Below are 54,378 nucleotides of genomic sequence, written 5' to 3' on the forward strand. Positions count from 1 at the left end.
CGATCAGGAGACGGTGCAATTGCTGCAGAAGGCGGCGTGGGACACGGTGCAGGATTATTACGGGCGGTGATCCACGGCGCTCGTTTGCCCCTACAGCACCTCGCTTATTTCAGCACCACCCAGGCCGGAGCATGATCGCTCGCACCATCCTCGCCACGAACCTTCTTGTCGACGCCGGCCTTTGCCAGGCGTGAGACGAGGGTAGGGCTGAGCAGCAGATGGTCGAGCCTGAGGCCCGCATCGCGCGGCCAGCGGTTTCGCTTGTAGTCCCAGAAGGTGTAGATGCGCTTGTCTCCGTGCAGCTCACGGATCGCATCGCACCAGCCTTGCTCGACAAGCGAGGCGAACGCCGCACGGCTTTTCGGCTGGATCAGCGCATCCTTGTCCCATGACCGGGTCGGATAGATGTCGATCTCATCAGGCGCAACGTTGAAGTCGCCGGCGAGCACGACGGGCAGCTCCTGCTTGATGAAGGTCTTGGCGTGGCGTCTCAGCCGCGCAAGCCAGTCCAGCTTGTAGTCGAACTTCGGCCCGGGCTGCGGATTGCCGTTCGGCAAGTAGATGCTGGTGACGATGACGCCGCGCACGGCAGCTTCGATGTAGCGCGCCTCTTGGTCGTCGGGCCGTCCCGACAGCCGGTCGCGCGTCAGCACCGGCTGGGCGTTGCGGGCGAGGATAGCGACACCGTTCCAGGTCTTCTGTCCGCGCCAGACTGCGCCGTAGCCGGCCTTTTCGATTGCCGCTGCCGGAAATTCGCCATCACTTGCCTTCAACTCCTGGAGTGCGACGACATCCGGCTTCGCCGCGCGCATCCATGCGAGCAGATTGGGCAGGCGGCGGTTGATGTTGTTGATGTTGAATGTCGCAATCTTCATGTAGAGCTGATCGCCTCGCACGTCCCGACACCGGAGATACAATGTCCAAGTTGAGCTTTGCCGCTATCGCATTCGTCGTCGCACTCTCCGGGGCCACTTCCGCACAATCGGCCGATCCGCGCGGCGCATGCAAGGCGGACTACGACAAATTCTGCTCCGGCATCGCGCCCGGCGGCGGCATCGTGGCCTGCCTCAACGGCAAGCGCGATCAGCTCAGCACGACCTGCAAGGCAGCGCTGGACAGCAGGAAGAAGAAGTAAGCACCCACTCTCGTGTCCCGGACGCGGTGCAGCGTGCAACGCTGCTCCGCAGAGCCGGGACCCAGAAAGCGACACGGTATGCTGTTGAGAGATGGGGCCCCGGATCTGCAGCGCACCGCCGAAGGAGCGCTGCGCTGCGTCCGGGGCACGGACGTGTGCTCTAGCTCGGCAGCGGCGGCGGGCTTGCCGGCTGCTCGACCGATGGCGGGGAGGGCGGCTGTTCGGCAGCCTGCGCGGGCTCGGGCTTTGCCAGCGGCTCCACGACATTGCCGCCCTTGTAGACGCGGGCGTAGCGGTGGCCGAGGCTGGTCAGCACCTCATAGCCGATCGTGCCGAAATGATGGGCGAGCTCGTCGACGGTGATGCCGTCGCCGAGCAGCGTCACCATGTGGCCGCGCCGTGCCGCGTTCGGCGGGAGGTCGGTGATGTCGATCGCGATCAGGTCCATGGAGATGCGACCCGCCACCGGGCAGCGCTTGCCGGCAACGATCACTTCGGCGCCGCGGGTGCCGTCATTGGAGCTGGCCGCGCGGAAATAGCCGTCGGCATAGCCGACCGCAATGATCGCGAGCTTGGTCGGTCGCCGCGCGGTCCAGGTGCCGCCATAGCCAACGCTTTCGCCGCGCTCAATAGTGCGGATCTGCACGATGCGCGCCTTGAGGTCGACGACCGGCTGCATCGGATTGTCGGCCTCCGGCGTCGGATTGACGCCGTAGAGCGCGGCGCCCGGCCGAACCAGATCGAACTGGAAGGGCGCCCCAAGGAAAATGCCTGACGAATTCGCAAGCGCCGCCGGCACGCCGGAGAATTCGCTGGCGATGCTGCGGAACGCCGCGAGCTGCTTGGCATTGACGGGGCTGTTGAGCTGCTCGGCCGAGACCAGATGGCTCATCACCAGCGTGATGCCATGATCGCCGGCATTGATGCGGGGGATGATGGCCTGCGCCTCCGCAAGCGTCAGCCCGAGCCGGTTCATGCCGGTGTCGATATGGATCGCGGCGCCGCCGGACCAACCGGTGCGGCGGCAGAACACGTCCCATTCGGCGAGCTCGTTGAGGTCGCCGATCACGGGACGGGAGTTGATCTTGGCGTAGTGCTCGCCGGTGTTCTGGAAATAGCCGCCGAGCACATAGATCGTGGCGTCCGGTACCGCCGCGCGGGCCGTGCGCGCCTCCTCGATGGTGGCGACAAAGAAGGTCTTGCAGCCGGCCTTGTTCAGCGCATTCGCGACCTGCGCGGTGCCGCAGCCGTAAGCGTCGGCCTTGATCACCGCCGAGCACTCGGCCGGCACGGCCGTCTTCTCGAGCTTGCGCCAGTTCGCGATGATGGCGTCGAGATCGACGGTGAGCACGCCGCCGTGGGCTGCGAGCGCGGCAGCCTGATTGGCCTCCGAGGAGAGAAGGCCGGATTGCGGGATCATGTTAGGGTCGGACGCCATTGTCATGGCGCCGTTTTACGCAAGAGGCAGGTCGGGTTCAAGGAACTCAGTAGTCGTTGCCGCTGCGAGCCGGCATCTGACTGTCAGGCGCGAGGTCGCTGAACCGCGTGACCGAGGCTTCGAACGCCAAATCGACAGTGCCGGTCGGGCCGTGGCGCTGCTTGCCGATGATGACTTCGGCCTTGCCGTACGCAAGGTCCATGTCCAGGCGCCATTTCTCGTGTTCGGGCGTGCCCGGGCGTGGCTCCTTCATCGCGAGGTAATATTCCTCGCGATAAACGAACAGCACGACGTCGGCGTCCTGCTCGATTGATCCGGATTCACGCAAGTCGGAGAGCTGCGGCCGCTTGTCCTCGCGGGATTCGACCTGACGCGACAGCTGCGACAGTGCAATCACGGGGACGTTGAGTTCCTTCGCCAGCGCCTTCAGGCTTGTCGTGATCTCCGTGATTTCCTGCACGCGGTTTTCGCTCCGCTTGCCGCTTCCGGACAGCAGCTGGATGTAGTCGATCACGAGCAGATCGAGGCCTTTCTGGCGCTTCAGCCGACGCGCGCGCGCCATTAGCTGCGCGATCGACAGGCCGCCGGTCGCATCGACATAGAAGGGCAGCGACTGCAGCTCGATCGAGACCTCCCTGATCTTGTCGAAATCGGCTTCCGAGATGCCGCCGCGGCGGATGTGGGAGGAGGGAATGCCGGTGCGCTCGGCCACGATACGCGTGGCGAGCTGGTCGGCCGACATTTCGCAGGAGAAGAAGCCGATCACGCCGCCATTGGCGGCCTTCATGGTGCCGTCGGCCTGGAGCTCGCCGACATAGGCCTTGGCGACGTTGTAGGCGATGTTGGTCGCCAGCGACGTCTTGCCCATGCCCGGGCGTCCGGCCACGATGATGAGGTCGGAGTGCTGCAGGCCGCCCATCTTGGTGTCGAGGTCGCGCATACCCGTGGAGATGCCGGACAGCTTTCCGTCGCGCTGGAACGCCTTTGCCGCGAGATCGACTGCGACCGCCAACGCCTGCGAGAATTTCTGGAAGCCGCCGTCATACCGGCCGGACTCGGCGAGCTCGTAGAGCCGGCGCTCGGCGTCCTCGATCTGCGCCCGCGGCGCGAAATCGACCGGTGCGTCATAGGCGACATTGACCATGTCTTCGCCGATGCCGATGAGATCTCGGCGCAGCGCAAGATCATAGATGGTACGCCCATAGTCCTGGGCGTTGATGATGGTGGTCGCCTCGGCCGCGAGCCGCGCCAGATATTGTCCGATGGTCATGCCGCCGACATCGGTGTCGGCGGGCAGGAACGTCTTCAGCGTCACGGGCGTGGCGATCTTGCCCATCCGGATCAGGCTGCCGGCGGTCTCGAAGATGGTCTGGTGCAGCGGCTCGAAATAGTGCTTCGGCTCCAGGAAGTCGGAGACACGATAGAAGGCGTCATTGTTGACCAGAATCGCGCCCAGAAGGCTCTGTTCCGCCTCGATATTATGCGGCGCACTCCGATAAGCGGGAGTTCCGGGTTCGGGCGCGAGTTTGAGGACGTTCGAATCAGTCAGGGCCATGGTCGAGCGATAGCAATTTTCTGGGGCGGATGCGGGGCCGGGATAAAGCGCCGCCTCAGCTGAAAGCGGAAGCAAAAGCTGGTCGCTATCAACCGCTCAGTTAAAATGGTGGATGACTGGCAGCCCCGGCACGCGCCGCGCTTGACGGATTTTTGCGGAACTCGCCGCGTCCGGAGGCGGGTCATGGCCGCGCCACGGAAATATCCGGAATTCGTGAACCTAATGGATTGAGGTGCACACGTATTGAAGAGCGCGCGACAGGGCGCGCTGGCGCTTCCAGCGCAGGTTCAGACCAGCAGGAGGTAGACCAGCGCCACCAGGGCCGCGCCGACGCCGGTGGCGATCAGGGCATAATCGGTTCGGAGGTCGTCCTGCACGTCGAATGAGGTTTGGGTCTCTTTGCTCATGGCGACGATCTAACCCAAGGACCGACCGGACTTATGTGAAGCAGATCACATCTCCCCGGGTTCTTTCGGGGTACCTCCGGAACAGGACTGGCGGGTAGGGAATTGTCTCCCGTAACCTGCCATCAGGGAGACGAGGCAAGCGATGCGGCCAGAACGGCAGCTAAAGGTTTGGCGAAGCGAGGCAGGCAGCCGGCTCTGGCTGTCCGGGCTCATCGCCGCCATGGAGCGTGCCGCGCAGCCGGACCAGCGGCGCCTGCCGGTCGCACCCGAAACTCTCGCGGCATTGCGCGCCCAGCTGGCGTTGCCGGCGTCTTTGCGGCTCTTCCCGAGTTCGACCTTACGTCATTAGAATTCATTCACCGGCGAGCTTCAGCTTCGGTCTGGCGCCGCCCTCAAGGGCGCGGAGCCGGGCTTCCTCGTGCGCGATATAGTCGCGGGTCATGGGGACCACACCCTGGCGCCTGGTAAGCTGGATCTGGAAGTTCATCATGCCCTGCTTGCGGAAGGTCATCTCGGAGGCCGCAAGATAAAACTCCCACATCAGCGCGAAGCGCTCGTCGTAGAGCTGCACGGCTTCCTCGCGCCGCGCCATGAAACGTTCCCGCCAGGCCTTCAGCGTCTCGGCGTAGTGCAGGCGCAGGATCTCGATGTCGCAGACCAGGAGCCCGGCGGCCTCGATTGCGGGCAGCGCTTCCGAGAGCGACGGGATGTAACCGCCGGGGAAGATGTATTTGGCGATCCAGGGATTGGTCGAATCCGGCCCTTGCGAACGGCCGATCGAGTGCAACAGCATGACGCCGTCCTCGCTGAGCAATTCGGCGCAGCGCCGGAAATACATGTCGTAGAATCCGGCTCCGACGTGTTCGAACATGCCGACCGAGACGATGCGGTCGAACGGGCCATCGACGTCGCGATAGTCCTGAAGCAGGAAGCGCGCCTGTTGCGTCAGACCTTTTTCGGCGGCGCGCGTGTTGGCAATCTGCAACTGCTCTGTCGATAGCGTCACTCCGGTCACCTCGGCGCCTGCGATCTCGGCAAGATAGAGGCCAAGTCCGCCCCAGCCAGAGCCGATATCGAGCACGCGCTGGCCGGGACTGACCAGCAGCTTTGCGGTGACGTGCCGCTTCTTGGCGAGTTGTGCGTCGTCGAGCGTGGCGTCCGGCGTCTCGAAATAGGCGCAGCTATATTGCTTGTCGGCGTCGAGGAAGAGCGAATAGAGCCGCGCATCGAGATCGTAGTGATGCGCGACATTCCTGCGCGCGCGTGCCCGCGGATTGAACTGTCTCAGATGTCGGACGAGATAACGCAGGTGCCACCAGGGTTTTGCCCAGTGCGGCAACAGGTCGGCTTGACCGAGCAGGATCGCGAGGGCATCGGCTATGCTGCCGCGCTCGACGACGAACTCGCCGTTCATAAAGGCCTCGCCAAGCCCGAGCTCGGGATTGATGAGGACTCTCCTTTGTGCGTCGGCAGTGACGAAGCGGATTTCAACCGGCTCGCCGGAACCGTCGCCGACGCTGAACTTCATCCCGCCGGCCGTGGTCACTGTCATCGACCCGCGGCGGATGAACTGAGACAAGAATCTACGCAACAAGCGGTCCATCAACACCCCACCTATCGAGCGAACCCGAAAAGATGCGACTAGCCCGGCACCCATACTGACGCTTAGGGACCCGGTGCGGTTCCAATGCGTTCGCATCTAAACCTAGGCAGCCTGCGACCGTCCCACTAATGCGTTGTGTTCAAACCCGATATTCGAAAAACGCGTAATTGCATGCTTGATGAGCGCGCTTCCATTCGCAGCGCAATCGGCTAAAAGGTGACCGCCGCCGCGCCCGCACGCCGGCCGTATCTATCGGATTTCAATGGAGATGATGGGAATGTCGAGCCGAGCGCTCAGCCTCGCCACGGTGCTGTTTCTGATCGGCTTCGGCGCCTCCGATGCCATCTTGGCGCAGGCGACGAACCTCGAGGCCGGCAAGGCCCCATCCCAGATCTTCGCGCAGACCTGCAATGCCTGCCACAAGAGCCCGAGGGGTCTTTTGAAGACGGTTTCGCCAGGGTCGCTACCGGGTTTCCTGCGCCAGCACTACACGACCAGCCCCGACATGGCCGGCGTGCTGGCCTCCTACCTCGTGTCCAACGGTGCGACCGACGCCCGCTACCAATCCAAGGACGGCAAGGACGGCAAGGACAAGAAGGACGGCGCCAAGGAGAAGGACGCCAACACCAACCCGGCCCAGGCGCCCGATCATCAGGGCCGCCGCCAGCGCTCGCAAGAAGCCGCCAAGCCGGAGGGCGAGGGCGCTAGCCCGGCGCCTGAGGGCCGTCAGAAGCGCGCGGCGCGGCCGAGCGAGGAGGGCGCCAAGGAAGGTGCCAAGGAAGGTGCCAAGCCCGAGGCCACCACCGAACAACCGCCCGAGGGCCGGAAAGGCAAGCGCATGGGCAAGCGCGGCAAGCCGCAGACCGACGACGCAGCCGCGCAGAAGGTTGAGCCGAAGGTCGATTCCAAAGCCGAGTCCAAGACCGAATCCAAGACCGAACCCCCGACTGAACCAAAGAGCGAGAGCGCCAAGGTCGATTCCGGGCGCGACGAGTCCAAGTCCGAGAGCGCCAAGCCGGCCGAGAAGCCGACAGAGGCCAAGCCGGAGAGCGCCAAGGTCGAGCCGCGCGCCGGCGAGACGCCGGCTCTGCGCCCCGATCCGGTGCCGCAGGTGACGCCGGCCCTGCCGGCGGCCGCCAAGCCGGCTGAACCGGCGGCGCCCAAGCCTGCGGAAGCGGCCGTCTCCAGGCCGGCCGAACCCGCGCCCAGCTCCGAACCGGCGGCGAAGCCGGCCGAGCCGGCACCGTCTGCGCCCGCCGCGGCGCCGTCACCTGCACCCGCCGAGTCCTCCAGTCCGCCCGCGCCGCCGATCTCCCGATAAGCCCATCCCGTCGATCTGCGAAGGCCGCGCCCAGCGCGGGCTTCACGTCGTCTTGACCGCGATTAGAGCCGTGCTCTAGAGTATCACTCTAGGAGGTGGCGATGTCATCCGGCGTTCGCGACGATCTATTGGCTGCGGGGCTCGCGGTGTTCGACCGGTCGGGCTTCGAGGGCGCGACGGTGGCCGCGATCCGCGCCAAGGCCCGTGCCTCCAACGGCAGCTTCTTTCATGTCTTCGGCTCCAAGAAGGAGCTCGCCGGCGCGCTGTTTCTGGAGGTGCTGCGGCACTATCACGCCGCGATGCTTGCCGCACTGGATCAAAGCGCCGATGCGGAGCAGGGCATCGATCGCCTGATCCGCGCCCATCTCGACTGGGTCGTGCTGAGCCGCCGCGAGGCGCGCTATCTCTTCGAGATCTCGTGCAACGAGTGGGGTGAGGACGTCCGCGACGCCCAGCGCGCGCAGAATGCGCGGCTCGCGGAAGGCATCGGGCGCTGGCGCGCGCCGCTGGTCGCAAGCGGCGAGCTTCTGCCAATGACACCGGTGATGTTCGTCAGCCAGCTGATCGGCCCGGCACAGATCTTCTGCCGTGCCTTTCTGTCCGGACGCGATCGCGCCGATCCGCGCGGTGAGGCCGACACGCTGATCGCCTGCGCCATCCGTGCGCTGGTGCCGCCCGGCCGCCTCAACACCAGGCAAGGAGTGGCGACATGAGCAAAGAAGCTGATCCCGAGTTCACTCCGATTGCCGAGCGCATCCACGCCAATGTCGGCCGGCAGGGCTTTATGAAACTGGTCGGCGCCGAGCTCTCCGAATTGTCGCGGGGCGCTTGCACGATTGCGGTCGAGCGTCGGCCGGAGCTGTTGCAGCAGCATGGTTTCTTCCATGGCGGCGTCACCGCCTTTCTGGTCGACAACGCCACGACCATCGCGGCCGCGACCTCGCGTGGGCAGGCGGCCCTGACCGCGGAATACAAGCTCAATCTGCTGTCGCCGGCGATCGGCGACAAGCTGATCTGTCGTGCGAGGGTGATCAAACCGGGCCGTCAGGTCTCCGTGGTCGCGGCCGACGTGTTCTGCGTCAGCGATGGTGTCGAGAAGCACACTGCAACGGCACTCGCCTCGATCGCCATCCTGAGCGAGGATGTCGCGCCCAAAACGAAAAGCCCGGCTGCCTGAGGCAGCCGGGCTTCGTAAGCTAGCGCGAGCGCGAAGCTTACTTCTCGGTCTCTTCCGCAGCCGGAGCGGGCTCGGCGTCGTCGTGCTGAGCTTCCGGATCGAAGAACTCGCCGGCGGCAGCAATCGCCTCGGCGGCCGCGTCGCGGTCCTCGTTGCGGGTCGAGATGTCCTCGCCGCGGTTGATGCGCTCAGCCTCGTCCTGGCTGCGCGCAACCGTGACGGAAACCTCAACCTCGACCTCGGGATGAATGGCGACGGTGATGGTGTGCTTGCCGATGGTCTTGATCGGCGCGTCGAGTTGCACCTGCGGACGGTCGAGCGAAACGCCATCGGCTTCGAACGCCGTGACGACGTCACGCACCGTCACCGAGCCGAACAGCTGGCCGGCTTCGGAGGCCTGACGGATCACGATGATGTTCTTGCCCTGGACCTTCTCGGCAATCTTGGACGCCTCGCCCTTCGAGGCAAGGTTGCGAGCTTCGAGGTCGGCCTTCATGCCGTCGTACTTGGCGCGGTTGTCGGCGGTGGCGCGCAGCGCCTTGCCGCGCTTGAGCAGGAAATTGCGGGCATAGCCGTCGCGAACCTTCACGACTTCGCCCATCTGGCCGAGCTTGTTCACGCGTTCCAGCAAAATGACTTCCATATTCGTTCTCCTTTGAAGTGCTCTGGGTTTTCAGTTTTCAGGTTGGACTTAAGTCGTCGGCAATGGCGGCGGTTGCCGGTTGCGCAGGAAGCGCTCGCGGAAGCCGAACACGGCGTCCGCAAGCCCGAGGGCGGTCAGCAGGATGAGGCTCACGCTGAACATGAAGAGGATGGCGTAGGCGGAGGCGAGCCAAATTCCGCGATTGGCGAGGTCGCGCGTGATGGTGTGCAGAACGGCAAGGCCGACCAGCGCATAGGCCATCATCACGACGGTCGTGACGACGACGGCGAGAATGCCGGTCATCCCGCTGAAAAAGCTGAACGCAAGCGCGACACAGAGTGCCACCAGCGTCATCGGCGGCAAGCTCGTGCTGCTGAGGTCCGGCCAGGGCCGATGCAGCCGACCTGAAACAGCCGCGACCTTGGCGGCAAGCCAGAGATTCAAGGTCAGCGTCGCCATCTGCGATGCCGCGACTAGAACCGGAATGACTGCGACCATCAGGCCGACGCGAGGATCACTCTCCGTAACGGTCGTCTCGCTCACCATTGAAAGAATTTTGGCGAAGCCGCGGCGCATCGCATCGCTGATGGCCGACGCATCGCTGCCCAGCGAATACAGCGATCCCGCGGTCAGCAGCGTCGCCAGCGCCGCAATCCAGAGCAGGATGCGTCCAAGCGGATACCATTCGACCTGGACCGAAGCCGCATCCGAGCCCGCGGTGCCGCTTGCCGGTCTTCCCAGCGTCACGGGTCTTCCCAGCATGGCGAGATGGCCAAGCCACCAGGCCGGCAGCGCGAACGCGAAACCGTAACCGAGGGCGAGGGGCGGGCTGAGCGCGCCAGCGATGACGAGCGTCGCGACGATGCCACCAAGTGCACCGCAGAGCGGTCCCCAGGCGATCGCGGCGAGCATGAGCGGCAGCGGAGCGAGGTAAACCAGGACAAGCGAGATCAGTGCGCCCGACACAATCGAGGCGAACATCAGGGCCGACGCAGCGCCGGCGATCAGGGCTATCAGTCCAAATACCATCATCAGCTGTCCCGCTCCCTTCGAGCGGTTAGAGGCGTTTTGCCCCAACCATCGGCGACCGGACGACCCGGAAGCCTTATGAGTTCAGAAGGTCACGACCGGCGGCGCGATCGCCGCCGGTCGAATTTGTCTTAGCGAATGACGTAGGGCAGCAGGCCCAGGAACCGCGCGCGCTTGATGGCGCGGGCGAGCTCACGCTGCTTCTTCGCGGACACCGCGGTGATGCGGCTCGGCACGATCTTGCCGCGCTCGGAGACGTAACGCATCAGCAGCTTGGAGTCCTTGTAGTCGATCTTCGGCGCATTGGCTCCCGTGAACGGGCAGCTCTTGCGGCGGCGGAAAAACGGACGGCGTGCACCAGCTTCAGCCATTGGTCTTACTCCCCACCCGTCGTGGTTTCAGCTTCGTCGCGTGGACGGCGCGGGCCGCGATCGCCGCGGAAGCCGCCGCCATCACGATCGCCACCACGGAAACCGCCTTCGCGGTCGCCACGGAAGCCGCCACCTTCACGATCGCGGAAGCCGCCGCCACGGTCGTCACGCTCGCGATCGCGGTCAGCCTTGCGCATCATCGCGGACGGGCCTTCCTCGAGCTCTTCGACGCGGACGCTGAGATAGCGGATCACGTCCTCGCTGATGCGCTCCTGGCGCTCGATCTCGGCGATCGCCGCGGAGGGCGCGTCGATGTTGAGCAGCACGAAATGCGCCTTGCGGTTCTTGTTCATGCGGTAAGTGAGGGAGCGAACGCCCCAATTCTCGGTCTTGGTGACCTTGCCGCCGAGACCCTCGACGATGCCGGTCATTTGCGCAGTCAGCTCTTCGACCTGCTGCGTGCTCGCGTCTTGGCGCGCGAGAAAAACATGCTCATAGAGAGCCATAGTCGTCCTTTCCTCGTGTTAGCGCATCGCCCGGCGTCAAGCCCTTAAGAGACCTTCGGAAAGGACTCTGGGATTAAGCTCAGAAGGCGGAAACACGGGACGACGGGCCGACTGGCCCTGCCACACCAAAATCACGAATGATTTGCTGAGACCGTCCGTTCAGCTCCCGGCCGGGGTCTGCGGATGCGGGCGTTATACGGATTTTGGCCGGCTTGGCAAGGTTTGCGGCCGTGTTTTCGGCCCGGATCGTCCCGGTGAGGGTAGTGGGACCGGTCCTCCCACGCCACATCCGGCTTGATTTCTTTGTTTGTATGTCATACAAATATCCGAGCAAGAGGATCCGATGGTGGAAAAGTCGGCCCAGGAGCCGTTTGAGGCGGCTGGCGATCCCAAACATGCCACGCGGGCGACGCGTTCGGCCGGGCGCAAGACGCGTTCCCTGCTGCTGGACGCCGCCAGCCCGCTGTTTCGGGAGCGGGGGCTGTCGGGCACCGCAATCACCGATATCGCCGCCGCAGCGGACGCGTTCCCGAGCCAGATCACCTATTACTTCCGCACCAAGGAGGCGCTGTTCGTCGAATGCGCCTGCCGCGATCTCCTGTATCTGGCGCGCGCGACCGAGCAGGCGGCGCTGAAGGCGCGCACACCGCGGGAATACACCCACGCGCTGGCCGAGACCGTGACGGCGAGCGATTCGATCGCCTTCTTCGCGGAGGCGTTGACGCTGACGCGGCGGCGACAGGATCTGGCGCCGCTGGTCGAGCGCACCATCGAACGCCTGCACAGCGAAGGCGCACGTGCTTATGCGGGCCAGGTCGCCCGCCGTGGCTGGCGCTCGCTGCGCGCGCCCGACGAAAGCTCGCGGCGTTTCTGGGCCGTCGCCATCGGAATCATTCTCGAGGGCTACGCCATGGGCCGCTCGCCGGAGGCACTCTGCGAGGAGATGCTGCGCGTCCTCGGCGAGCAGGCGAAATCCACGGGCGAGACAGCGCGCCCGCGTCTCGTCGACGAGCGCGACACATCAAGCCATTCGAACGAGGAGGGCAGGTCATGACCGCGCTTCGCATGCGTGCCCGCGATTTCCTGACCGACGATCAACTGGCCGAGGTGCGCCGGCGCGTGACCTGGAAGGGCGTTGCGATGATCGCACACGCCTGGGCGCTCATCATTGCCGCGATCGCCTTGGTCGCGTGGTGGCCCAATCCGATCACTTATGTTCTCGCCGTCGCCATCATCGGCTCGCGCCAGCTCGGGCTCGCGATCCTCATGCATGACGGTGCGCATGGTTGCCTGTCCGCTGACGAGAAGACCAATCTGGCCCTGAGCCAGTGGCTCTGCGCCTATCCGCTCTTTGCCGAGACGCGCAGCTATCGGCGCTATCACTTGCAGCATCATGCACGCACCCAGCAGGAGGACGATCCTGATCTGGTGCTGTCGGCGCCGTTTCCAATCACCGGGCTGAGCTATCGCCGCAAGTTCATTCGCGACATCACCGGGCAGACCGGCTACCAGCAGCGCAAGGCGCAATTGCTCAACGCGCTCGGTCCGAAGGACTGGCAATGGCGGCAGCGCACCGCGCATTTCCGGGACAAGCTCGGCCCGCAATGCCTGGTCAACGCTGCGATGTTCGCAGCGTGCGCGGCGGCCGGCGTGTGGTGGGCCTACCCGCTGCTATGGCTGGTGCCGCTGGTGACCTGGATGATGGTCATCACCCGTATCCGTAACATCGCCGAGCACGCCGTGGTGCCCGACAGCAGCGATCCCCTGCGCAACACCCGCACCACGCATGCGAATTTTCTCGAGCGCCTGTTCATTGCGCCATACTACGTGAACTACCACCTCGAGCATCATCTGCTGTTCTATGTGCCCTGTTACAATCTGCCGAAGGTGCATCGCCTGTTGAGCGAGAGCCGGCATGCCGAGCGGATGGAGGTGCAGCCGAACTACGCCGCAGTGCTGCGGCTCGCCACGGCCAAGCCGAACCGCGACGACCGGCCGGGGCAATTGGTCAACAATGCACGCCGCGCGCAAGCAGGGGCAGCGGTCGATTCCAACCAGACCAATGGTGGATTCTAGGGGCCGCATCCCCAGTCGAATGCAGGCCGAAGTTCCTATCTTGGCTTGACATTCCAGCCCCGGACAGTGTCTACGGCCCCTTTCGGAGCACGGTCGGGAACCAAGGCTCGGGCCGGGCGTCATCGGCTGCCGGGTTCTCGAAGCACGCGGCTCGAGCGATCCAGGGAGCGCCGATGACGGCAGCATTCACATTTCCGGGGCAGGGTTCCCAGGCGGTTGGCATGGGCAAGGCCTTGGCCGACGCCTTTCCGGCGGCGCGCGCCGTGTTCGATGAGGTCGATGCCGCGCTTGGAGAGAAGCTGACGGCCACCATCTGGGATGGCCCGGCCGAAACCCTCCAGCTCACCGAGAACGCCCAGCCCGCCCTGATGGCGGTGTCTGTGGCCACCCTGCGCGTGCTGGAGGCTGAAGCCGGGTTTTCCGTGGGGCGGGATGCGGCGTTCGTCGCCGGCCACTCGCTCGGCGAATACTCGGCGCTGGCTGCTGCCGGCAGTCTGACGATCTCGGACACCGCGCGGCTGCTTCGCATCCGCGGTCTCGCAATGCAAAAAGCCGTGCCGGTCGGCGCCGGCGCGATGGCCGCGTTGCTCGGCCTTGATTACGACGCGGCCATGGCGGTCGCCAAGGAGGCGGCTCAGGGCCAGATCTGCCAGGCTGCGAATGACAATGGCGGCGGCCAGGTGGTTGTCTCCGGCGACAAGGCCGCGGTCGATCGCGCCGTCGAGATCGCCAAGACCAAGGGTGCCAAGCGCGCCATGCTGCTGCCGGTGTCCGCGCCGTTCCATTGCAAGCTGATGCAGCCTGCCGCCGACGCCATGGCCGAGGCGCTGTCCAAGGTCACGATCAAGGCGCCGGCTGCGCCGCTGGTGTCGAACGTGCTGGCAAGCGCCATCACCGATCCCGACGAGATCCGTCGCCGCCTGGTCGAGCAAGTCACCGGCACGGTGCGCTGGCGCGAGTCGGTTGCCTACATGGCGGGGCAGGGCGTCACCCGCTTCTTCGAGATCGGCGCGGGCAAGGTATTGACGGGACTCGTCAAGCGCATCGCTGACGGCGCCGTCGGTGTTGCCGTGGGCGGTCCGAACGACATTGCCGCCGCCAAGGATGCATTGGCCGCTGCGAAGCAGGGCTAGAGGAGTATTCGATGTTCGATCTGACTGGCAAAAAGGCGCTCGTCACCGGCGCGACCGGCGGCATCGGCGGCGCGATCGCACAGGCGCTGCACGCGCAGGGCGCCACCGTCGCGATCTCTGGAACGCGCAAGGAAGTGCTGGATGAGGTGGCCGGCAAGCTTGGCGAGCGCACCCATGTGCTGCCCTGCAATCTCTCCAAGGCCGACGAGGTCGAGGCGCTGGTGCCGGCCGCGGAAGCCGCGATGGGGCAGGTCGACATTCTCGTTGCCAATGCCGGCATCACGCGTGACAATCTGTTCGTGCAGCTTCGCGACGAGGATTGGGACGAGGTCATCAACGTCAATCTGACCGCGACCTTCCGCTTGGCGCGTGCCGCCACCAAATTGATGATGCGCAAGCGCTTCGGCCGCATCATCGCCATCACCTCGGTCGTCGGCGTCACCGGTAATCCCGGGCAGGGCAATTACACCGCATCGAAGGCCGGCCTGATCGGTATGATCAAGACGCTCGGCGCCGAATACGCCAAGCGCGGCGTGACCGCGAACTGCATCGCGCCCGGCTTCATCAAGACGCCGATGACGGATGCGCTCAACGACAAGCAGCGCGAGACGATTCTGACCAAGGTTCCGGCTAACCGCCTGGGGACGCCCGAGGACATTGCGGCGGCCGCGGTCTACCTGAGTTCGAATGAAGCAGCCTATGTCACCGGCCAGACTATCCACGTCAATGGCGGCATGGCGATGATCTGACAATTCGTTTCGCACTGCCCACATGGGCAGGATGCGGCAAACGGCCGTTTCCGGAGCGAATTGAGGCGTGTAGTCAAGGCAGTTGAAGTATGATAACCGGGCCTTCAACGGATGGGCAAAGAACGCCATTGCAGGTTTTTGAAACCCTGTATATTGGCGATGCGGAGCCTTGGCCGTCGTTCGCCGGGCCTCCATCGATTAAGGTGGGGCCAATTCAAAGTTCGTAAGCGAAGGCAGTCAACGACCACGACGGCTCGTATCGTCCCGGGGGGTCGGGTCTACAGGGAACAACGCGAGGTTATGCAATGAGTGACATTGGCGAACGGGTTAAGAAGATCGTGGTCGAACACCTTGGTGTTGAACCCGAGAAGGTTGTCGACGCAGCGAGCTTCATCGACGACCTCGGCGCCGACAGTCTGGACACCGTCGAACTGGTGATGGCGTTCGAAGAAGAATTCGGTTGCGAGATTCCGGACGACGCCGCGGAGACGATTCTCACCGTCGGCGACGCCACGAAGTTTCTCGAGAAGAACGCGAAGAGCTAAGCTCTTCATTTTCGCGGGGACAACATTGAAACCGGACGGGCCGCTTCGCAGCGGTCAGCCGGTTTCTTGTTATTGGCCGTGAATCTTTCGATGCGGAGTTTTCGGATATGAGGCGGGTTGTCGTCACTGGTCTCGGCATGGTGTCGCCACTCGGCTGCGGCGTCGAGCCGACCTGGAAACGCATCCTCAACGGCGAAAGCGGTGCGCGCAGGATCGAGAGCTTCGATGTCTCCGATCTGCAGACCAAATACGCCTGCACCGTCGTGCGCGGCGACGGGTCGAACGATAGCTTCAATCCCGATATCTGGATGGAGCCGAAGGACCAGCGCAAGGTCGACGACTTCATCATCTTCGGCATGGCCGCGGCCGGCCAGGCGCTCGACGATGCCAACTGGCATCCCGAGACCGAAGAGGACAAATGTGCGACCGGTACCATGATCGGCTCGGGCATCGGTGGCCTCAACGGCATTGCCGATACCGCGATCCTGCTGAAAGAGCGCGGCCCGCGCCGCGTGTCGCCGTTCTTCATTCCGGGCCGCCTGATCAATCTCGCGTCCGGCTATGTCTCGATCAAGCACGGGCTGAAGGGGCCGAACCATTCGGTGGTCACGGCCTGCTCGACCGGCGCCCACGCGGTCGGCGACGCCGCGCGCCTGATTGCGCTCGGCGATGCCGACGTGATGGTTGCCGGTGGCGCGGAGTCGCCGATCAGCCGTATCGGCATTGCCGGCTTCAACGCCGCGCGCGCGCTGTCGACCGGCTTCAACGAGACGCCGGAGAAGGCCTCGCGTCCGTACGACAAGGACCGCGACGGTTTCGTCATGGGGGAGGGCGCCGGCGTCCTCGTCCTGGAGGAGCTCGAGCATGCCCGGCGCCGCGGCGCCAGGATCTACGCCGAGGTGATCGGCTACGGTCTGTCGGGTGACGCCTATCACATTACGTCGCCGTCCCCCGATGGCAATGGCGGCTTCCGCAGCATGTCGGCCGCGCTGAAACGCGCCGGCCTCACGGCGTCCGACCTCGATTACATCAACGCGCACGGCACCTCGACGCCGCTCGGCGATGAGATCGAGCTCGCCGCGGTGGAGCGGCTGCTCGGCAATGCCGCCTCCAAAGTCGCGATGTCCTCGACCAAATCGTCGACCGGCCATCTGCTCGGTGCGGCCGGCGCGATCGAGGCGATCTTCGCCATCCTCGCGATTCGCGATAATGTGGTCCCGCCGACCATCAACCTGGACAACCCGTCGGTGGAGACCGCGATCGATCTCGTGCCGCATAAGGCGAAGCAGCGTGAGGTGAACGTCGCGTTGTCGAATTCTTTTGGTTTCGGCGGTACCAATGCGTCGGTGATCATCCGGCGTCTGGCCCAATAGTTTGTGTTTGCGACGAATCCACCGTTTTGCCGTATTCGGCGATAGTCATGTCTGTGGGCGCGTGCATTTGGCTCGGCAAGCGATTGTCAGGCTGCGATTGAACCGGCAGGATTCAGGTTGCTTCGATGAGTGAAAGGCCGCCCATTTCGCCCCGGAGTCCCCGGGCAGCGCTCGAGCCCGAGCAGGTCCCGCCACCGCCGAAGCGTTCGGAGCGGGCGCGCAATCCCTTTGTCGTGGTCGGCAACGCCATCATCACTCTGCTGCTGATTGCCATGCTCGGCGCCGGCGGCGTCTATTATTACGGCCGGCAGGTGCTCGAGGCGCCGGGGCCGCTGAAGGACGACAAGATCGTCAACATTCCGCAGCGCGCCGGCAAGCGTGACATCGCCGAGACCCTGAACAGGGAAAGCGTGACCGATGTCAATCCGTGGGTGTTCATCGCCGCGGTGGCTGCGCTGAAGGCGAGCTCGGACCTGAAGCCGGGGGAATATTCGTTCCAGAAGAACGCATCCCTGCGTGATGTCATCGCCACCATCGTCGAGGGCAAGGTGGTGCAGCATTCCGTCACGATTCCGGAAGGCCTGACCTCCGAGCAGATCGTGGCGCGGCTGTCCGACAATGACATCTTCACCGGCAGCGTGCGCGAATTGCCGCGTGAAGGCACGCTGCTGCCCGAGACCTACAAGTTCCCGCGCGGGACCCCGCGCGAGCAGGTGATCCAGCGCATGCAGCAGGCGCACAAGCGCGTGCTCGCGGAGATCTGGGAGCGCCGCAGCCAGGATCTTCCGGTCAAGACTCCGGAGCAGCTGGAGACGCTCGCCTCGATCGTCGAGAAGGAGACCGGCAAGCCGGACGAGCGCAGCCGGGTCGCTGCCGTGTTCGTCAATCGCCTCAAGCAGAAGATCAAGCTGCAGTCCGATCCGACCATCATCTACGGCCTTGTCGGCGGCAAGGGCACGCTGGGACGCCCGATCAAGCGCAGCGAGATCACGCAGCCTTCGCCCTACAACACCTATGTGATCGAGGGCCTGCCGCCGGGCCCGATCGCCAACCCCGGCCGCGCCTCGCTTGAGGCTGCGGCCAATCCGGCCCGTACCCGCGACCTCTTTTTCGTCGCCGACGGGTCGGGCGGGCATGCCTTCACCGAGACCTACGACGCGCACCAGAAGAACGTCGCCAAGCTGCGCGCGATGGAGAGGCAGATCCAGAACGACACGGTCGAGCCGGCCGACGACGTACAGGCGCCGGCCGCCGCGGCGCCTGCGGCTGCCGATACGGCGCCGACCGCGACCACGCCCAAGCCGACCCAGCAGAAGAAGCCGCCGGCGCGGCCCGCTGGTCCGGCGCCCGCGCGGCAGGGCGCGGTGCAGCCGTCGCCGCCGGTGATCCAGCGCTAGGCCTTGGTCCGGCGTCAGCCCTTGCGCAGACCTGCCTACGGGACTTTGCGGATTCCACTTTCCTGCAAAATAGTCTTAAGATTCGCGTGGCCTGTTGGCCTCGCGAATCCCATGTTTCCGGAGAATTTGACCTGATGGCGTTGTCGTCCATGACCGGCTTTGCCCGAAGCCACGGCGCGAGCGGGCCGTATACGTTCGAATGGGAATTGAAGTCGGTCAACGCCAAGGGCTTTGACCTGCGGGTGCGGCTGCCGCAGGGGTTCGACGAGCTCGAGGCTTATGCCAAGAAGCGCGCCGCCGAGCTGCTGTCGCGCGGCACCGTCTACGCCAATCTCACCGTCAAGCGCGCCAATGCCGCCACCTCCGTCCGCGTCAATGAGGACGTGCTCAATGCCGTTCTGAAGGCCGCCTCCGTCATCGCCGGCAAGGTCGACGCGGTCGCGCCGAGCGTCGACGGCCTCCTGGCCATCAAGGGCGTGATCGAGGTCGCCGAGCCCGAGGGGGACGAGGAGGAGGACAAGGCCGCGCGCGCAGCTGCAGCGGACGCCTTCGACAAGGCGCTCGCCGAACTCGTCGAGATGCGCAAGCGCGAGGGCACCTCGCTCGGGCAGATCCTCACCCAGCGCGTGGACGAGGTCGAGGTGCTGGCGAAGAAGGCCGAGGCCGCCCCGGGCCGCAAGCCGGAGGCGATCAGGGCCAGGCTCGCCGAGCAGATCGCAACGCTGCTGGACACCTCCGACCGTTTCGATTCCGAGCGCCTGATGCAGGAAGCGATCCTGATCGCAACCAGGGCCGACATCCGCGAGGAGCTCGACCGCATCGCCTCCCACATCGCGCAGGCGCGCGAGCTGATCGGCAAGGGCGGCCCGGTTGGGCGCAAGCTCGATTTCCTGGCGCAGGAGTTTCACCGCGAGGTCAACACCTGCTGCTCGAAGTCGAACGACATCGAGCTGACCAATACCGGGCTCGCCATGAAGAACGTGGTCGAGCAATTTCGCGAGCAGGTCCAGAATCTGGAGTGATCGATGACGACGGGCGGTCACGGTACTGACGGTGTCGAGCGGCGCGGATTGATGTTCGTGTTGTCCTCGCCATCGGGCGCGGGCAAGACGACGCTGTCGCGGATGTTGCTCGAGCGGGAGCCCGGCCTGAAGATGTCAGTGTCGGCGACCACGCGTCAGAAGCGGCCGGGAGAGGTCGAGGGGCGCGACTATTTCTTCGTCAGCAAGCCCAGGTTCGAGACGATGGTGGAACAGGGCGAACTGCTCGAATGGGCCACCGTGTTTGACAATCTTTACGGGACGCCGCGTGCGCCGGTCGAGGCGGCACTGACAGCGGGGCAGGACGTGCTTTTCGACATCGACTGGCAGGGCACGCAGCAACTGCACCAGAAAGCAAGCGTCGACGTGGTTCGCGTCTTCATCCTGCCGCCGTCGGCCGGCGATCTCGAGAAGCGGCTACACTCGCGTGCGCAGGATTCCGACGAGGTGATCCGCAATCGGATGAGCCGTGCCAGCCACGAGATGAGCCACTGGGCCGAGTACGACTACATCGTCATCAACCACAATGTTGATGACGCCTTCGCCGAGGTGCAGTCGATCCTGAAGGCCGAGCGACTCAAGCGCGAGCGGCGGACCGGTCTCGTTGGATTCGTGCGAGGTCTGCAAGGTCAGCTTCAAGGCTAGGCTGCGGCAGCCGCGGCCCTTCCTGCGCCAGCCGTTCCAGCATCGCCGTGATGATGTCGATGTTGACGGCATCCTCGTCGTCGGGTGTCGCTTCATCGTGACCAGCCGGCGCTGCGTCATGGGGGGCGGCGGCAGCCAACTGCGGTGCCGGGGCCTCGACCTCGAGCTCCCCGTCGAATATCTCGATCCCGGTCTCGTCAGGTTCTGCTGCCGCGAGCGGGGCGGGGCGGCCCCGTGCTGCGATCCTGCCGATCTCGTTGGTGAATGCGGCGAGTTGCGCCGGCTGGGGACGCCCAGCGTCGAAGTCCACCGGTCGCGGCCGTTGCGCGCGCGGCGCCGGGGCAGGCCGGTCATTGAGCCAGGGCGCGCGGCTGTCGCCGTGATCCCGCTGGTCCCAGTTCACGCGGCGATGGTCGCCGGCCTGGACGCGGACGCGTCCGCCGGCGAAGCGATAGATGATGCTGGCGAGGAGGCCGGCGAGCGCCAGCGCGCCGCCGATGACGAGCAGGAGCATCTGGAGCGAGCCCGTCGGCTTGTCGGCGGGCGCTTCGGCCGCGGCGAGCGTCACCGGGGCAGGGGATGCGGCGGGTGTCGCGCTCGGCCGTGCGGGCGCCGCTGCAGGTGCGGCAGCCGTCGCAGGTGATGGCTGCTGCGGTGCAGGCGAAGCGGCTGCGGCGTCGGGCCAACGCGTGGCGACGGCGGGCTGCGCTGCATTGGCATCAGCGGTGCCGGGAGACTGCTGTGTTGAGGCTGCGGCCGGCGCCGGCGCGCTTGCTGCGGCACGGGTTTGCGGCGCGATGTATTCAGCATGCGCATTCTGCACCGATTGCGGCGCGGCTGGAGCTGCATTCGGCGTATCGGCCGTCGCCTCCTGCGCGCCCTGCGTCGCCTGCGCGCTCTGCGTCGCCTTGGCGCCTTCGGCACGCAGATACCAGCATTGCCGCTTGGTCGCGCGCTCGAGCCGATAGAACCAGTGCTGGCCCTGCGGCGTGGCACCCTTCGGTGAGGCGAGACAGTCGCTCGCGGCATTCGCCGTGCTCGCCGTACTGGGGGCGCTTGGCGCGTTCTGTGAGACAGCGGCCAACGGCGCGCCGGCAATGATGCTGCCGATCAGCGCGGATACAAACTTTGCCGTGCGGTTGCCCATTCTGGTCTCCCGGTTACGCATCATGCAACTCGTTACCTTCCCTTTCTCAACAAAGACTTAGGTGGCAATGAGCCGCAAATCCGGAGAGGATGTGGCCTGAATCGGGCCCGCACGGCGTTGGTTCCACCGCGAATTCAGGCTTTTTGCCGGCGCTATTGCTTGCTCGCGGTCCAGGTACCCCGAGCGTCACTGCGCAGCAAAGATCGTCTCCCCAGCTTCAGCTCGTAGGATGGATTGAGCCCTTGCGAAACCCATTCCAGACACGGGCCAGCGTTAGAACGAGAAGCCCCAGCACCGTACTGATCAATCCCACCATTGCGTAGGATTGCGCGAACACCCCGGTCTGGATGAAGACCTGGCAGGCGATGGCGAAGCAGATCGCGGCGAGCAGCAGGCAGGCGCAGCCGGCGATGATCGAGAGATAGCGGATCGCGGTTGCGACGGGCCTTGCTGATGATGCGGGATCGGTCATGCGGGGTGATAGTGGCGCGGCAGGTGGTGCGTTCCGCCACGCTCGTCCAAGAGCATCACTTCCTTGCGCAGCAATCGACCAACGCGCGCCAGATGCGCTGGATTTCGACGTTCCTCTGAAGCTCGAGGACGTGGTTCTCGCTGGCGTGGGGAAATGGTGCTGCGGCGTGGAGTTCGCGCGGCGCGATCCAGCGCTCTGAGATCGGATCGTACCATTTGTTGTCTGGACTGACCAAGTTCGTGTCTCCTGTTTGATCCCCCTGATTTCTGCGCCTATCCCATGCGCCGGTTGCTGGTATTCTGGGTCAAGTTGCCGTGGGCTGCCTGCTCACGGATGTTCTGCTTCTCGTCGTCGCGGTGGCCCTTGGTGGTGTCGACGGGAACGGTCGGCGCGCTGCCGGCGCCCTTGTGACTCTGGTTTTCGTCTGGAACTGGCCGCACCGTCTTTGTCAGCGGCTTCGTCATGCGATTCAGATTCCGTCGTTGCCTTGACGAGAAGCCAACGCGCGGGCGGTTCGCGGCGTTCCAATTTTTAGAGCGAAGTGATGGAAGGACGCGGCTCTACTGTTTCAAGCCGTCCTGCTCGCCGGATGACGATCCATCGGCCGGTGTCTGAGTCTCGCGGGCGCGGAGCTGTTTCAGGGCCGTATCGAGGGATCGCCCGTCGCCTTCCATCTCGGCGTGCTGCAACGGCTTGCGGTATTTGCCGATCATCCGCTTGATGTCGTCGACGGCTTGCAGAAGAGGCGGCGTCAGGGAGAACAGCGCACCCATCGCAATGGCGATGATTGTGTGGCGTAGCGAGACCTTTTCGTCCTCATCGAACGCGTAGGCATTTTGGCCGATCGGGACAGGCGCAAGCGTGCTCGACGATCGCGGCTGGTCAGATTTTCGCGGCTTGCGCGGGGGGATCATGATCACGACGAAGAGTACGTTGATCAGGAGCCAGATGCCCAGAATGACAAGAAAGGTCTGCATTCCACTCAAAACCACAGGTGATGCAATGTGCTGTTGGCTTATGCTGCCATTGAACGGCTGTTCGCATTCCAATGCAAGTTGTGCTTTGGTTCTACGCAAGTTTCGGGGGAATAGGCTATCGGAATTCGGCAAGTTGGGGGCGGGGCGCCCGGATCCATCCGCGGAACTGGGATGGCGGCAGGCGTTGGCGTGCTGCCAGCGACGGGCCGCGTCGGGCGGAAGGGCCGACCAACGGCTTCCGGGAAATCGAAAAATTGGCGCCGAATCCGGAAGAGCGCGCTGCGTTGCACGAGGGCCACGCCCCGAACTTTGTTCTCGTCCGGAGAACTACGGAATTTCGAAATTGAGTGCCCGATGGACCGCCGGCCTGCACCCTCGGCGTACCGAGGGCGCGCTTTCGATGGTGCAGCGAATGGACATGCGCTGCCAACGCGGTGTAGCCGCAGCCGTTCCACGCGCCGGGCTTCGTGCGAAGGCGTGCGTGTCTCCTTCAGCGACGAACGTCGAGCCGAGAAATCGAGCAAGACGAAAGCGGGGGCGAGACGCGTATCCCGCCGCCGTTCGAAACTCAGTTCTTCAGCACGATGCGGCCGACCACGTGGCCCGCGCGCAGCTCATCGATCCATTTCTGGACATCGCCCATCGGCTCTTCGCGCATCGGTGTCGGCTTGATCTTGCCGGCGCGGGCGAGCGCCATCAGTTCATGCGCCTCAGCAAGCGTGCCGACCATAAAACCCTCGACCGTGAGGCGCTTGTAGACCCATTGCACCATCGGCAGCGTGAACTGGCCGCCCATCAGGCCGGAGACCACGACCTTGCCGCCGCGCGCGGCAACCGCGACCGCGAATGCCATCGACTTCTCGTTGCCGGCGAAATCGACGACCTCGTCAAAACCGCCATCGGTCTCCTTCAGGATGCGCTTGATCGCGTCGGGCTCGGACGGATCGTAGGCGTTGGCCGCGCCGTTCTTCAGCGCGGTCTCGCGGGCGGCCGGCGAGAGATCGGCGACCGTGACCGGCTGCTTGAACATGGCTTGCGCGAATGACAGGCCCATCATGCCGACGCCGCCCAGACCAATCAGCAAGAGGTTGCGCTGGCGCGGACGGTCGACCAGGCGCTTGAGCGCGCCATAGGCGGTGACGCCGGAGCACATCAAGGTCGCGGCCTGGTTGACGGGCAGCGGATCGTAATCGAGCAGATACTTTGCGTCGGGCACCAGCACGTGGGTGGCGAAGCCGCCGTCGATGGAGACGCCGAGGAAGCGCTGCCTGGCGCAGAGGTTCTCGTCGCCATTCTTGCAGTCGCGGCACTGGCCGCAGCCGATCCAGGGAAACACCGCCTTCTTCGAACCGACGAGCCCCGCCGCCACGTCGGGGCCGACTTCGTCGACGACGCCGGCGATCTCGTGGCCGAGCGTGAAGGGAAGCGTCATGCCGCGCGTGGTGTCGAGCTTCTTGCCGCCGCCGAGATCGGCATAGCCGTCCTGGATGTGCAGGTCGGAATGGCAGAGGCCGCAGCGCTCGATGCGCACCAGCACCTCACGTCCTTGCGGCTTGGGCGTATCGACGATGGTCTCGCACAAGGGTGCATCGAACGTGACCAGCGACTGCCGGCGCATCACCGCCATTTTCTTTCCTCCGGAATTTCCATTCTCACGTTTCGGCTCGTATATCCGCCAATTCACGCGCCATGGCAACAAAGCCGGAGATGGGAATGGTCTCCGCACGCCGCGTCGCATCGACGCCGGCCGCCTGCGCAAGCCGCGCGGGATCCGCTTGAAGCGATTTCAGGCTCTGGCGCAGCATTTTCCGGCGCTGGCCGAAGGCCGCGGCGGCGACCTGCTCGAGCATCTTGCGATCGCACGGCAGAGGCTCCGCGCGCGGCACCAGGCGCACGACCGAGGAGGTGACCTTCGGCGGCGGCACGAAGGCGGATGGTGAGATGTCGAACAGGATTCTGGTCTCGCAGCGCCAGTTGGCGAGCACGCCGAGCCGGCCATAGGCCTCCTCGTCCTCGCGCGCGACGATGCGCTCGCCGACCTCGCGCTGAAACATCAGCACCATCATGTCGTACCAGGGCGGCCAGGGCTCGGTGGTGAGCCAGTTGATCAAGAGTTGGGTCGCGATGTTGTAGGGCAGATTGGCGACGATCTTCGCGCGCTCTCCGCCAAGCAGCGGACGCGGATCGAAGGTCATGGCATCGCCATGCACGATCTCGAGCCGGCCGGGATAGCGCGCGGAAATGTCATTCAGCGCCGGGATCGCGCGCTCGTCATGCTCGATCGCGATGACGCGTTTGGCGCCGAGCGCGAGCAGTGCGCGCGTCAGTCCGCCCGGGCCCGGGCCGATCTCGACGATGGTGCTCTCTTCCAGCGGCGTTGCCGCGCGCGCGATGCGCGCGGTGAGATTGAGATCGAGCAGAAAGTTCTGGCCCAGCGATTTGCGGGCCGACAGAGCGTGCTGGCGAATGACCTCGCGAAGCGGCGGGAGGTCGTCGATCGCGCTCATCAGCTGTTTGCAGCCGCCATGCGGCTGGCAAGCTTGAGCGCCGCGATCAGGCTCGCCGGATTGGCCTTGCCGGTGCCGGCGATGTCGAAGGCGGTGCCGTGATCGGGCGAGGTGCGGATGAAGGGCAGGCCGAGCGTGACGTTGACGGCGTCGTCGAACGCCACCGTCTTGATCGGGATCAGCGCCTGGTCGTGATACATGCAGACCGCGCAGTCATAAGTGTTTCGCGCGGCTTCGTGGAACATGGTGTCGGCGGGCAGCGGTCCCCTGGCGTCGATGCCGTCATGGCGCAGCGCTTTCAGCGCCGGCGCGATCACGGTCTGCTCCTCATGTCCGAGCGAACCGTCCTCGCCGGCATGCGGGTTGAGGCCGGAGATCGCGATCCGCGGCCGCGCAATGCCGAAGCGTGATGTGAGCTCAGTCGCGACGATGCGCACGGTCGAGACGATGAGCTCGCTCGTGAGTTGGGTAAGGGCTTCCCGCAGGGAAACGTGGATCGTCACCGGCACCACGGCGAGCCGCGGCGACCACAGCATCATCACCGGCTGCGGCACGCTGGCATCGGTGGCTGCGAGCTCGGCGAGGAATTCGGTGTGGCCGGGATGACGGAAGCCCGCGCGGTAGAGCACGCTCTTGGCGATCGGGTTGGTGACGACGGCGCTGGCGCGGCCGGCACGGACGTCGCTGACGGCCTGGCGAATCGAGGCAAGGGCTGCCGGTGCGCTCGAGGCGTCGGGCTTACCGGGCGCAGCGGTCGCACGCCCGCCGGTCGCAACCACGGGCAGGGCGTCGGCGAAGGCGCTCTCGGCTTCGCCCGGGCTCACCGCGGCGATCCTGATCTCGGCGCCGAGTGCTTTGGCGCGCTGCGCGATCAGCGCCTCGTCGCCGAGCAGATAGAAGGCGGGCAGGCCTAGCTCGCGGCGCCTGAGCCAGGCTGCGATGGTGATGTCGGGGCCGATGCCGGCGGGCTCTCCGAGCGTCAGTGCAAGGGGCTTTGCGGGAGCAGCCATCAGTGGTTGCGATATTCGATCATCGCCGCTTTACGGAGCTCGTCGAGATAGACCCTCTGGGTCTTCTCGTACTTCTCCGTATACATCTTCTCGCGGATCTCGCGCTTCTTCGGCGTATCGATCGTGGTCGGCTTGCGCGAGCAAAGCACGACCATCTCGATGCCGGCCTTGGTCACTTCGGGTGCCGTGAGGTGGCCGATCGCGGTGTCGTCGAGAACCTTGCGCAGCGCCTCCGGCAGGTCGGCGGTGGTCTTGGTGACGCTGTCGCGGATGGTGGCGTTCGGCGTCGAACGGAACAGCGAATTGGCTTCCTCGCAGCTTCCGACACGCGAGCGATATTGCTCGGCTTCCTTCATCCGCGTCTCCTGGAAGGCGGCGGACGAGCCGCGCGGCACGATCAGCACGATCGGCTGCATCTTGTATTCGGTGCCCTCGATCTGAAGCTTCTCGTCGCCGCCTTCCCGCACCTTGTCGGCGACGTCCTTCTCGCTGACTAGCAACTTCTCCTTGAAGCGGCCGCGCACGAGGCTGGTCCAGACCATCTCGGACTTCATGCGATTCTTGAGAGCTTCGGGGCGCACGCCCTTGACCTCGAGCGATTTGGTGAGCTGATCGGGCGAGATGCGCATGCGCTGCGCCATGCCCTCGTAGGACTGGTTGATGTCGGAAGCGGTGGGATCGACGCCGTACTTCTTGCCTTCCTTGAGCTTGATCTTGTCGTCGATCAGCACGTTGATGACGTCCTGCCGGCTCGGGGCCTTCTGCGTCGTCAGCTGGTCGAGCTTGGAGCGCTGCTCGATGTCGAAATCGGTGATGGGATCGCCGTTGACCATGACCACGATGTTCTGCGCACGTGCAGGTGCGCCGGCGAGAACCAGTATGGAGGCCAGCACGGCGCCCAGCACGAGGAGGGGGAGGCGGAAGACAGGCAATCGGATGGTCATGATCGGGTCGTCATGGTTGTCGCTCGCATGTCAGCCGCAATGATTCCGCGATAGGGAACAGGCGGCCGGCACTTTAGATGGGTTCACTGGTAACCGGCGGTACCGCTGGACCCGGTCGAGGTCGCCAGCGTGCGCAGGCCGATCTGGAACATGAACGCGTGGCTCAGCACGGGCGGTGTTGTGCCCGCGGAGTAGCTATACGAAGTTACATAGTTCGCCGCCAGCACGAAGCAATCGTCGACATAGCCGGCGCCGAGCACGTATTGGTTGATCTTGTTGGCCTCAAGGTCCCAGCGCGCCGAGCCCGTCACCACCCAATTGGTCGCGACCTTGATCGAGCCGGTCGTCAGAATACCCTCGCGGCGGGTCAAATAGCCGAGCTCCGGCTGCGCCGCATAATTGCCGTACATCACGCTGACCGCCCAGCGATTGAAGTTGGCGCGGCCTTCCGCCTCGAAGCGCTGGACGTTCCAGGTCTGCTCGTCCATGCGGGAGCGAACGCTGAACGTATAGGTGCTGTTCGGCGAGTAGGCGGCGCTCGCCACGTAATCCGAACGCGGCTTGTCGAGGCCGGAATTGATGCCGGTATTGATGGAGTCCTGCACCGCGTAGGAGTTCATGCCGAACAGCTGGTAGGACTGGCCGAACAGCACTTTGACGGCGCCGCCCTTGTCGAATTGCGTGGTCGCCTGCACGCCGACATTGGCGCGGCCGCCGCCCTCGACACGGTCGTAGCCGGAGAACTTGTCGACGCTGAACAGGTTCGAGGTGTCGAACACCATGCTCTGCGCATCCTCGTTCGGAAGCTTGCCGGCATAGGTCTCGTTCGGGCGGATGATGATCTGCGCGATCGGCTCGATGGTGGTCGAGCCCCAGGGCTGAACGTTGATGAAGGGATAGCGATATTCGAGGCCGACGGTCGGCATCAGGCGGAACGCCTGGGTGTCGCCGACGGGCAGGTAGTTCGAAACGCCCGGCTGGTTGGAGACGTCGGAATTGATCGCGTCGGCGCGCAGGATCGCGAATGGCGTCCAGATCTCGCCGAAGGGATCGGTGAAGGACTTGCGCCACTGCGCCTCCGCCGTCAGGCGGGTGTAGGTGCCGGGGAAGCCGCGCAGCAGGCACTGCGACGGCGTGCGCGCGAGCGGATCGGCTGACGTCGTCGTGCACAGGCCGCTGGTGTTGGCCGCCGTCGTGATCGGATCGAACGCCGCGTCGTTACGCGTCAGATTGACGAAGTTGGTCTTGTAGGAGACCTCGCCGCCGAAGATCGGATAGTTGAGCACGTTCGAGTAGTCGATCACGGGATAGACGACCGGGACCTGCTGCTGGTTGCCCGAGAAGCTCGTCCAGTACATCGTGCGCGCGTCGAAGAAGCTGCGATTGCCGACGCCGGTCAGATAGAGCTGCGACAGCGCATCCGTCGGCAGGTTCAGGAACGAGCCGAGCGGATCGCGATAGGCCGACAGGCGGTAGTCCGACATGAAATAGTAATCGGAGAGCAGGACGCCGTCCCAGCCCCAGACCCATTTGTCGTTCAGCGCGAACTGGCCCTTGGTCTCGATGCCGCCGCGGAACTGGCGGTCGCCCGGCTGGCCGGCGAAATTGCCGGGGTTGAGCTGGTCGATGCCGTAGACGCGAACCTGATAGGCGCCGTCCATCAGGCGCTGGCGGAACTCGGCCTGGAACAGCACGCCCTGCTTGGAGGTGATGCGCGGGCTGAAGGTCGCGTCCATGTCGGGCGCGATCGCCCAGTAGAACGGGACTTCGACGCCGTAGCCGAACGCCGTGTAGGAGGTGAAGCCCGGCATCAGGAAGCCGGTCTTGCGCTTCACGGTCGGATCGGGCGTCGAGAAATAGGGCATGTAGGCGAGCGGCACGCCGAAGAATTCGAGCTGCGCCGTCTCGAAATACAGCATCTTCTCCTGCTGGTCGTGGATGATGCGGGCGCCCTTGACCTGCCAGAGCGGCGGCTTCTTCGGATCGTCCTTGCACGGCGCGCAGGCCGTGTAGACGCCGTTCTCGAACACCGTGTAGTTGCCGGAGGAGCGGTCGGCGCGGGTCGCGGCCATGCGGGTCTGGTCGGCGGTGTCCACGCGTAGCGAATCGACGAAGCCGTCGCGGTAATCGTCGGAAAGATCCAGGATCTCGGCGTAGGTGATCTTGCCGTCGGCATCCGTCATGCGGATGTTGCCTTCGGCATGGAGCCGCTTGGTCTTCTGATCGTAGATGACCCGGTCGGCCTCGACGCTGGTGCCGTTGTAGAACAGCTGGACGTTGCCGACCGCGGAGACGCGCGAGTTGTTGTAGTCGTAATCGACCTCGGTCGCCTGCACGAGCATCTGCCCGTCATTGGCGGCCTTGGGCGGCGTCGGACGTGGCGGCCGCGGATTGTAGGTGTAGCTCTGGGCGGCAGCCGGCGTCACCGTGGCAAGATCGATCATGCCGGCAAGCGATACGGTCGCGATCAGGGCGAGCAGGAGCCTGCGGACAGACAAGCCGAATCCGTTCGCGCGCACGGGATTGCGCAACGCCAAACCAGACACGTGTCCTCGGCGGACGGTCGTCACTATCCGTCCTCCTGATACAGCAAGGCCAAAAAGCCGGTGAGGCCGCCCACCACCGCGGGCAACCACGCCGCAGCGATCGGATGCATCAACTCAGCCTTGCTCAAGTCTTCAGTCACTTTCGACAGAACGTAGAGCAGAAAGCCTGCGCCCACGCCACTCAAAACCATCTTCTGTACGCCGCCCATCCGGAAGAAGCGCAGCGACACGGAAGCCGCGAGCATCACCATGGCGGCGAGCAAAAACGGCTGTGCCAGCAGCTTGTGATACTGGAGTCGATATCCGGCTGTCGCGAACCCCGAGCTCTCCGATGAGCGGATGTAGCTCGGTAGTTGCCAAAAGGACACAGTCTCGGGTGTGGAAAAGCTGTTGCGGACCTGCGCTTCGGTCAACGTCGTCGGAATCTCGAGGCTGGCCTGATCGACCGGCGGGGCATCGAGCGAGAAGCGGCGCACGCCCTTGAACAGCCAGTGGCCGGACTCGAGCGTCGCCTCGCGCGCCTCGACCCGCTCCTTGAAATGCTGCTCTGTGTCAAACCGGAACAGCGTGAGCCCTGTCAGCCGGACGCCCTGCTGCTCGCTGCGCGCGGCGTTGATGATGGTTTGGCCGTCGCTGGTCACCTGGTTGAGCCAGAAGCCGGATGCATCCTGAATGCCGCCGCCCGGCGCCGAGCCGAACAGCTCGGCTTCCATCCGCTTGGAGAGCTCGCGCAGGTTAGCCGACATCGGATTGTAGGCGACGGTAGCGATCACGCCGATCAGGAGCGCGCTGCCGAGCGCGGGCGAGATGAACTGCCAGGCCGAGACGCCGGCGGCGCGCGCCACCACGAGCTCGAGCCGGCGCGAGAGCGCGAGATAGCACATCATGGCGCCGATCAGCATGCAGAACGGCGTCAGCTTCTCCAGCAGCTGCGGCACCCGAAACAGCGAGGTTTCCGCGACCATGACCGCGGAGGCTGAGGCCAGCCCTGAGGTCTTGCGCACCATCTCGATGTAGTCGACCAGGACCAGCAGCAGGAAAATGCTCGCGAACACGCCGAGCGCGGCGACCACGAATCGGCCGGCGAAATAGCGCCCGAGCGTGTTGGTGAGCATGCTCATGCGGCGGCCGGCCGCCCGAACAGCCGCGCGATACGCGCGTTTGATCTGTTGATGGCTTCCATCAGGCCGGCAGGCGGCTCGACCACGACACCGCCGACGATCATCCACATGCCGGCACCGATCGCTGTCACCAGCATCGCATATTGCACGGCGGCGGCGAACGGCGACTTCACCGCCATCACCGAGCAGGCAAATCCGGCCATGCGCAACCCGAACACCGCGAGCACCGAGCCGCCGATCGAGAAGTTGCGGCTCTGGCGCGTGGTGCGCGGCGCGCCGAGGAAGGCGAAGGTCAGTGCCGCAAACGCGAACGGATAGAGCGGCGCCATCAGGCGGTCATGCAGCTCGGACCAGAACTGGCCGGGGACCGCCTTGTAGACGGGATCGTCCTCGGACGGCGAGAACAGCTCCCAGAGATAGCGTTCGCGAATGCCGAGGGTGACGTCGTGGCCCTGGTTGGAGAACTTCGACATGTCGAAGCCGTAGCGGCCGAAGGCCACCAGCGCCGGATCGCGCTTGCCGGCCTCGAAGCGCTGGAGATTGCCGTCCTTGAGGACCAGGAATGAACCGTTGTCGTTCTTCACGACCTCGCCGTGCTCGGCGACGATTGAGACGCGCTCATTGGGATCGCGGCGGTCGTCGATGAAGATGCCGGCGAGAATGCCGCCGGGCTGCCGCTCGCGGATCCGGATCGTGAGATTCTTGTCGAGCTGGGCAAAGCGGCCGGGCTGCAGGATGTTGGTGAGCACGTCGGCGGTGATCTCGGCATCCCATTGCTTGATCCGCCGCATGCCATCGGGGGCGAGATAGGCCGAGATGAAGGTGACCAGCAGCGCCACCACGCAGGTGGCGTAGAAGAACGGATAGAACAGCCGGAACGGCGAGAAGCCGGCGGCATTCATCACGATGATTTCGGAATCGGTCGCGAGCTTGTTCAGCGTGTGCGAGATCGCGATCATCAGCGCGATCGGCGAGATAATCAGGACCAGCGCCGGAATGACGAGCCCGGTGATGCCGAGGAAGGTCAGGATGGTCTGACCCTGGCTCGTCATCAGGTCGATGCCGCGCAACGCCTGCGTAATCCAGATCACGCCGGTGAGGCTGACCAGGACGAGCGCAAACGACGCCAGCGTCGTGCGGAAAATATACCTGTCGATTGACCCCATGCGCTACCGCACGAATCCCACCAAAGCCCCAACGCGCGCACCGGAAGCCCTTCTGTCCAACCAATCCCCTGACAGGGGATCCCCAAGGTCGGCCAGGCTGCTCTTCCGGAGGCTCACTTTCTCACTACCATCCCTTTGATCCGTCAACAAAATGGCTGACCCATGGCACCCTCAACATATGGTTAATATTTCGCTCGTTGTGGCGTCCCTGCCACGGCCGGCGCTTGGCATCCACCGTGGCTCTGGCCCATAGTGGGGACAGACGAGTGAATCGCCGTTCAGATCCGGCTCTCGGCCGGTCCCCTTGATTGGCAAAATATCCCATGTTTTCGAGGAGTTACCCATGCCCGATGCCATCAAGGTCGGCTTCGTCCCGCTGGCTACCGCCGCCCGTGGCATCCTGATCGTGTTCTGTGACGACGCTCTGAAGGTCGGCCCGGCGACGGCCAAGGCGCTCGGCGGGGCAGCCGAGCTCGTGAAGCGGGCGGCGGCCGTCGCCTCATTCAAGGGTAAAACCGGCGCCGCCCTGGACATCCTCGCGCCTGAGGGTCTGAAGGCCGAGCGCCTGATCGTGATCGGGGCCGGCAAGGCATCGGGCCTGAAGGGCAACGACTTCCTCAAATTCGGCGGCATCGCCGCCAGCAAGCTCAAGGCGGGTCCCGCTGCCATGACCATCGTGGCGGAACTGGCGACCGGCGCCATGAGCAGCGAGCAGGCGGTCGCGATCGCCTCGGGCCTGCGGCTGCGCGCCTACAAGTTCGATCGCTACAAGACCAAAAAGAAGGACGGCGAGGAGGGGACCTTGCGCGCCGACGTCTCGCTGGCGGTCGGCGATGCGGCCGCGGCGAAGAAGGCCTTTGCCTCGGCCGGCGCGGTCGTCGACGGCGTCATCATCGCGCGCGATCTCGTCAACGAGCCGCCGAACGTGCTCTACCCCGAGGAGTTCGCGCGCCGCGCCAGCGAGCTGCGCAAGCTGGGCGTCAAGATCGAGGTGCTCGACGTCAAGGCGATGGCGAAGCTCGGCATGGGCGCGCTGCTCGGCGTCGGCCAGGGCTCGGCGCGGCCGAGCCGCACCGTGATCATGCGCTGGGACGGGGCAAGGAAGGGCGAGGCGCCGGTTGCCTTCGTCGGCAAGGGCGTCTGCTTCGACACCGGCGGCATCTCGATCAAGCCGGCCGGCAGCATGGAGGACATGAAGGGCGACATGGGCGGGGCGGCCTGCGTCGTCGGCCTGATGCACGCGCTCGCGGCGCGCAAAGCCAAGGTCAATGCGGTCGGCGCCATCGGCCTCGTCGAGAACATGCCCGACGGCAACGCGCAGCGGCCGGGCGACATCGTCACCTCGATGTCGGGCCAGACCATCGAGATCATCAACACCGACGCGGAAGGCCGCCTCGTGCTGGCCGACGTGCTCTGGTACGTGGCCAAGAAGACCAAGCCGAAATTCATGGTGGATCTGGCGACGCTGACCGGCGCGATCGTGGTCGCGCTCGGCACCGATCATGCCGGCATGTTCTCCAACAATGACGAGCTCGCCGAGCGCCTGCTCGCGGCCGGCATCGAGAGCGGCGAGAAGGTCTGGCGCCTGCCGCTCGGCCCCGAATACGACAAGCTGATCGATTCCCAGTTTGCCGACATGAAGAACACCGGCGGCCGTCACGGCGGCTCGATCACCGCGGCGCAGTTCCTGCAGCGCTTCGTCGACGGCACGCCGTGGGCGCATCTCGACATCGCGGGCACCGCGATGGGCACGCCCAAGACCGACATCAACCAGAGCTGGGGTTCGGGCTACGGCGTCAGGCTGCTCGATCGCCTGGTGGCAGATCATTACGAGCGCAAATGACGGAAGTGCTGTTCTACCATCTGCAAAACATGACGGTTGAGAACGTCTTGCCGCCGCTTCTCGAGAAATCGCTCGAGCGCGGCTGGCGCGTCGTGGTGCAATCGACCTCGCCGGAGCGCGCCGACGCGCTCGACGCGCATTTATGGACCTATCGCGACGATTCTTTCCTGCCGCATGCGACATGGCGCGTGAACGATGTGGCCGAGCAACTGATCGTGCTGGCGATCGAGGAGGGTAATCCCAACGGCGCCAATGTCCGCTTTCTGGTCGACAGCGCCGCCTTGCCGCAGGACGCGGAGGCCTATGAGCGCATGGTGCTGCTGTTCAACGGCGACGATCCGGATGCGCTCGCGGTGGCCCGCAGCACCTGGACGGATTGCAAGACGCGCGGATTTGAGGTCACCTATTGGCAGGCGGACGAACGGGGCCGATGGCAGCGGCGGAATTAGCGGCCGTTCGCAATTAATGATAATTTGGACTTTCTCGGGCAAACTGGTTTCGGCCACCTTCGTGCCGCAAAGTGATGTTGGGACAATCGCTTAGGGCTGCTCCTTGACGTGGGGAATTTAGTTCATCGTGCGACATCAAAAGCTTCCAAAGTCGCTCATACTTGTGTTGGCCGCTGTCGCGCCGCTGATCGCGGGCTGCTCGGGCGGGACCGATCTGCTGGCGTCTGCAAAAGACGCCGAATGGTTCAACAAGCCGAGCCGCCTGTTCATCAAGAACATCTCGATCGAATCGCCGCCGCTGACCCCCGACAAGCCGGTTGGCGCCGAGGATCTCGTCAGCGCCGACGGCGCTTGCCCCGGCATGACGCCGCCTGGACCTGCCGACGCCAATGCCTCGACCACGGCGCCCGCGCCGATGGGCGGCACGGTCGCGCTCGGTCACACCGAATGCGACGTGGTGCGCGGCATCGGCGCGCCATCGACCGTCAATCTCTCCAGCGATGCCGCCGGCCGTCGCGTCGCGGTGGTCACCTGGACCACGGGCCCCCGCGCGGGCATCTACACATTTACGGCCGGACGCCTGTCCGCGATCGAGGGCTCGCCCGAGCCGCCAGTCACTCCGAAACCAGTGAAGCCGAAGGCGAAGAAGAAGGCGGCGACGTAACACGTCGTCGGCCTTCCGCCCTGAAGCCGGTTGCGGCTGTCAACGCGATCAGCCGCGGATGCTCGCCCGACCATCAAGCGGCCTTTCGTCCCTTGATCGCAGTCGCGCTCGCATGAACGGTGATTTCGCCGGTCGCACTCGCCGGCAGTCGCGCTTGTAATCGGCGCTTCAGCTCCGCGCTCTCGGTGTCCGAAAGCTTTCCCAGCACGCCGGCCGGGCTGCTCACAACCATGGAGAGCCAGTAGTCGTCGAAGTCAGCGAATGTCCGCTCGACGACCAGCTCGCGGGTTTCGATGTCGCGAAGACCGAGCTCCGCCCAAAGCGCCTTCAGCGCTTCGAAGCGCGAGATATCCGCACTCGGCGGGCGCGCCGCCGGTTTGCCCATGGCGTCCAACTCTTCCCACAGGGGCTCGGTGGGCGTCCCGCCCCGCATGATGTCCCAGGTGTAGGACGCGACCATGCCGCCGGGCCTGGTGACGCGGACCATCTCCGAGGCGCCCTTGCGCGGGTCGGGGACGAAGAACAGCACCAGCGCCATCACCGCGACGTCGAAGCGGTCGGCGTCGTAGGGAAGCGCCATCGCATCGCCAATCGAAAGCTCGACCTGCTTTGCCGATATCTTCTGGCGTGCAGTCGCAATCTGCGCGTCCGACGGATCGATCGCGCAAACGGATGAGGGCGCGGACTTCGCAAGCAGCAGCTCGGTGAATGCGCCATTGCCGGCACCGACATCCACCCAGGCCAGTCCCGAGTGTGGCGCCAGCCAGTCGAGGAACAGCGTCCCGGCCGATCGGCTCCAGGGCGACATGAAGCGCTCGTAAGCCGCGCCGTCGGTGAACTTGATCGGTTCTGGTAATGACAAGTGAGATCTCCTTCAAATATTCCTTGTTTGGATATCCGTTGGGCCGAAAATACCGGGTCGCTCTCGGGACCGTACATCATGTGCTGACGCCAATTCCACCGCCGAGCTTAATACCAAAGGCGTCGAGACCACACGGGCAATTTCGTTCGGCCCCGGCATGCTCGCCCAAAGCTGCGCCGCCGCCGCGCCGCGCAATGTGCGAGCTGTCACATCCGCTGATCTCCGAAACCGGCCTGCCGCAAATCTGGAGGAAATCTCCAGATTAATCACGCGTGTCTCAAGCAACGCTTCAAGATTGTTGTGTTGGCGGCTGCTAGGCATCGAGGGGAGGGGCTAGATCGATCGAAGGATATTAGAATGTCTATTACCTCTGTTTTTTCCCCGGTTACGGGGCAGCTCACGATTTTCGGCGACAGCGCCAATAACGGCCTCGTGATCGGCCGCGACCAGTCCGGCCGCATTCTCATCAATAACGGGCACGTGAAGACGATCGGTGGCGATCCCACAATTGCCAACACCAACGAGATCGACATCTTCGGGCAAGGCGGCGACGACACGATCACCGTCGACGAAGGCCACGGTCCGATGCCCGCGGTCAACATCTTCGGCGGTGACGGCAATGACAAAATCACCGGCGGCTCGGGAGCCGATTTGCTGTTCGGGCAGGCTGGCGACGATGTGATCAAGGGCGGCGGCGGCAACGATCTGCTGTTCGGTGGCGCAGGCAACGACACGCTGGACGGCGGCAGCGGCGACAACCAGCTCTTCGGCGAGGCCGGCAACGACCTCATGATCTGGAATCCCGGCGGCGGCACCAACGTCGTTGAGGGCGGCGACGGCAACGACACGGTGCAGATCAACGGAAGCAATACTTCCGAAACATTTACGATCACGGCGAATGGCACGCGCGTGCGGTTTGACGGGACGGGCCCGGCACCATTTTCGCTCGACATAGGCACGACGGAGAATCTCGTGCTGCACGCCGGCGGCGGCGACGATGTCATCACCGCAGGTAACGGACTCGGCAGCCTGATTTCGCTGACGCTCGACGGCGGCGCCGGCAACGACACGATCACCGGCGGTGACGGCAACGATCTCCTGATCGGCGGCTCCGGCAACGACATCGTCAATGGCGGTCGCGGCAACGACGTCGCCCAGCTTGGATCGGGTGACGACACTTTCATCTGGAATCCCGGCGACGGCAGCGACACCGTGGAAGGCGGATCGGGCAACGACAAGCTCTTGTTCAACGGCGCCAATATCAACGAGACCATCAACATCTCGGCCAATGGCAGCCGGGTGCGCTTCACCCGCGATGTCGCCAACATCACGATGGACCTCAACAGCATCGAGCAGATCGAGTTCGATGCGCGAGGCGGCGCCGACAATATCAATGTCGGCGATCTCACCGGCACCGGCGTCAAGCAGATCCTCGTCGATCTCGGAGCCGTTCCTGGCGGCACGCAGGGCGATGGCGCGGCCGATACGGTGACCGTCAACGGGACCAACGGCAATCAGAACATCCAGGTCACAGCCGAGGGCACCACGGTCACGGTGACCGGCCTGCCGCAAGTCGTGACAATCGCGAATGCAGAAGCTGCCAACGATCGGCTGGTCATCCAGTCACTCGGCGGCAACGACGTCATCGATGCTTCCGCGCTCGCTGCGGTGATCGGGCTGACCATTGACGGCGGCGCGGGCAACGACACCATCACCGGCAGCCAGGGCGCCGACACACTGATCGGCGGTGACGGCAACGACAAGGTCACCGGCGGCCGCAGCAGCGACGTGGCCCTTCTCGGTGCGGGCGACGACACCTTCGTCTGGAATCCCGGCGACGGCAGCGACACCGTCGAAGGCGGCACGGGAACGGACACGCTGGTGTTCAACGGCTCCAATGTGGCCGAGAATATGTCGATTTCGGCGAATGGAGGCCGTGCGCTTCTCACCCGCGACGTCGGCGCCATTACCATGGACCTCAACGGCGTCGAGCGCGTGCAGATCGCCGCGGCCGGTGGCGCCGACAACATCAATGTCGGCGACCTCACCGGCACCGGCGTCACGCAGGTCGCGATCGACCTCAGCGCCGGTCCCGGCAGCCAGAGCGGTGACGGCGCGGCGGACCGCGTGACGGTAAACGGCACCGCGGGTGACGATAACATCAAGGTCGTCACGTCCAGCGGATCGGTCGTGGTCAACGGCTTGGCCGCGCAGGTCACGATCGCGCACGCAGACGCCGGCGACGCGCTCGCCCTCAACGGCGGCGTCGGCAACGACGTCATCGATGCATCCGCGATCAAGGCCGGCCAGCTCGTCAGTCTCAACATCAACGGCGGTGACGGCAACGACACCATCACCGGCAGCGCCGGCAATGACACCGTGATCGGCGGCCGCGGCAACGACGTCGCCAGTCTCGGTGGCGGTGACGACACCTTCGTCTGGAACCCCGGCGACGGCAGCGACACCGTCGAAGGCGGCAAGGGCACCGATACGCTGCTGTTCAACGGTGCCAACATCAACGAGAACATCAACATCTCGGCCAACGGCGGCCGGGTGCTGTTCACCCGCGACGTCGCCGCCATCGCGATGGACCTCAATGGCGTCGAGCACATCAACTTCAACGCTCTCGGCGGCGCCGACAACATCACGGTCAATGATCTCTCCGGCACCGGGGTGAACCAGGTCAATCTCGACCTCGGCGCCAATGACGGCGCCGCTGATACCGTGACCATCAACGGAACCGGCGGCAGCGACGTCATCACGGTGACCGAGCACGATGGCATCGTCACGGTGTCCGGGCTTGGCCAGGACATCAACATCTCCGATGCCGGCGCAGGCGACAGGATCGTCATCAACGGCCTCGATGGCGATGACGTCATCACGGCTTCGGGCCTGCACGGCGGCATCCAGCTCGTCGCCAATGGCGGCAATGGCGACGACGTCCTGATCGGCGGCTCCGGCAACGACACGCTGACGGGCGGCGCGGGTGACGACGTGCTGATCGGCGGCGCCGGCCAAGACATACTCGATGGCGGCACCGGCAACAACGTCCTGATCCAGGACGGGGCGGCGATGGCGACAACGATGCTGCTCAACCAGGCCATGGCGGCGAGCTTCGTTCCGGCTGGCGACGGCCATGGCGAGATGCCGCTGGCCGATCCGCACGCGGCGCAGACCCAGACGCTCGCTCCTCCGCAGCACGCCTGACGCTCCGGCCTGGAGAACGCCCATGACGACGCACGCGGTCTCGACCGATACGGGGCTCGACGCGCTCTTGACCTTGCTTCATCTGCAAGGCGTGGCGGCCGACCGCGATCAGCTCAGGCACCGGCTAGGCACGGCAAGCTTCGGCGCAGCGGACATCATCCGCTGCGCCAGGTCGCTCGGACTGAAAGCACGAACCTATCGAACGCAATGGAGCCGTCTGTCGGACAGTCCGTTGCCGGCAATCGCGATGCTGCGTGACGGCAGTTTCATGGTCATCGCAAAAGCCTCCGCCGACAAGGTGCTGGTGCAGTCGCCGGTGGCGCGGCGGCCGGTGTTCATGGAGCGCGACGAGCTGTGCGCGATCTGGGACGGTGGATTGATCCTGATGGCCCGGCGCGCCGGACTGTCCGACCCCGGGCGTGCCTTCGACATCACCTGGTTCATCGGCGCGATCGGAAAATACCGGCGGCTGTTCGGCGAGGTGCTGGCCGCCTCGTTCTTTCTCCAGCTGTTTGCGCTGGTCTCGCCGCTGTTCTTTCAGGTCGTGATCGACAAGGTGCTGGTGCACCGCTCGCTGTCCACGCTCGACGTGCTCGTGATCGGCCTCGTCGTCGTCTCGCTGTTCGACACCGTGCTCGGAATTTTGCGCAATTATCTGTTCTCGCATACGACCAACCGCATCGACGTCGAGCTGGGGGCCCGCCTGTTCCATCATCTGCTGGCGCTGCCGATGGCCTGGTTTCAGGCCAGGCGAGTCGGCGATTCCGTGGCGCGGGTCCGCGAGCTCGAGAACATCCGCAATTTCATCACCAGCTCGTCGCTGACGCTTGTCATCGACCTGGTCTTCACCTCGGTGTTTTTGGCGGTGATGTTCGCCTATTCGCCGATGATGACCTGCATCGTGCTCGGATCGTTCCCGTTCTACATCGCGATCTCGGCGGTCGCGACGCCACTGTTTCGCCGCAGGCTGGAGGAGAAATTCCGCCGCGGCGCCGAGAACCAGGCTTTTCTGGTCGAGAGTGTCAGCGGCATCGAGACGCTGAAGGCGATGGCGGTCGAGCCGCAGATGCAGCGCCGCTGGGAGGAGCAGCTCGCCGGCTACGTCTCGGCGAGTTTTGGCGTCACCAGCCTCGGCAACACCGCGAGCCAACTGGTGCAGTTCGTCAGCAAGGTCGTCACCGCTGCGATCCTCTATGTCGGCGCGCGGCTTGTGATCGGGGACGGCCTGACCGTCGGCGAGCTCGTGGCGTTCAACATCTTTGCAGGGCGCGTCTCGGCGCCGGTGCTGAGGCTGGCGCAGGTCTGGCAGGATTTTCATCAGGCACGGCTCTCGATCGCCCGGCTCGGCGACATCCTCAACAGCGCCGCGGAGCCGGCTTGCTCGGCGGCCCGCGCCGGGCTGCCGGCACTGCAGGGCAATATCCGCTTCGAGCACGTCGCGTTCCGCTACCGGCTCGACGGGCCGGAAATCCTGCACGACGTCTCGTTCGATATTCCGGCCGGCCAGACCGTCGGCATTGTCGGATCGTCGGGCTCGGGCAAGAGCACCTTCGCAAAGCTGGTGCAACGGCTCTATGTACCGCAGGGCGGCCGCGTGCTGATCGACGGCATGGATCTTGTCATGACCGACCCGGCCTGGCTGCGGCGGCAGATCGGGGTGGTTCTCCAGGAGAACATGCTGTTCAACCGCTCGGTGCGCGACAACATCGCGCTCGCCGATCCGACCCTGCCGATGGACCGAATCATGGAAGCGGCGAAGCTTGCGGGCGCCCATGATTTCATTCTGGAGCTCCCGGAGGGCTACGACACCGTCGTCGGCGAGCGCGGCTCGACGCTCTCGGGCGGGCAGCGCCAGCGCATCGCGATCGCCCGCGCACTCGTGACCAATCCGCGCATCCTGATCTTCGACGAAGCCACCAGCGCGCTCGACTATGAAAGCGAGCGGATCATCCATGACAACATGAACAACATCGCGAAGGGCCGCACTGTCCTGATCATCGCGCATCGTCTCTCCACCGTCCGCGGCGCCGACCGCATCTTCACGCTGGAGCGCGGCCGTCTGGTCGAGGACGGCACGCATGACGCCTTGATCAGGAACGGCGGCCGCTATGCCACCTTGCACCGGCTTCAGGGAGGGATCTATGAGGTCGGCTAGCACCGCGCCGGCCCGGAAGCCGGAGCAGACCGTCGTTCCCTTCCGGAAGGCGAAGAGCCGGCGTGCCGAGGAAATCGCCTTTCTCCCGGCAGCGCTGGAGATCACCGAAACCCCGCCATCGCCGATCGGCCGCGCCATCGCGATGGCGCTGATGGCCCTTGTCTGTGCGGCGCTCGCGTGGTCCGCGTGGGGTACGATCGACATCGTGGCGTCCGCGACCGGCAAGGTGGTGTCGAGCGGGCGCAGCAAGGTGGTGCAACCGTTCGAGACCGGCGTGGTGCGCGCCATCCAAGTGCAGGACGGGCAGGCGGTCAAATCCGGCGACGTGCTGATCGAGCTCGATCCAACCGTGAACGCCGCGGAGCGCGATCACCTGCACGACGATCTCGTGGCCGAACGTCTCAATAGCGCGCGCCTCCGCGCGGCGCTGGCCGCGGGCGAGGATGGCTCCGCCGATCTCGTTCCTCCCGCGAATGCCGATCCATCGCTGGTCGCGACGCAGCAGCAGCTTCTCGCCAACCAGGTGAGCGAGCACCGCGCCAAGCTCGCGGCCCTTGAACGCCAGGAGGCGCAGAAGGACGCCGAGCATCAGACCATCGCGGCGACGATCCACAAGCTGGGTGCATTGCTCCCCGTGACCGAGCAGCGCGTCGATATCCGCAAGACGCTGATGGAGAAGGAGATCGGTTCGAAGCTGACATATTACGAGACGCTTCAGCTCCAGATCGAGCAGCAGGAGGAGCTCGGTGTCCAACGCAGCCGCCTGAAGGAGGCCGAGCAGGCCGTCGCCGCGATCCGCGAGACCCGAATCCAGGCCGTGGCCGAGTATCGCAAAAGCCTGTCCGATGAGCTTGCCAAGAGCGGGCAGAAGGCCAACGGGATTGCGCGGGACCTGATCAAGGCGCAGCAGAGGACGCAGCTCCAGCAATTGACGTCACCGGTCGACGGCGTCGTGCAGCAGCTCGCGGTCCACACCATCGGCGGCGTGGTCACGCCGGCGCAGTCGCTGCTCGTGATCGTGCCGTCAGACACGCGGCTCGAGATCGAGGCGATGATCTCCAACCGCGACATCGGCTTTGTCGAGGCCGGGCAGGGCGCTGCCATCAAGGTCGACACCTTCAACTTCACCCGTTACGGCCTTTTGGAAGGCCGGGTGCTGAGCGTCTCGCAGGACGCCATCATTCGCGACCGACCGCCGGAGCGTAGCGGCGACCGCGCGGCCGGGACGCGGCACGATAGCAGCGAGCCCGACGGGCAGGAGCTCAGCTACAGCGCGCGTATCTCGCTCGATCGCGCGCAAATGCAAGTGGAAGATCGGCTCGTGAACCTGTCGCCGGGAATGGCCGTGACGGTGGAGATCCGAACCGGCTCGCGCACGATTCTGAGCTATCTGCTGTCGCCGCTGCAGCGCTACCGGCACGACATCATGCGGGAGCGTTAGTTCGCCGCCTGATCAAACTGCGCGCTCGCCTCGAGCCACTGTTCTTCCGCGCGCGCCAGCGCGTCGGCGGCGTTGGCGCGAGCCTTCGACAGTTGCGCGGCCTGCTTGGGATCCCGGGTGAAGATGTCGGGCAGGGCGAGCGCGGCGTCGATCTTGGCGATGATGTCGCTGACGCGCGCAATCTCGCTCTCGGCCTCCGCGATGCGTTTCTTCAGCGAGCCGCGATTGTCCGATTTGGGGCGCTGCGGCTTTTCGCTCGCCATGCTGCGCTCGCGCGGGGCGGGCTCGCCGTTGCGCGAGGACAGCACCAGGCGGCGGTACTCGTCGAGGTCGCCATCGTAATTGGTCACGGTGCGGTCGGCGACGATCCAGAGCTGGTCGGCGCAGGCCTCGATCAGGTAGCGGTCGTGCGAGACCATGATGATCGCGCCGGGAAACTCGTTGATCGCTTCGGCAAGTGCGGCGCGGCTGTCGATGTCGAGATGGTTGGTCGGCTCGTCCAGGATGATCATGTTGGGGCCGAAGAAGGTGGCAAGGCCCAGCAGGAGCCGGGCCTTCTCGCCGCCCGAGAGTTTGCCGGCCTTGGTGTCGGCCGCCTTGCCGGAGAAGCCGATCGCGCCGGCGCGGGCCCGCACCTTGGCTTCGGGCGCATCGCCCATCAGCTTGCGGACGTGGTCGTAGGCCGAGGCGTCCTCGTTCAGCTCGTCGAGCTGATGTTGCGCGAAATAGGCGATCGACAGCTTGTCGGCCCGCGTCACCTTGCCGGAGAAGGGCGCCAGACGCGCGGCGAGCAGCTTGACGAGTGTCGACTTGCCGTTGCCGTTGGCCCCTAACAGCGCAATGCGGTCGTCGTTGTCGATGCGTAGCGTCACGCGGCTCAGCACCGGTGTCGCCGGATCGTAGCCGACCGAGGCGTTGTCGACGGCGATGATCGGCGGCGAAAGGATTTTCTCCGGTGCCGGGAAGGTGATTTCGCGGACGTCCTCCGTCACCAGCGCCGCGATCGGCTTCAGCCGCTCCAGCATTTTTACGCGCGATTGGGCCTGGCGCGCCTTGGACGCCTTGGCCTTGAAGCGGTCGACGAAGGCCTGCAGGCGGGCGCGCTCCGCCTCCTGGCGCTTGACCGCCTTGGCGTCGAGCAGCTCGCGCGCGGCGCGCTGCTCCTCGAAGGAGGAGTAGGTGCCCTTGTAGAGCGTGAGCTTGCCGCGCTCCAGATGCAGGATCTGGTCGACCGAGCTATCCAGCAGGTCGCGGTCATGGCTGATCACGATCACGGTGCGCGGATAATGCGCGAGATGATCCTCCAGCCACAGCGTGCCTTCGAGGTCGAGATAGTTGGTGGGCTCGTCGAGCAGCAACAGGTCGGGTGCTGCAAACAGCGTCGCCGCCAGCGCGACGCGCATGCGCCAGCCGCCGGAGAATTCGGCGCAGGGCCGCAACTGGTCGGCGGCGGAGAAGCCAAGGCCGGAGAGGATGGCGGCCGCACGTGCGGGCGCCGAATGCGCGTCGATATCGACGAGCCGGGTCTGGATCTCGGCGATCCGGTGCGGATCGGTCGCGCTCTCGGCTTCGTGAAGCAGCGCGTCGCGCTCGAGGTCGGCCTTGAGCACGACCGAGATCAGGCTTTCGGGGCCGTTCGGTGCTTCTTGCGCCAGGCTGCCCACGCGCCAGCGGGGCGGCAGCGTCACCGAGCCGTGCTCGGCCGCAAGCTCGCCGCGGATCACCTTGAACAGCGTCGATTTGCCGGTGCCGTTGCGCCCGACCATGCCGACCCGCGAGCCGGGCGTGATCTGCACGGAGCTGTTATCGATCAGAAGGCGTCCGGCGAGGCGGATGGAGAGGTCGGTGATGGAGAGCATGCGGCCTTGTCACCGCAGCCGGGATCAAACGCAACCCGATTTTTCGCAAGCCAATATTTCGTCAGTGCTGGTCGCGCTCGCGCTTCCTCAACTCGTCCATCAGCTGTTCGAGATGCGTCGGGAGCCGGGGGTCGGGGCGAATGCTCTGCTGCAGCCGTTCGCCCACGGCATCGCAAATCGCGCGGCTGGTGCGCCGGTCGATCTGTTCGCTGTCATTGGCAGAAGGGCTAGCCATCGCAGGGTTCCGTATTTGCAAAGTAAACGACACGGTACCAAGTCATTGGCGCCCAAATGGTTTCGCGAGCGTCAGGCTGGCCTGGCATTCTAGTAAAAATTGTATGAATTCGTCGTATCTGCCCAAATGCAAGGCCCCGGCGGGGGGGAACGCCGGGGCCTTGCTTGGAAGGTACTGCAGGGGGAACAGTACCTCAGGAAGGTATTTAGAAAGGTGCTTCAGAAGGTGCTTGCGGGCTCAGTAGCAGCGGTTGATCAGCCGCCAGCGGGGTCCCCAGGGGGTCGGCACCAGCCGGCGCACATAGCAGCCGCCATAACCGTAGGAGACGGGGGCAGCATAGAAGCGCGGTCCGCCCCAGCCCCAGCCGCCGTGATGCCAGCCGCCACCGCCGTGCCAGCCCCAGCCGCCGCCATGCCAGTGAGCGGAGGCGGAGGTGGGAGCCAGCGCGGCACCCAGCGCGACCGCGGCGACTGCAGCGAGCGAAAGTTTCCTCAACATGGTGATCTCCTCAAAACTGCCGGCGCGGGGCAATCGCGTCGATGGAAAGGCCGCCGAAACGGTTCGCCTCGGGGGGAGGCTTTGGTTTCGATGGAATTGACGTTACGCCAGCGAGACTGAACCAAAACCTGATAGAGCCTTCAGATTGGGTTCATCTCCGTGAAATCGTCGTAATCCATGTTGGAATCCGGCCGGGCGAAGCGACCGCAAAGCCGTTCCGGCGGTCGCTTGCCGGATCGCGAACGCGCCGATATAAGCCCCGCAACTCCGAACCACCCTTTTTCTCTTCAAGGACAAGATCATGGCCATCGAACGCACTTTCTCGATCATCAAGCCCGACGCGACTGCGCGTAACCTGACCGGCGCCGTGAACGCCGTGATCGAGAAGGCGGGCCTGCGCATCGTCGCGCAGAAGCGCATCCGTATGACCAAGGAACAGGCCGAGACGTTCTACGCCGTCCACAAGGCCCGTCCGTTCTTCGGCGAGCTCGTGGAGTTCATGACCTCGGGCCCGGTTGTGGTCCAGGTGCTGGAAGGCGAGGGCGCGGTCGCCAAGTACCGTGACGTAATGGGCGCGACCGATCCGTCCAAGGCGGCCGACGGCACCATCCGTAAGCTCTACGCAAAGTCGATCGGCGAGAACTCCGCCCACGGCTCGGACGCCCCGGAGACCGCCGCGATCGAGATCGCGCAGTTCTTCTCGGGCAACGAGATCGTCGGCTGAGCTTTCAGCCGATAAGTTAAGTCGACGGGGCGAAAGGACGTATTGTGAACTGGCTCTGGCAGATCTTCGATCCCGCCACGATCGGGGCATTCTTCACCCAGTTCCGCAATGAGATGGCCGAGCCGACCTTCTGGATTGCGGTCGGCAAGATCATCTGGATCAACATCCTTTTGTCCGGCGACAATGCGCTGGTGATTGCGCTTGCCTGCCGCGGCCTGACGCCGCGGCATCGGCTGTGGGGCATGGTGCTCGGGGCGGGCGCTGCGGTGCTGCTGCGGATCATCTTCACCGGCATCGTCGCGAGCCTGATGGCGCTGCCGTACCTCAAGCTGGTCGGCGGCCTCGCGCTGATCGTGATCGCGGCAAAGCTGCTCGTGCCCGAAAACGAGGACGAGGACGGCGTCGAGTCGGCCTCGCATCTGTGGCAGGCGGTGCAGATCGTCGTCATCGCCGACATCGTGATGAGCCTCGACAACGTCATTGCGGTCGCCGCGGCGGCCAATGGCAGCGTGCCGCTGCTGGTGCTCGGCCTTGCCATCAGCGTGCCCCTGATCGTCGCCGGTGCGGCGCTGATCATGGCGCTGCTGTCGAAGCTGCCGATCCTGGTCTGGGCCGGCGCGGCGCTGCTCGGCTGGATCGCGGGCGAGGTGATCGCAACCGATCCCGGCATCGCGCCGAAGCTGCACACGCTATCCGAAGGTCCGTTCGGCACCTCGCTGGACAAGATGCTCGGCAGCCTGCACGTCCCGCCGCAATTCGCCCATGGCGGCGGTGGCGCGGAATATCTCTGCGCAGCGCTCGGCGTCATCGTCGTGCTGCTGGTCGGCTCGATCTGGCGCCGGCGCAGCCTGAGTCTCGCCGCGCTCGAGCACGCAAAAGCGTCAGCTGAATAAGCCCTACCGCCGTACGATCGACCCCGATCGTCCGATCAGGCGGGCGAGCTGCTTGAAGCGGCTGCCGACGCGGTCGGCGACGAGATCGCCGAGCCTGTGCTCGAACACCAGCATCAGGTTGCGCCCCTGGCTGCGGAAATGCGTGGCGGGTAGCACGCCCGGGCGCGCCGCCGAGATCAGATGCGCGACACGGAACGCCGCTCCAAGGAGGCGGGCGCGCTCGAGTTGCGCCGGTGTCAGCAGCTCCTGCATCGTCAAGGGCGGCTGGTTCTCTTCGCTCAAGCCCGCATAGCGATAGAACACCGACAGGCCGACAAAGGCGCGCTCGATGTGCGTGATTGCGCCGAAATTGCCATTGACGACGAGGCTCAGCGTCTGCTCGCCGCGATGGTCGGGATGCACGCGCCAGCCGATGTCGGAGAGCAGGCAGGCGGCGTGGCGAAGCCGGCGGTCCTCCCCGGTCTCGCGCAGCTTGACAACGCGCGCGAGGCGGTCGGTCCAGGCGATCAGCTCGCGCGCATGCTTGGCCGAGCGTGACAGCAGCTGGTTCAGCTCTTCCGCCGCGCAGATCAGCCCGTCCTTGTTGCGCTCGCTCTCCGAGAGCTTCTCGTGCAGCAGACCTTCGCGCACTCCGAAGGTCGAAAACACGATGGTCTTCGGTTTTGCGACCCGGATGATGTGCTCGAGCACCAGCGCGGCATAGGTGAGGAGAGGGCGCCGCGCATCCGCGACGACCTCGATGTCGGCGAGCATGTTGGCGGCTGCAAGACGACGCAGACGACGCGAAAAGTCGAGCGCTTCGGCGGCCGAAATCGAATAGCCGTGCATCACCTGGAGCGGGTACCCGCTCTGGATGATGTGGATGCGCGCAAGCGCGCGCCAGGTGCCGCCGACCGCATAGAAGCTGCGGCCGCTGCCCGCCTTGAGCTGCGCCACATCGTCGATTGCCTCGCGGACGATGCGGTCGGCGCGCTTGAGCGATTTGTGCGCGAGGTCCTGCAGCGCGAGGCCGCCGAGCGGCAGCGTCACGCCGCTGCGCACGCTGCTCCCGCGCACGTCGATCAGCTCGAGCGAGCCGCCGCCGAGATCGCCGACGATGCCGTCGGGGCGGTGAATGCCCGAGAGCACGCCGAGCGCCGACAGCTTCGCTTCGCGCGGCCCCGACAGGATCTCGATCTTCACGGCGCAAATGCGCTCGGCTTTGGCGATAAAGTCGGGGCCGTTGGAAGCATCGCGGCAGGCCGCGGTCGCAATCGCAAACACGCGGCCGACCTGCATCACGCGGCACAACGCCCGAAAACGCTTCAGCGAGGTCAGCGCCTTGTCGACGGCATCCGGCGCGAGCAGGCCCGTGCTCTGCACCTCGCGCCCGAGGCCGCACAGCGTCTTCTCGTTGAAGATCGGAATCAGGCTCCGTGTCAGTCCCTTGTAGACGACGAGACGAACCGAGTTGGAGCCGATGTCGATGACCGCGACGCTAGCGCCACGCTTGCGCGGCCGTTTCAAGGCAGAAATCTCCGGTCAGGACTGATGGCGTTCGTTTCTGCGCGTGAGACGGCGCGGCGAGGATTCCTTGAGCGACTTTCCACGGCCAGACAGACTCGGATTTGTCATGAAGTAGTTGTGCACGTTGAAAGGCTCCTCGCCCTTCGCGGTCTTCATACGCGTTGAAGACCCGTCCGGCAACAATTGCCAGCTCTGCTCATTGTCCTTCAGGTTCGCGACCATGATCTGTTCGAGAACCTGCTGATGCACCGTGGGATTTTGCAGCGGACACAGCACCTCGACGCGCCGGTCGAGGTTGCGCGGCATCATATCGGCTGACGAGATATACACAGCCGCTTTCGCGCTCGGCAGGCCCTGGCCCATGCCGAAGCAGTAGATTCGGCCGTGCTCCAGAAAGCGTCCGATGATCGACTTGACGCGAATGTTCTCCGACAGGCCGGGAATGCCGGGTCGCAGGCAGCAGATACCGCGGACCACGAGCTCTACCTGCACGCCCGCCTGTGAGGCCTCGTAGAGCGCGTCGATGATATCGGGGTCGACCAGCGCATTCATCTTCATCCAGACCGCGCCGGGCTTGCCGTGACGCGCGTGCTCGGTCTCGCCCTGGATGTGCTCGATGATACGCTTGCGCAGGGTCAGCGGCGACACCGCCATCTTTTCCAGATCGCTTGGTGCGGCGTAGCCCGTGATGAAGTTGAACACGCGCGCGGCGTCGCGGCCGATGGTCGGTTCCGAGGTGAAGTAAGAGAGGTCCGTATAAATACGCGCGGTGACCGGGTGATAGTTGCCGGTGCCGGTATGGACGTAAGTGGTGAGGCTGCCGCCTTCGCGGCGTACCACCATCGAAAGCTTCGCGTGCGTCTTCAACTCGAGGAAGCCGTAGACGACCTGCACGCCGGCCCGTTCGAGGTCGCGCGCCCAGCGGATGTTGGCTTCTTCGTCGAAGCGCGCCTTCAGCTCGATCAGCGCGGTGACGGACTTGCCGGCTTCGGCCGCTTCCGCCAGCGTGCGCACGATCGGCGAGTTGTTGGAGGTGCGATAGAGCGTCTGCTTGATCGCGACGACGTCGGGGTCGCGCGCGGCCTGCTGCAGGAATTGCACCACCACGTCGAAGGATTCGTAGGGGTGATGGACGACCAGGTCCTTCTGGCGAATGGCGGCAAAGATGTCGCCGCCATGCTCGCGCACGCGCTCGGGATGGCGCGGCACGTAAGGGGTGAATTCTAGGTCGGGCCGGTCGAGACGGGTGAGCTGCGAGAGCTCGTTCATGGCGAGCACGCCGTCGACCAGGAACACTTCGTCGTCGGCCGCCGACAGCGCGTGCTGCACGAAGCTGCGCAGCTGCTCCGGCATCTTGGCGTCGATCTCGAGCCGGATCACCGACCCGCGGCGGCGGCGCTTCAGCGCGGTCTCGAACAGGCGGACGAGGTCTTCGGCCTCTTCCTCGATTTCGAGCTCGGAGTCGCGGATGATGCGGAAGGCGCCCTGGCCGTGCAGATTGTAGCCGGGGAACAGGCGATTGATGAAAAGGCCGGTCACCTGCTCCAGCGAGATCAGGCGCACCACCTTGCCGTCGGCCGGCAGGCGGATGAAGCGATCGATCTTGCCGGGCATGCGGATCAGCGCGTTCATCTGTTTGCCGTCGATGGCGCGCGTGAGCTGGAGCGCGATGGTGAAGCCGAGGCTCGGGATGAACGGGAAGGGGTGGGCCGGATCGATCGCCAATGGCGTCAGCAGTGGGAACACGTTGTTGAGGAAATAATCCTCGAGCCAGGTCCGCTCCGTCTTGCTGACCTCCTTGCCGTCGACCAGCGCGATGCCGACCCCGGCGAGGGTGCCGCGCAAATCGGCCCAGATCGCCTGCTGGTCGGAAGCAAGCCGCGAAACGGTGCGGTTGATGAGCGCGAGTTGCTCGGACGGGGTCAGGCCATCGGGGGCACGTTCGGCGATACCCTCGCGCACCTGCGCCTTGATGCCGGCGACGCGGACCATGAAGAATTCGTCGAGGTTATTTGCGGAGATCGACAGGAATCGTACCCGCTCCAGCACCGGATGGCTGGGATTGACCGATTCCTCCAGGACACGGCGGTTGAAATGCAGCCAGGAGAGTTCGCGATTGATGAATCGCTCGGGGCTTGAGGCGATCGCCGGAAGGCTCTCGGATTCCGTAGCTTTCTCTTTTGTTTCAATAGCTTGCACGGAATCCATGAGAAGTCGGTCCATTCAGTTCGCCCCAGTTTGCGATTTATGCGCAAAGCCGGCCGGAGCATGTGTTAGTGCGATGACGTTTCGATGACATTGATGTTCGGCTGCCTCGCCGCGTCAAGCGGGCGCAAAGGGGACCGCGGGGACTTGGGGGTCAGGCGTCGCGCAGCAGTTCAGCGGCGAGCGCCCGGGTCACGGGGCGGCCGAGCCGGAGCGCCTCGCCGTCGAGCAGCTCCACGGCGCGCCGGGCGGCGGCCGACGACCGCTCCAGCCGGGTCGCGAGGTAGCTCACCACGCTTTCGTCCACGGAGAGCTGGCGGTCGGCGCAGAACTTGACGATCAGGCCGCGGAACAGCTGGTCGTCTGGCGGCGCCAGCGAAATCACCGGAATCGTCCGCAGCCGGGAGCGGAGGTCTCGGAGCTCCACCTCGATCGCCGCCGGCGCCTCACGTCCGGTGAACAGCACATAGGCGCCGTCTTCGCGGGCGAGGTTCATCAGATGGAAGAGGGCGCGCTCGTCAAAATCCGTGGCCTTGAGATCCTCGACCACCAGCGCGCCGGTCGCGAGCGCGCCGGGGACGCTGGCTGCGGTCAGCGCATTGGCCGCGCTCGAACGGGCGCCGGCCTCCTCGGCCCAGATCGCGCCGAGATGGCTCTTGCCTGAGCCTTCGGGGCCGGCGAGCCACATGACCCGGTTCGGCCATTCCGGCCAGCCGTCGATCAGCGCGAGGCCTGCGGCATTGGCAGGGCCCTCGAGGAAATTGTCCCGGCTGAGGCTCTCCGCATGCGGAAGCGAAAACGCCAATTGTCGGGGATGAACGCGGCCTGCCACGCTTGCTTTGCTCCGTGCCGGCGCGCCGGCTGTGTTTGAAGAGGATAGACTTATTCGATCGGGAGTTGGCCTTTTGCGCGGCCGCCTCCCGGCTCATTTGGCCCCGATCGTGCTACTTGGCATCAATAGTGCTACTTGCCATCAATAGTGCTCATGTGCCGTAGCCACTCGACGAGATAGAGCGACACGGAGGACAGCGTGAACACCGTAACGAGGCCCATCAGGATTATATCATAGGGCCCCGACTTGAAGCCGAAGGCGAGCGAGGCCAGCACCAGCGCCGCATAGGCCACCTGGGCCGCGGTGTTGAGCTTGGAGACCATCGACGGCTTCATCTCGACCGGCTTGTCGAACAGCCAGGACACGATCACTGCCGCCACGATCATGATGTCGCGCGACACCACCAGGATCACGATCCAGCGCGGAATGTCGCCCCAGATGCCGAGCGCGAGGTAGATCGACACCAGCAGCGCCTTGTCGGCCAGGGGGTCGAGCAGGGCGCCTAGCTCGCTCGCCATGTTGAAGCGCTTGGCCAGAAAGCCGTCGACGGCGTCGCTGATGCCGGCGACCAGGAAGACGGTGAAAGCCACCTCCATTTGGCTCGACACGATGGCCCAGACGATGATCGGGACCAGCATGATGCGGCCCAGGGTAATGATGTTCGGAATACTCACGCGGCGCTTCCCGGCACCCGACCTGACCTCGAAATCCGGCCCCTTGGAGGCCGAACCGGTTGATATCTACATAGTATAGGGCGGGGCGCCACACTTGCCATTGCGTGTCCCCGGAATTCGACGTAACCAGCCGCAAACCCACTGGAAATCGGGCATGACCGACCGCAAAAACGGCCTCACTTACGCCGATTCAGGCGTCGATATTGACGCGGGCAACCGCCTGGTCGACCTGATCAAGCCGATGGTGCGCGCCACTGCACGGCCAGGCGCCGACGCCGAGATCGGCGGATTCGGCGGCCTGTTCGACCTCAAGGCGGCCGGCTTCAAGGACCCTGTCCTGGTCGCGGCCACCGACGGCGTCGGCACCAAGGTCAAGGTCGCGATCGAGACCGGCCTGCATGGCGGGATCGGCATCGACCTCGTCGCCATGAGCGTCAACGACCTCGTGGTGCAGGGCGCCGAGCCGCTGTTCTTCCTCGACTATTTTGCCTGCGGCAAGCTCGACCCGGAGGCGACCGCCTCGATTGTCGCCGGCGTCGCCGAAGGCTGCCGCGAGTCCGGCTGCGCGCTGATCGGCGGCGAGACCGCTGAAATGCCCGGCCTCTACAAGGACGGCGACTATGATCTCGGCGGCTTTGCCGTCGGCGCAGCCGAGCGGGGCACGCTGCTGCCGCGCAAGGACATTGCCGCGGGCGACGCCGTGATCGGCCTGGCCTCGTCGGGCGTGCACTCCAACGGCTTCTCGCTGGTGCGCAAGATCGTGGAACAATCCGGCCTCGGCTTCGACGCGCAGGCGCCGTTCGCGCCGGTGATGACGCTTGGCGGCGCGCTGCTGACGCCGACGCGGCTCTACGTCAAATCCTGCCTGCGCGCGATCCGCGAAACGGCTGCGGTGAAGGGCCTCGCCCACATCACCGGCGGCGGCTTCACCGACAACATTCCGCGCGTGCTGCCGAGCCATCTCGGTGTCGGCATCGATCTGGCGCGCCTGCCCGTGCTGCCCGTGTTCAAATGGCTGGCGGCGCAAGCCGGCATCGCCGAGCTCGAAATGCTCAGGACCTTCAACTGCGGCATCGGCATGATCGCGATCGTCGAGCCTGAGAAGGTCGACGAGGTCGTGCGGGTTTTCACCCATGCCGGCGAGACCGTGGCGCAACTCGGCACCGTGATCCCGGCCGAGGGCGAGCACCGCGTCGTCTATAACGGCCATCTCGACCTGGCGCTGTGATGAAGCGCCGCGTCGCCATCCTGATTTCCGGCCGCGGCTCCAACATGTCCGCGCTGATCAAGGCAGCAAGCGCGGCGGATTTTCCTGCCGAAATCTCGCTCGTCGTCTCGAACAAGGCCGACGCGCTCGGGCTCGAACGGGCCAAGGCGGCCGGCGTGAAAACGCAGGTGATCGAGAGCAAGCCGTTCGGCAAGGATCGCGCCGGCTTCGAGGCGGTGCTGCAGGCAGCGCTCGACCTGCACGGCATCGAGCTGATTTGCCTCGGCGGCTTCATGCGCCTGTTCACCGCCGAATTCGCCAGGGCCTGGTACGGGCGGATGCTCAACATCCATCCCTCGCTGTTGCCGTCCTTCCCCGGCCTCGATCCGCACGGCCAAGCCTTGCGCGCCGGCGTAAAGCTGTCTGGCGCGACGGTGCACTTCGTGATCCCCGAGACCGACGCCGGCCCGATCGTGATGCAGGGCGCAGTGCCCGTCGGCGACCATGATACTGGCGAAACGCTGTCGGAGCGCATCCTCGAAGTCGAGCACCGCATCTATCCCGCAGCGCTGAGCCTGCTTGCGACCGGCAAGGTCCGGATCGAAGGCGATGTTTGCAAGACGGTGGGTAGTTCGGCGTCGGAGAATTTTTTGGTTGCGCCCGTGGTGAGCTAGGGCAGAACCGCGCGGCTGTTCGATATGGTTTGCCGGCTCGCCGTTGCAGACATATCCGAGAATGCGGAAACCTGCCGCAGTCTCCTCTCCTGCGAACCGAGTACGTTTCAAGATTGCTCGGACGAGGTCGCGCTGCTGCGGCGTTTCCACGGACAGTTCTACCCACTCCATCCACACCCAGCCGTCTTGCAGCCAATGATAATACCATTCTCCATCCGGGGAGCCGTGGACGCCGCTTTCAAAGTCTTTGCAACGAAAAGCGGGTCGATCGGCTCGGTCGAGGTCGAGTATTGCAGTTCGCAGGTCTCGCCATTTGGTGTCATTAGAGCGTTAGCCCATCTGACTGAATCGTTGGGGATTCACAAATCAGCGTTTTGGTGATTCAAGCTACCCGCCGGGACGGGAGGCCGGCGGGCA

Annotated in this window: 52 protein-coding genes and 1 pseudogene (1 of these 53 running past the window's edge); 24 read left to right on the forward strand and 29 right to left on the reverse strand. The window is 65.0% G+C overall.

Annotated features, from left to right (window positions below):
• On the forward strand, nucleotides 1–70 hold the final stretch of the coding sequence (locus ABIC09_RS18470) for a DUF4886 domain-containing protein (RefSeq protein ID WP_354036177.1). 746 nt of this gene lie to the left of the window's left edge; the window shows 70 of its 816 coding nt (coding positions 747–816); its start codon lies off the left edge, out of view; it ends in the stop codon at nucleotides 68–70.
• Nucleotides 71–104: 34 nt separating this feature from the next.
• Here ABIC09_RS18470 and ABIC09_RS18475 read toward each other — a convergent pair whose 3' ends face one another.
• The gene (locus tag ABIC09_RS18475) at nucleotides 105–875 is read right to left on the reverse strand and encodes an exodeoxyribonuclease III (protein WP_354110134.1); all 771 of its coding nucleotides are present in this window, start codon (nucleotides 873–875) and stop codon (nucleotides 105–107) included.
• A gap of 41 nt (nucleotides 876–916) precedes the next feature.
• On the opposite strand from ABIC09_RS18475, the gene ABIC09_RS18480 reads away from it, so the two are divergent.
• Nucleotides 917–1,135 carry a cysteine rich repeat-containing protein gene (locus tag ABIC09_RS18480; RefSeq protein ID WP_148752929.1) on the forward strand — a complete coding sequence of 73 codons (219 nt, stop codon included), beginning with the start codon at nucleotides 917–919 and terminating at the stop codon, nucleotides 1,133–1,135.
• A 160-nt stretch (nucleotides 1,136–1,295) separates the two neighbouring features.
• Here ABIC09_RS18480 and alr read toward each other — a convergent pair whose 3' ends face one another.
• The 3 genes from alr to ABIC09_RS18495 all read right to left on the reverse strand — a co-directional run bounded on the left by alr (nucleotide 1,296) and on the right by ABIC09_RS18495 (nucleotide 6,138).
• Entirely contained in the window at nucleotides 1,296–2,573 is a 1,278-nt protein-coding gene (gene alr, locus ABIC09_RS18485) for an alanine racemase (RefSeq protein WP_354110135.1), read from the reverse strand.
• Nucleotides 2,574–2,619: 46 nt separating this feature from the next.
• Nucleotides 2,620–4,128 carry a replicative DNA helicase gene (locus tag ABIC09_RS18490; protein WP_354036071.1) on the reverse strand — a complete coding sequence of 503 codons (1,509 nt, stop codon included), beginning with the start codon at nucleotides 4,126–4,128 and terminating at the stop codon, nucleotides 2,620–2,622.
• Between the two features lie 759 nt (nucleotides 4,129–4,887).
• Nucleotides 4,888–6,138 (reverse strand): cyclopropane fatty acid synthase, encoded by a 1,251-nt coding sequence (locus ABIC09_RS18495; protein ID WP_354110136.1) that lies wholly within the window; start codon nucleotides 6,136–6,138, stop codon nucleotides 4,888–4,890.
• Between the two features lie 277 nt (nucleotides 6,139–6,415).
• Between ABIC09_RS18495 and ABIC09_RS18500 the strand changes: the two genes are divergently transcribed.
• From ABIC09_RS18500 to ABIC09_RS18510, 3 genes are all read left to right on the forward strand, one after another.
• Nucleotides 6,416–7,459, forward strand: coding sequence for a hypothetical protein (locus ABIC09_RS18500; protein ID WP_354110137.1), 1,044 nt, complete (start codon nucleotides 6,416–6,418; stop codon nucleotides 7,457–7,459).
• A gap of 101 nt (nucleotides 7,460–7,560) precedes the next feature.
• Nucleotides 7,561–8,172: a TetR/AcrR family transcriptional regulator gene (locus tag ABIC09_RS18505; protein WP_354110138.1), complete on the forward strand. Its 612-nt coding sequence runs from the start codon at nucleotides 7,561–7,563 to the stop codon at nucleotides 8,170–8,172.
• A complete protein-coding gene (locus ABIC09_RS18510) occupies nucleotides 8,169–8,636 on the forward strand; it encodes a PaaI family thioesterase (protein WP_148752935.1) in 468 nt (155 codons plus the stop codon). Before ABIC09_RS18505 ends, ABIC09_RS18510 begins: the two co-directional genes overlap by 4 nt.
• Before the next feature lie 37 nt (nucleotides 8,637–8,673).
• On the opposite strand, the gene rplI is transcribed toward ABIC09_RS18510, so the two are convergent.
• The 4 genes from rplI to rpsF form a co-directional block, all read right to left on the reverse strand.
• Nucleotides 8,674–9,279, reverse strand: a complete 606-nt coding sequence (gene rplI, locus ABIC09_RS18515) for a 50S ribosomal protein L9 (protein WP_148752936.1) — start codon at nucleotides 9,277–9,279, stop codon at nucleotides 8,674–8,676.
• 48 nt (nucleotides 9,280–9,327) lie between these two features.
• Nucleotides 9,328–10,311: a DUF2232 domain-containing protein gene (locus ABIC09_RS18520; RefSeq protein ID WP_148752937.1), complete on the reverse strand. Its 984-nt coding sequence runs from the start codon at nucleotides 10,309–10,311 to the stop codon at nucleotides 9,328–9,330.
• A 128-nt stretch (nucleotides 10,312–10,439) separates the two neighbouring features.
• On the reverse strand, nucleotides 10,440–10,679 hold the full coding sequence (rpsR, locus tag ABIC09_RS18525) for a 30S ribosomal protein S18 (RefSeq protein WP_007592020.1): 240 nt from the start codon (nucleotides 10,677–10,679) through the stop codon (nucleotides 10,440–10,442).
• A 5-nt stretch (nucleotides 10,680–10,684) separates the two neighbouring features.
• The gene (gene rpsF, locus ABIC09_RS18530) at nucleotides 10,685–11,185 is read right to left on the reverse strand and encodes a 30S ribosomal protein S6 (protein WP_354036082.1); all 501 of its coding nucleotides are present in this window, start codon (nucleotides 11,183–11,185) and stop codon (nucleotides 10,685–10,687) included.
• Between the two features lie 343 nt (nucleotides 11,186–11,528).
• Between rpsF and ABIC09_RS18535 the strand changes: the two genes are divergently transcribed.
• The 9 genes from ABIC09_RS18535 to gmk all read left to right on the forward strand — a co-directional run bounded on the left by ABIC09_RS18535 (nucleotide 11,529) and on the right by gmk (nucleotide 20,143).
• Nucleotides 11,529–12,239: a TetR/AcrR family transcriptional regulator C-terminal domain-containing protein gene (locus tag ABIC09_RS18535; RefSeq protein WP_354110139.1), complete on the forward strand. Its 711-nt coding sequence runs from the start codon at nucleotides 11,529–11,531 to the stop codon at nucleotides 12,237–12,239.
• Nucleotides 12,236–13,261 (forward strand): fatty acid desaturase family protein, encoded by a 1,026-nt coding sequence (locus tag ABIC09_RS18540; RefSeq protein WP_354110140.1) that lies wholly within the window; start codon nucleotides 12,236–12,238, stop codon nucleotides 13,259–13,261. The genes ABIC09_RS18535 and ABIC09_RS18540 overlap by 4 nt, the downstream gene beginning before the upstream one ends.
• Nucleotides 13,262–13,434: 173 nt before the next feature.
• On the forward strand, nucleotides 13,435–14,394 hold the full coding sequence (gene fabD / locus ABIC09_RS18545; protein ID WP_354110141.1) for an ACP S-malonyltransferase: 960 nt from the start codon (nucleotides 13,435–13,437) through the stop codon (nucleotides 14,392–14,394).
• Nucleotides 14,395–14,405: 11 nt separating this feature from the next.
• Nucleotides 14,406–15,143, forward strand: a complete 738-nt coding sequence (gene fabG / locus ABIC09_RS18550) for a 3-oxoacyl-[acyl-carrier-protein] reductase (protein WP_148752942.1) — start codon at nucleotides 14,406–14,408, stop codon at nucleotides 15,141–15,143.
• 305 nt (nucleotides 15,144–15,448) lie between these two features.
• Nucleotides 15,449–15,688: an acyl carrier protein gene (locus ABIC09_RS18555; RefSeq protein ID WP_008130699.1), complete on the forward strand. Its 240-nt coding sequence runs from the start codon at nucleotides 15,449–15,451 to the stop codon at nucleotides 15,686–15,688.
• A gap of 107 nt (nucleotides 15,689–15,795) precedes the next feature.
• A complete protein-coding gene (fabF, locus tag ABIC09_RS18560) occupies nucleotides 15,796–17,061 on the forward strand; it encodes a beta-ketoacyl-ACP synthase II (protein WP_148752943.1) in 1,266 nt (421 codons plus the stop codon).
• A gap of 125 nt (nucleotides 17,062–17,186) precedes the next feature.
• Nucleotides 17,187–18,458: an endolytic transglycosylase MltG gene (gene mltG / locus ABIC09_RS18565; RefSeq protein WP_148752944.1), complete on the forward strand. Its 1,272-nt coding sequence runs from the start codon at nucleotides 17,187–17,189 to the stop codon at nucleotides 18,456–18,458.
• A 134-nt stretch (nucleotides 18,459–18,592) separates the two neighbouring features.
• A complete protein-coding gene (locus tag ABIC09_RS18570) occupies nucleotides 18,593–19,480 on the forward strand; it encodes a YicC/YloC family endoribonuclease (protein ID WP_354036090.1) in 888 nt (295 codons plus the stop codon).
• A gap of 3 nt (nucleotides 19,481–19,483) precedes the next feature.
• Nucleotides 19,484–20,143, forward strand: coding sequence for a guanylate kinase (gene gmk, locus ABIC09_RS18575; protein WP_354110142.1), 660 nt, complete (start codon nucleotides 19,484–19,486; stop codon nucleotides 20,141–20,143).
• On the opposite strand, the gene ABIC09_RS18580 is transcribed toward gmk, so the two are convergent.
• The 12 genes from ABIC09_RS18580 to lptF form a co-directional block, all read right to left on the reverse strand.
• A complete protein-coding gene (locus tag ABIC09_RS18580) occupies nucleotides 20,076–21,290 on the reverse strand; it encodes a hypothetical protein (protein WP_354110143.1) in 1,215 nt (404 codons plus the stop codon). The genes gmk and ABIC09_RS18580 overlap by 68 nt on opposite strands.
• Nucleotides 21,291–21,507: 217 nt before the next feature.
• Nucleotides 21,508–21,762, reverse strand: coding sequence for a hypothetical protein (locus tag ABIC09_RS18585; protein ID WP_354036094.1), 255 nt, complete (start codon nucleotides 21,760–21,762; stop codon nucleotides 21,508–21,510).
• A 55-nt stretch (nucleotides 21,763–21,817) separates the two neighbouring features.
• Nucleotides 21,818–21,997, reverse strand: coding sequence for a hypothetical protein (locus ABIC09_RS18590; RefSeq protein WP_354110144.1), 180 nt, complete (start codon nucleotides 21,995–21,997; stop codon nucleotides 21,818–21,820).
• Between the two features lie 37 nt (nucleotides 21,998–22,034).
• Entirely contained in the window at nucleotides 22,035–22,226 is a 192-nt protein-coding gene (locus ABIC09_RS18595) for a hypothetical protein (RefSeq protein WP_148752949.1), read from the reverse strand.
• Between the two features lie 96 nt (nucleotides 22,227–22,322).
• Nucleotides 22,323–22,811 carry a phosphonate metabolism protein PhnM gene (locus tag ABIC09_RS18600; RefSeq protein WP_354110145.1) on the reverse strand — a complete coding sequence of 163 codons (489 nt, stop codon included), beginning with the start codon at nucleotides 22,809–22,811 and terminating at the stop codon, nucleotides 22,323–22,325.
• A 496-nt stretch (nucleotides 22,812–23,307) separates the two neighbouring features.
• Nucleotides 23,308–24,366: an alcohol dehydrogenase gene (locus ABIC09_RS18605; RefSeq protein WP_354110146.1), complete on the reverse strand. Its 1,059-nt coding sequence runs from the start codon at nucleotides 24,364–24,366 to the stop codon at nucleotides 23,308–23,310.
• Between the two features lie 25 nt (nucleotides 24,367–24,391).
• Nucleotides 24,392–25,246 carry a 16S rRNA (adenine(1518)-N(6)/adenine(1519)-N(6))-dimethyltransferase RsmA gene (gene rsmA / locus ABIC09_RS18610; RefSeq protein ID WP_354082599.1) on the reverse strand — a complete coding sequence of 285 codons (855 nt, stop codon included), beginning with the start codon at nucleotides 25,244–25,246 and terminating at the stop codon, nucleotides 24,392–24,394.
• Nucleotides 25,246–26,256 carry a 4-hydroxythreonine-4-phosphate dehydrogenase PdxA gene (gene pdxA, locus ABIC09_RS18615; RefSeq protein WP_148752952.1) on the reverse strand — a complete coding sequence of 337 codons (1,011 nt, stop codon included), beginning with the start codon at nucleotides 26,254–26,256 and terminating at the stop codon, nucleotides 25,246–25,248. Before pdxA ends, rsmA begins: the two co-directional genes overlap by 1 nt.
• On the reverse strand, nucleotides 26,256–27,200 hold the full coding sequence (locus ABIC09_RS18620; RefSeq protein ID WP_148752953.1) for a peptidylprolyl isomerase family protein: 945 nt from the start codon (nucleotides 27,198–27,200) through the stop codon (nucleotides 26,256–26,258). Before ABIC09_RS18620 ends, pdxA begins: the two co-directional genes overlap by 1 nt.
• Before the next feature lie 83 nt (nucleotides 27,201–27,283).
• Nucleotides 27,284–29,770, reverse strand: a complete 2,487-nt coding sequence (locus ABIC09_RS18625; protein WP_354110147.1) for an LPS-assembly protein LptD — start codon at nucleotides 29,768–29,770, stop codon at nucleotides 27,284–27,286.
• The gene (lptG, locus tag ABIC09_RS18630) at nucleotides 29,770–30,867 is read right to left on the reverse strand and encodes an LPS export ABC transporter permease LptG (protein ID WP_148752955.1); all 1,098 of its coding nucleotides are present in this window, start codon (nucleotides 30,865–30,867) and stop codon (nucleotides 29,770–29,772) included. Before lptG ends, ABIC09_RS18625 begins: the two co-directional genes overlap by 1 nt.
• Nucleotides 30,864–32,033 carry an LPS export ABC transporter permease LptF gene (gene lptF / locus ABIC09_RS18635; protein WP_354110148.1) on the reverse strand — a complete coding sequence of 390 codons (1,170 nt, stop codon included), beginning with the start codon at nucleotides 32,031–32,033 and terminating at the stop codon, nucleotides 30,864–30,866. The genes lptG and lptF overlap by 4 nt, the downstream gene beginning before the upstream one ends.
• 343 nt (nucleotides 32,034–32,376) lie before the next feature.
• Here lptF and ABIC09_RS18640 point away from each other — a divergent pair, with 343 nt between their 5' ends.
• From ABIC09_RS18640 to ABIC09_RS18650, 3 genes are all read left to right on the forward strand, one after another.
• Entirely contained in the window at nucleotides 32,377–33,876 is a 1,500-nt protein-coding gene (locus tag ABIC09_RS18640) for a leucyl aminopeptidase (RefSeq protein WP_354110149.1), read from the forward strand.
• Nucleotides 33,873–34,325, forward strand: coding sequence for a DNA polymerase III subunit chi (locus ABIC09_RS18645; protein WP_354036102.1), 453 nt, complete (start codon nucleotides 33,873–33,875; stop codon nucleotides 34,323–34,325). Before ABIC09_RS18640 ends, ABIC09_RS18645 begins: the two co-directional genes overlap by 4 nt.
• Before the next feature lie 166 nt (nucleotides 34,326–34,491).
• Nucleotides 34,492–34,989 (forward strand): hypothetical protein, encoded by a 498-nt coding sequence (locus ABIC09_RS18650; RefSeq protein WP_354036178.1) that lies wholly within the window; start codon nucleotides 34,492–34,494, stop codon nucleotides 34,987–34,989.
• A gap of 73 nt (nucleotides 34,990–35,062) precedes the next feature.
• On the opposite strand, the gene ABIC09_RS18655 is transcribed toward ABIC09_RS18650, so the two are convergent.
• Entirely contained in the window at nucleotides 35,063–35,851 is a 789-nt protein-coding gene (locus ABIC09_RS18655) for a class I SAM-dependent methyltransferase (protein WP_354110150.1), read from the reverse strand.
• 357 nt (nucleotides 35,852–36,208) lie between these two features.
• On the opposite strand from ABIC09_RS18655, the gene ABIC09_RS18660 reads away from it, so the two are divergent.
• From ABIC09_RS18660 to ABIC09_RS18670, 3 genes are read left to right on the forward strand one after another with little or no spacing between them, the layout of a single operon-like run.
• Nucleotides 36,209–39,058 carry a beta strand repeat-containing protein gene (locus ABIC09_RS18660; protein ID WP_354110151.1) on the forward strand — a complete coding sequence of 950 codons (2,850 nt, stop codon included), beginning with the start codon at nucleotides 36,209–36,211 and terminating at the stop codon, nucleotides 39,056–39,058.
• A gap of 22 nt (nucleotides 39,059–39,080) precedes the next feature.
• The gene (locus ABIC09_RS18665) at nucleotides 39,081–41,213 is read left to right on the forward strand and encodes a type I secretion system permease/ATPase (protein ID WP_354110152.1); all 2,133 of its coding nucleotides are present in this window, start codon (nucleotides 39,081–39,083) and stop codon (nucleotides 41,211–41,213) included.
• Nucleotides 41,200–42,654, forward strand: a complete 1,455-nt coding sequence (locus ABIC09_RS18670) for an HlyD family type I secretion periplasmic adaptor subunit (RefSeq protein WP_354082603.1) — start codon at nucleotides 41,200–41,202, stop codon at nucleotides 42,652–42,654. The genes ABIC09_RS18665 and ABIC09_RS18670 overlap by 14 nt, the downstream gene beginning before the upstream one ends.
• On the opposite strand, the gene ABIC09_RS18675 is transcribed toward ABIC09_RS18670, so the two are convergent.
• The 3 genes from ABIC09_RS18675 to ABIC09_RS18685 all read right to left on the reverse strand — a co-directional run bounded on the left by ABIC09_RS18675 (nucleotide 42,651) and on the right by ABIC09_RS18685 (nucleotide 45,246).
• The gene (locus ABIC09_RS18675; RefSeq protein WP_354082604.1) at nucleotides 42,651–44,513 is read right to left on the reverse strand and encodes an ABC-F family ATP-binding cassette domain-containing protein; all 1,863 of its coding nucleotides are present in this window, start codon (nucleotides 44,511–44,513) and stop codon (nucleotides 42,651–42,653) included. The genes ABIC09_RS18670 and ABIC09_RS18675 overlap by 4 nt on opposite strands.
• Before the next feature lie 61 nt (nucleotides 44,514–44,574).
• Complete coding sequence (locus ABIC09_RS18680; protein WP_187435037.1) at nucleotides 44,575–44,748, reverse strand: hypothetical protein; 174 nt, start codon at nucleotides 44,746–44,748, stop codon at nucleotides 44,575–44,577.
• 237 nt (nucleotides 44,749–44,985) lie between these two features.
• Nucleotides 44,986–45,246, reverse strand: a complete 261-nt coding sequence (locus tag ABIC09_RS18685) for a sulfur globule protein precursor (protein ID WP_148752965.1) — start codon at nucleotides 45,244–45,246, stop codon at nucleotides 44,986–44,988.
• 301 nt (nucleotides 45,247–45,547) lie between these two features.
• Here ABIC09_RS18685 and ndk point away from each other — a divergent pair, with 301 nt between their 5' ends.
• Both ndk and ABIC09_RS18695 read left to right on the forward strand, forming a co-directional pair.
• On the forward strand, nucleotides 45,548–45,970 hold the full coding sequence (ndk, locus tag ABIC09_RS18690; RefSeq protein ID WP_018456271.1) for a nucleoside-diphosphate kinase: 423 nt from the start codon (nucleotides 45,548–45,550) through the stop codon (nucleotides 45,968–45,970).
• Nucleotides 45,971–46,014: 44 nt separating this feature from the next.
• Nucleotides 46,015–46,863 carry a TerC family protein gene (locus ABIC09_RS18695; RefSeq protein ID WP_148752967.1) on the forward strand — a complete coding sequence of 283 codons (849 nt, stop codon included), beginning with the start codon at nucleotides 46,015–46,017 and terminating at the stop codon, nucleotides 46,861–46,863.
• A 3-nt stretch (nucleotides 46,864–46,866) separates the two neighbouring features.
• On the opposite strand, the gene ppx is transcribed toward ABIC09_RS18695, so the two are convergent.
• From ppx to ABIC09_RS18715, 4 genes are all read right to left on the reverse strand, one after another.
• Nucleotides 46,867–48,369, reverse strand: coding sequence for an exopolyphosphatase (ppx, locus tag ABIC09_RS18700; protein WP_354110153.1), 1,503 nt, complete (start codon nucleotides 48,367–48,369; stop codon nucleotides 46,867–46,869).
• A gap of 15 nt (nucleotides 48,370–48,384) precedes the next feature.
• Nucleotides 48,385–50,577 carry an RNA degradosome polyphosphate kinase gene (locus tag ABIC09_RS18705; RefSeq protein WP_354110162.1) on the reverse strand — a complete coding sequence of 731 codons (2,193 nt, stop codon included), beginning with the start codon at nucleotides 50,575–50,577 and terminating at the stop codon, nucleotides 48,385–48,387.
• A gap of 151 nt (nucleotides 50,578–50,728) precedes the next feature.
• The gene (locus ABIC09_RS18710) at nucleotides 50,729–51,406 is read right to left on the reverse strand and encodes a P-loop NTPase family protein (protein WP_148752969.1); all 678 of its coding nucleotides are present in this window, start codon (nucleotides 51,404–51,406) and stop codon (nucleotides 50,729–50,731) included.
• A 131-nt stretch (nucleotides 51,407–51,537) separates the two neighbouring features.
• Entirely contained in the window at nucleotides 51,538–52,080 is a 543-nt protein-coding gene (locus tag ABIC09_RS18715) for a CDP-alcohol phosphatidyltransferase family protein (protein WP_148752970.1), read from the reverse strand.
• Between the two features lie 154 nt (nucleotides 52,081–52,234).
• On the opposite strand from ABIC09_RS18715, the gene purM reads away from it, so the two are divergent.
• On the forward strand, nucleotides 52,235–53,308 hold the full coding sequence (gene purM, locus ABIC09_RS18720; protein WP_354110154.1) for a phosphoribosylformylglycinamidine cyclo-ligase: 1,074 nt from the start codon (nucleotides 52,235–52,237) through the stop codon (nucleotides 53,306–53,308).
• Nucleotides 53,308–53,961 carry a phosphoribosylglycinamide formyltransferase gene (purN, locus tag ABIC09_RS18725; RefSeq protein WP_187435038.1) on the forward strand — a complete coding sequence of 218 codons (654 nt, stop codon included), beginning with the start codon at nucleotides 53,308–53,310 and terminating at the stop codon, nucleotides 53,959–53,961. Before purM ends, purN begins: the two co-directional genes overlap by 1 nt.
• A gap of 60 nt (nucleotides 53,962–54,021) precedes the next feature.
• On the opposite strand, the pseudogene ABIC09_RS18730 reads toward purN, so the two are convergent.
• Nucleotides 54,022–54,273 (reverse strand): annotated as a pseudogene (locus ABIC09_RS18730) (hypothetical protein); the annotation flags it as partial.
• Nucleotides 54,274–54,378 lie beyond the last annotated feature (105 nt).

It is taken from the genome of Bradyrhizobium sp. S3.12.5 (genome assembly GCF_040548225.1).
GTDB classification, from domain to species: Bacteria; Pseudomonadota; Alphaproteobacteria; order Rhizobiales; family Xanthobacteraceae; genus Bradyrhizobium; species Bradyrhizobium cytisi.

Coding starts and splice junctions, on each gene's coding strand:
- ABIC09_RS18475 (WP_354110134.1), bottom strand. CDS start 875: ATGAAGATTGCGACATTCAACATCAACAACATCAACCGCCGCCTGCCC.
- ABIC09_RS18480 (WP_148752929.1), top strand. CDS start 917: ATGTCCAAGTTGAGCTTTGCCGCTATCGCATTCGTCGTCGCACTCTCC.
- alr (WP_354110135.1), bottom strand. CDS start 2,573: ATGGCGTCCGACCCTAACATGATCCCGCAATCCGGCCTTCTCTCCTCG.
- ABIC09_RS18490 (WP_354036071.1), bottom strand. CDS start 4,128: ATGGCCCTGACTGATTCGAACGTCCTCAAACTCGCGCCCGAACCCGGA.
- ABIC09_RS18495 (WP_354110136.1), bottom strand. CDS start 6,138: ATGGACCGCTTGTTGCGTAGATTCTTGTCTCAGTTCATCCGCCGCGGG.
- ABIC09_RS18500 (WP_354110137.1), top strand. CDS start 6,416: ATGTCGAGCCGAGCGCTCAGCCTCGCCACGGTGCTGTTTCTGATCGGC.
- ABIC09_RS18505 (WP_354110138.1), top strand. CDS start 7,561: ATGTCATCCGGCGTTCGCGACGATCTATTGGCTGCGGGGCTCGCGGTG.
- ABIC09_RS18510 (WP_148752935.1), top strand. CDS start 8,169: ATGAGCAAAGAAGCTGATCCCGAGTTCACTCCGATTGCCGAGCGCATC.
- rplI (WP_148752936.1), bottom strand. CDS start 9,279: ATGGAAGTCATTTTGCTGGAACGCGTGAACAAGCTCGGCCAGATGGGC.
- ABIC09_RS18520 (WP_148752937.1), bottom strand. CDS start 10,311: ATGATGGTATTTGGACTGATAGCCCTGATCGCCGGCGCTGCGTCGGCC.
- rpsR (WP_007592020.1), bottom strand. CDS start 10,679: ATGGCTGAAGCTGGTGCACGCCGTCCGTTTTTCCGCCGCCGCAAGAGC.
- rpsF (WP_354036082.1), bottom strand. CDS start 11,185: ATGGCTCTCTATGAGCATGTTTTTCTCGCGCGCCAAGACGCGAGCACG.
- ABIC09_RS18535 (WP_354110139.1), top strand. CDS start 11,529: ATGGTGGAAAAGTCGGCCCAGGAGCCGTTTGAGGCGGCTGGCGATCCC.
- ABIC09_RS18540 (WP_354110140.1), top strand. CDS start 12,236: ATGACCGCGCTTCGCATGCGTGCCCGCGATTTCCTGACCGACGATCAA.
- fabD (WP_354110141.1), top strand. CDS start 13,435: ATGACGGCAGCATTCACATTTCCGGGGCAGGGTTCCCAGGCGGTTGGC.
- fabG (WP_148752942.1), top strand. CDS start 14,406: ATGTTCGATCTGACTGGCAAAAAGGCGCTCGTCACCGGCGCGACCGGC.
- ABIC09_RS18555 (WP_008130699.1), top strand. CDS start 15,449: ATGAGTGACATTGGCGAACGGGTTAAGAAGATCGTGGTCGAACACCTT.
- fabF (WP_148752943.1), top strand. CDS start 15,796: ATGAGGCGGGTTGTCGTCACTGGTCTCGGCATGGTGTCGCCACTCGGC.
- mltG (WP_148752944.1), top strand. CDS start 17,187: ATGAGTGAAAGGCCGCCCATTTCGCCCCGGAGTCCCCGGGCAGCGCTC.
- ABIC09_RS18570 (WP_354036090.1), top strand. CDS start 18,593: ATGGCGTTGTCGTCCATGACCGGCTTTGCCCGAAGCCACGGCGCGAGC.
- gmk (WP_354110142.1), top strand. CDS start 19,484: ATGACGACGGGCGGTCACGGTACTGACGGTGTCGAGCGGCGCGGATTG.
- ABIC09_RS18580 (WP_354110143.1), bottom strand. CDS start 21,290: ATGGGCAACCGCACGGCAAAGTTTGTATCCGCGCTGATCGGCAGCATC.
- ABIC09_RS18585 (WP_354036094.1), bottom strand. CDS start 21,762: ATGACCGATCCCGCATCATCAGCAAGGCCCGTCGCAACCGCGATCCGC.
- ABIC09_RS18595 (WP_148752949.1), bottom strand. CDS start 22,226: ATGACGAAGCCGCTGACAAAGACGGTGCGGCCAGTTCCAGACGAAAAC.
- ABIC09_RS18605 (WP_354110146.1), bottom strand. CDS start 24,366: ATGGCGGTGATGCGCCGGCAGTCGCTGGTCACGTTCGATGCACCCTTG.
- rsmA (WP_354082599.1), bottom strand. CDS start 25,246: ATGAGCGCGATCGACGACCTCCCGCCGCTTCGCGAGGTCATTCGCCAG.
- pdxA (WP_148752952.1), bottom strand. CDS start 26,256: ATGGCTGCTCCCGCAAAGCCCCTTGCACTGACGCTCGGAGAGCCCGCC.
- ABIC09_RS18620 (WP_148752953.1), bottom strand. CDS start 27,200: ATGACCATCCGATTGCCTGTCTTCCGCCTCCCCCTCCTCGTGCTGGGC.
- lptG (WP_148752955.1), bottom strand. CDS start 30,867: ATGAGCATGCTCACCAACACGCTCGGGCGCTATTTCGCCGGCCGATTC.
- lptF (WP_354110148.1), bottom strand. CDS start 32,033: ATGGGGTCAATCGACAGGTATATTTTCCGCACGACGCTGGCGTCGTTT.
- ABIC09_RS18640 (WP_354110149.1), top strand. CDS start 32,377: ATGCCCGATGCCATCAAGGTCGGCTTCGTCCCGCTGGCTACCGCCGCC.
- ABIC09_RS18645 (WP_354036102.1), top strand. CDS start 33,873: ATGACGGAAGTGCTGTTCTACCATCTGCAAAACATGACGGTTGAGAAC.
- ABIC09_RS18660 (WP_354110151.1), top strand. CDS start 36,209: ATGTCTATTACCTCTGTTTTTTCCCCGGTTACGGGGCAGCTCACGATT.
- ABIC09_RS18665 (WP_354110152.1), top strand. CDS start 39,081: ATGACGACGCACGCGGTCTCGACCGATACGGGGCTCGACGCGCTCTTG.
- ABIC09_RS18670 (WP_354082603.1), top strand. CDS start 41,200: ATGAGGTCGGCTAGCACCGCGCCGGCCCGGAAGCCGGAGCAGACCGTC.
- ABIC09_RS18675 (WP_354082604.1), bottom strand. CDS start 44,513: ATGCTCTCCATCACCGACCTCTCCATCCGCCTCGCCGGACGCCTTCTG.
- ABIC09_RS18680 (WP_187435037.1), bottom strand. CDS start 44,748: ATGGCTAGCCCTTCTGCCAATGACAGCGAACAGATCGACCGGCGCACC.
- ABIC09_RS18685 (WP_148752965.1), bottom strand. CDS start 45,246: ATGTTGAGGAAACTTTCGCTCGCTGCAGTCGCCGCGGTCGCGCTGGGT.
- ndk (WP_018456271.1), top strand. CDS start 45,548: ATGGCCATCGAACGCACTTTCTCGATCATCAAGCCCGACGCGACTGCG.
- ABIC09_RS18705 (WP_354110162.1), bottom strand. CDS start 50,577: ATGGATTCCGTGCAAGCTATTGAAACAAAAGAGAAAGCTACGGAATCC.
- purM (WP_354110154.1), top strand. CDS start 52,235: ATGACCGACCGCAAAAACGGCCTCACTTACGCCGATTCAGGCGTCGAT.
- purN (WP_187435038.1), top strand. CDS start 53,308: ATGAAGCGCCGCGTCGCCATCCTGATTTCCGGCCGCGGCTCCAACATG.